At 64.8% G+C, this 55,630-nt stretch carries 58 protein-coding genes (2 of these 58 only partly in view); 30 read left to right on the top strand and 28 right to left on the bottom strand.

The window, feature by feature from the left end:
- Positions 1-1,031: the 3' portion of an FkbM family methyltransferase gene (locus N2602_RS22255; protein ID WP_260379410.1), read on the top strand. The gene continues 409 nt to the left of window position 1, outside the view; only the last 1,031 of its 1,440 coding nucleotides appear in the window; its start codon lies off the left edge, out of view; the stop codon is at positions 1,029-1,031.
- Positions 1,032-1,045: 14 nt separating this feature from the next.
- Here N2602_RS22255 and N2602_RS22260 read toward each other — a convergent pair whose 3' ends face one another.
- From N2602_RS22260 to N2602_RS22285, 6 genes are all read right to left on the bottom strand, one after another.
- Positions 1,046-1,342 carry a hypothetical protein gene (locus N2602_RS22260; RefSeq protein WP_172783413.1) on the bottom strand — a complete coding sequence of 99 codons (297 nt, stop codon included), beginning with the start codon at positions 1,340-1,342 and terminating at the stop codon, positions 1,046-1,048.
- Complete coding sequence (gene gatA / locus N2602_RS22265) at positions 1,333-2,808, bottom strand: Asp-tRNA(Asn)/Glu-tRNA(Gln) amidotransferase subunit GatA (protein WP_260379411.1); 1,476 nt, start codon at positions 2,806-2,808, stop codon at positions 1,333-1,335. The genes N2602_RS22260 and gatA overlap by 10 nt, the downstream gene beginning before the upstream one ends.
- Positions 2,805-3,017 carry a hypothetical protein gene (locus N2602_RS22270; protein ID WP_027547180.1) on the bottom strand — a complete coding sequence of 71 codons (213 nt, stop codon included), beginning with the start codon at positions 3,015-3,017 and terminating at the stop codon, positions 2,805-2,807. Before N2602_RS22270 ends, gatA begins: the two co-directional genes overlap by 4 nt.
- Positions 3,018-3,031: 14 nt before the next feature.
- Complete coding sequence (gene gatC, locus N2602_RS22275; protein ID WP_128265297.1) at positions 3,032-3,319, bottom strand: Asp-tRNA(Asn)/Glu-tRNA(Gln) amidotransferase subunit GatC; 288 nt, start codon at positions 3,317-3,319, stop codon at positions 3,032-3,034.
- A gap of 76 nt (positions 3,320-3,395) precedes the next feature.
- A complete protein-coding gene (locus N2602_RS22280; RefSeq protein WP_260379412.1) occupies positions 3,396-4,472 on the bottom strand; it encodes a nitronate monooxygenase family protein in 1,077 nt (358 codons plus the stop codon).
- A gap of 189 nt (positions 4,473-4,661) precedes the next feature.
- On the bottom strand, positions 4,662-5,639 hold the full coding sequence (locus tag N2602_RS22285) for a nitronate monooxygenase family protein (RefSeq protein ID WP_260379413.1): 978 nt from the start codon (positions 5,637-5,639) through the stop codon (positions 4,662-4,664).
- Positions 5,640-5,737: 98 nt separating this feature from the next.
- Here N2602_RS22285 and N2602_RS22290 point away from each other — a divergent pair, with 98 nt between their 5' ends.
- Entirely contained in the window at positions 5,738-6,628 is an 891-nt protein-coding gene (locus N2602_RS22290) for a LysR family transcriptional regulator (RefSeq protein ID WP_172783409.1), read from the top strand.
- Here N2602_RS22290 and N2602_RS22295 read toward each other — a convergent pair.
- Positions 6,615-6,830 (bottom strand): hypothetical protein, encoded by a 216-nt coding sequence (locus N2602_RS22295; RefSeq protein WP_172783408.1) that lies wholly within the window; start codon positions 6,828-6,830, stop codon positions 6,615-6,617. The two genes, N2602_RS22290 and N2602_RS22295, sit on opposite strands and share 14 nt — an antisense overlap.
- Positions 6,831-6,876: 46 nt before the next feature.
- Here N2602_RS22295 and ruvX point away from each other — a divergent pair, with 46 nt between their 5' ends.
- The gene (gene ruvX, locus N2602_RS22300; protein ID WP_172783407.1) at positions 6,877-7,362 is read left to right on the top strand and encodes a Holliday junction resolvase RuvX; all 486 of its coding nucleotides are present in this window, start codon (positions 6,877-6,879) and stop codon (positions 7,360-7,362) included.
- A gap of 4 nt (positions 7,363-7,366) precedes the next feature.
- Positions 7,367-8,290, top strand: coding sequence for an AEC family transporter (locus N2602_RS22305; RefSeq protein ID WP_172783406.1), 924 nt, complete (start codon positions 7,367-7,369; stop codon positions 8,288-8,290).
- 130 nt (positions 8,291-8,420) lie between these two features.
- Here N2602_RS22305 and N2602_RS22310 read toward each other — a convergent pair whose 3' ends face one another.
- The 4 genes from N2602_RS22310 to N2602_RS22325 form a co-directional block, all read right to left on the bottom strand.
- The gene (locus tag N2602_RS22310; protein WP_172783405.1) at positions 8,421-9,185 is read right to left on the bottom strand and encodes a CPBP family intramembrane glutamic endopeptidase; all 765 of its coding nucleotides are present in this window, start codon (positions 9,183-9,185) and stop codon (positions 8,421-8,423) included.
- 23 nt (positions 9,186-9,208) lie between these two features.
- The gene (locus tag N2602_RS22315; protein ID WP_172783404.1) at positions 9,209-10,852 is read right to left on the bottom strand and encodes an acyl-CoA dehydrogenase family protein; all 1,644 of its coding nucleotides are present in this window, start codon (positions 10,850-10,852) and stop codon (positions 9,209-9,211) included.
- Positions 10,853-11,026: 174 nt separating this feature from the next.
- Positions 11,027-11,800 (bottom strand): M15 family metallopeptidase, encoded by a 774-nt coding sequence (locus tag N2602_RS22320; protein ID WP_260379416.1) that lies wholly within the window; start codon positions 11,798-11,800, stop codon positions 11,027-11,029.
- Positions 11,797-13,143, bottom strand: a complete 1,347-nt coding sequence (locus N2602_RS22325; RefSeq protein ID WP_260379417.1) for an NADase-type glycan-binding domain-containing protein — start codon at positions 13,141-13,143, stop codon at positions 11,797-11,799. Before N2602_RS22325 ends, N2602_RS22320 begins: the two co-directional genes overlap by 4 nt.
- Positions 13,144-13,370: 227 nt before the next feature.
- Between N2602_RS22325 and N2602_RS22330 the strand changes: the two genes are divergently transcribed.
- From N2602_RS22330 to N2602_RS22345, 4 genes are all read left to right on the top strand, one after another.
- Positions 13,371-14,318, top strand: coding sequence for an aspartate carbamoyltransferase catalytic subunit (locus N2602_RS22330; RefSeq protein WP_197952821.1), 948 nt, complete (start codon positions 13,371-13,373; stop codon positions 14,316-14,318).
- A 5-nt stretch (positions 14,319-14,323) separates the two neighbouring features.
- Positions 14,324-15,625: a dihydroorotase gene (locus tag N2602_RS22335; RefSeq protein WP_260383697.1), complete on the top strand. Its 1,302-nt coding sequence runs from the start codon at positions 14,324-14,326 to the stop codon at positions 15,623-15,625.
- Between the two features lie 44 nt (positions 15,626-15,669).
- Positions 15,670-16,266 (top strand): glycerol-3-phosphate 1-O-acyltransferase PlsY, encoded by a 597-nt coding sequence (gene plsY, locus N2602_RS22340; protein ID WP_260379418.1) that lies wholly within the window; start codon positions 15,670-15,672, stop codon positions 16,264-16,266.
- Between the two features lie 212 nt (positions 16,267-16,478).
- Entirely contained in the window at positions 16,479-17,678 is a 1,200-nt protein-coding gene (locus N2602_RS22345) for a patatin-like phospholipase family protein (RefSeq protein WP_260379419.1), read from the top strand.
- On the opposite strand, the gene N2602_RS22350 is transcribed toward N2602_RS22345, so the two are convergent.
- The gene (locus N2602_RS22350; protein ID WP_260379420.1) at positions 17,670-18,914 is read right to left on the bottom strand and encodes an amidase; all 1,245 of its coding nucleotides are present in this window, start codon (positions 18,912-18,914) and stop codon (positions 17,670-17,672) included. The two genes, N2602_RS22345 and N2602_RS22350, sit on opposite strands and share 9 nt — an antisense overlap.
- Positions 18,915-19,005: 91 nt before the next feature.
- On the opposite strand from N2602_RS22350, the gene dprA reads away from it, so the two are divergent.
- Complete coding sequence (dprA, locus tag N2602_RS22355; protein ID WP_260379421.1) at positions 19,006-20,148, top strand: DNA-processing protein DprA; 1,143 nt, start codon at positions 19,006-19,008, stop codon at positions 20,146-20,148.
- Between the two features lie 83 nt (positions 20,149-20,231).
- Here dprA and N2602_RS22360 read toward each other — a convergent pair whose 3' ends face one another.
- Positions 20,232-20,684, bottom strand: coding sequence for a helix-turn-helix domain-containing protein (locus N2602_RS22360; protein WP_260379422.1), 453 nt, complete (start codon positions 20,682-20,684; stop codon positions 20,232-20,234).
- 83 nt (positions 20,685-20,767) lie between these two features.
- On the opposite strand from N2602_RS22360, the gene N2602_RS22365 reads away from it, so the two are divergent.
- A complete protein-coding gene (locus N2602_RS22365) occupies positions 20,768-21,376 on the top strand; it encodes an FMN-dependent NADH-azoreductase (protein WP_260379423.1) in 609 nt (202 codons plus the stop codon).
- Between the two features lie 63 nt (positions 21,377-21,439).
- On the opposite strand, the gene N2602_RS22370 is transcribed toward N2602_RS22365, so the two are convergent.
- Together N2602_RS22370 and N2602_RS22375 are read right to left on the bottom strand one after the other, a co-directional pair.
- Entirely contained in the window at positions 21,440-21,622 is a 183-nt protein-coding gene (locus N2602_RS22370; protein WP_172783394.1) for a hypothetical protein, read from the bottom strand.
- A gap of 155 nt (positions 21,623-21,777) precedes the next feature.
- Entirely contained in the window at positions 21,778-22,551 is a 774-nt protein-coding gene (locus N2602_RS22375; RefSeq protein WP_260379424.1) for an SDR family oxidoreductase, read from the bottom strand.
- Between the two features lie 121 nt (positions 22,552-22,672).
- On the opposite strand from N2602_RS22375, the gene N2602_RS22380 reads away from it, so the two are divergent.
- Positions 22,673-23,140 (top strand): helix-turn-helix domain-containing protein, encoded by a 468-nt coding sequence (locus N2602_RS22380; protein WP_260379425.1) that lies wholly within the window; start codon positions 22,673-22,675, stop codon positions 23,138-23,140.
- A 146-nt stretch (positions 23,141-23,286) separates the two neighbouring features.
- Positions 23,287-23,868 carry a flavodoxin family protein gene (locus N2602_RS22385; protein ID WP_260379426.1) on the top strand — a complete coding sequence of 194 codons (582 nt, stop codon included), beginning with the start codon at positions 23,287-23,289 and terminating at the stop codon, positions 23,866-23,868.
- 269 nt (positions 23,869-24,137) lie between these two features.
- Here N2602_RS22385 and N2602_RS22390 read toward each other — a convergent pair whose 3' ends face one another.
- The gene (locus N2602_RS22390) at positions 24,138-24,281 is read right to left on the bottom strand and encodes a hypothetical protein (RefSeq protein WP_257187439.1); all 144 of its coding nucleotides are present in this window, start codon (positions 24,279-24,281) and stop codon (positions 24,138-24,140) included.
- Positions 24,282-24,604: 323 nt separating this feature from the next.
- Here N2602_RS22390 and topA point away from each other — a divergent pair, with 323 nt between their 5' ends.
- From topA to N2602_RS22430, 8 genes are all read left to right on the top strand, one after another.
- Complete coding sequence (topA, locus tag N2602_RS22395; RefSeq protein ID WP_260379427.1) at positions 24,605-27,352, top strand: type I DNA topoisomerase; 2,748 nt, start codon at positions 24,605-24,607, stop codon at positions 27,350-27,352.
- A 7-nt stretch (positions 27,353-27,359) separates the two neighbouring features.
- A complete protein-coding gene (gene rnr / locus N2602_RS22400; RefSeq protein WP_260379428.1) occupies positions 27,360-29,708 on the top strand; it encodes a ribonuclease R in 2,349 nt (782 codons plus the stop codon).
- Positions 29,702-30,142, top strand: a complete 441-nt coding sequence (locus N2602_RS22405; RefSeq protein ID WP_260379429.1) for a DUF983 domain-containing protein — start codon at positions 29,702-29,704, stop codon at positions 30,140-30,142. The genes rnr and N2602_RS22405 overlap by 7 nt, the downstream gene beginning before the upstream one ends.
- 32 nt (positions 30,143-30,174) lie before the next feature.
- Entirely contained in the window at positions 30,175-30,927 is a 753-nt protein-coding gene (locus tag N2602_RS22410) for an NUDIX domain-containing protein (RefSeq protein WP_172783387.1), read from the top strand.
- A 255-nt stretch (positions 30,928-31,182) separates the two neighbouring features.
- Positions 31,183-32,508 (top strand): LLM class flavin-dependent oxidoreductase, encoded by a 1,326-nt coding sequence (locus N2602_RS22415; protein WP_260379430.1) that lies wholly within the window; start codon positions 31,183-31,185, stop codon positions 32,506-32,508.
- A gap of 126 nt (positions 32,509-32,634) precedes the next feature.
- Entirely contained in the window at positions 32,635-32,802 is a 168-nt protein-coding gene (rpmG, locus tag N2602_RS22420) for a 50S ribosomal protein L33 (protein ID WP_007603295.1), read from the top strand.
- Positions 32,803-33,085: 283 nt separating this feature from the next.
- Positions 33,086-33,316 carry a DUF3551 domain-containing protein gene (locus N2602_RS22425; protein WP_260379431.1) on the top strand — a complete coding sequence of 77 codons (231 nt, stop codon included), beginning with the start codon at positions 33,086-33,088 and terminating at the stop codon, positions 33,314-33,316.
- 44 nt (positions 33,317-33,360) lie between these two features.
- Positions 33,361-33,576 carry a DUF3551 domain-containing protein gene (locus tag N2602_RS22430; RefSeq protein WP_246708726.1) on the top strand — a complete coding sequence of 72 codons (216 nt, stop codon included), beginning with the start codon at positions 33,361-33,363 and terminating at the stop codon, positions 33,574-33,576.
- Between the two features lie 97 nt (positions 33,577-33,673).
- Here the strand turns inward: N2602_RS22430 and N2602_RS22435 are convergent, their stop codons facing one another.
- Entirely contained in the window at positions 33,674-34,573 is a 900-nt protein-coding gene (locus N2602_RS22435) for a GNAT family N-acetyltransferase (RefSeq protein ID WP_260379432.1), read from the bottom strand.
- A 105-nt stretch (positions 34,574-34,678) separates the two neighbouring features.
- Positions 34,679-36,052, bottom strand: a complete 1,374-nt coding sequence (locus N2602_RS22440; protein WP_260379433.1) for an FAD-binding oxidoreductase — start codon at positions 36,050-36,052, stop codon at positions 34,679-34,681.
- A 109-nt stretch (positions 36,053-36,161) separates the two neighbouring features.
- Here N2602_RS22440 and N2602_RS22445 point away from each other — a divergent pair, with 109 nt between their 5' ends.
- Positions 36,162-37,070, top strand: coding sequence for a LysR substrate-binding domain-containing protein (locus N2602_RS22445; protein ID WP_260379434.1), 909 nt, complete (start codon positions 36,162-36,164; stop codon positions 37,068-37,070).
- Between the two features lie 366 nt (positions 37,071-37,436).
- Here the strand turns inward: N2602_RS22445 and N2602_RS22450 are convergent, their stop codons facing one another.
- Positions 37,437-40,829: an adenylate/guanylate cyclase domain-containing protein gene (locus N2602_RS22450; protein WP_260379435.1), complete on the bottom strand. Its 3,393-nt coding sequence runs from the start codon at positions 40,827-40,829 to the stop codon at positions 37,437-37,439.
- 680 nt (positions 40,830-41,509) lie between these two features.
- On the opposite strand from N2602_RS22450, the gene N2602_RS22455 reads away from it, so the two are divergent.
- The gene (locus tag N2602_RS22455) at positions 41,510-41,674 is read left to right on the top strand and encodes a hypothetical protein (protein ID WP_172783380.1); all 165 of its coding nucleotides are present in this window, start codon (positions 41,510-41,512) and stop codon (positions 41,672-41,674) included.
- Between the two features lie 148 nt (positions 41,675-41,822).
- Here N2602_RS22455 and N2602_RS22460 read toward each other — a convergent pair whose 3' ends face one another.
- A complete protein-coding gene (locus tag N2602_RS22460) occupies positions 41,823-43,184 on the bottom strand; it encodes an amidohydrolase family protein (protein WP_260379436.1) in 1,362 nt (453 codons plus the stop codon).
- Positions 43,185-43,350: 166 nt separating this feature from the next.
- Entirely contained in the window at positions 43,351-43,554 is a 204-nt protein-coding gene (locus N2602_RS22465; protein ID WP_172783378.1) for a hypothetical protein, read from the bottom strand.
- Between the two features lie 455 nt (positions 43,555-44,009).
- On the opposite strand from N2602_RS22465, the gene N2602_RS22470 reads away from it, so the two are divergent.
- On the top strand, positions 44,010-45,020 hold the full coding sequence (locus N2602_RS22470) for a DUF4105 domain-containing protein (protein WP_260379437.1): 1,011 nt from the start codon (positions 44,010-44,012) through the stop codon (positions 45,018-45,020).
- Positions 45,021-45,265: 245 nt separating this feature from the next.
- Here N2602_RS22470 and N2602_RS22475 read toward each other — a convergent pair whose 3' ends face one another.
- Positions 45,266-46,504, bottom strand: a complete 1,239-nt coding sequence (locus N2602_RS22475) for an MFS transporter (RefSeq protein WP_260379438.1) — start codon at positions 46,502-46,504, stop codon at positions 45,266-45,268.
- A gap of 130 nt (positions 46,505-46,634) precedes the next feature.
- On the opposite strand from N2602_RS22475, the gene N2602_RS22480 reads away from it, so the two are divergent.
- Positions 46,635-47,231, top strand: coding sequence for a TetR/AcrR family transcriptional regulator (locus tag N2602_RS22480; RefSeq protein ID WP_311738502.1), 597 nt, complete (start codon positions 46,635-46,637; stop codon positions 47,229-47,231).
- Between the two features lie 315 nt (positions 47,232-47,546).
- Here the strand turns inward: N2602_RS22480 and N2602_RS22485 are convergent, their stop codons facing one another.
- Together N2602_RS22485 and N2602_RS22490 are read right to left on the bottom strand one after the other, a co-directional pair.
- Complete coding sequence (locus N2602_RS22485) at positions 47,547-48,920, bottom strand: PleD family two-component system response regulator (RefSeq protein ID WP_172783375.1); 1,374 nt, start codon at positions 48,918-48,920, stop codon at positions 47,547-47,549.
- Positions 48,921-48,934: 14 nt separating this feature from the next.
- Positions 48,935-49,300, bottom strand: a complete 366-nt coding sequence (locus N2602_RS22490; protein ID WP_008566616.1) for a response regulator — start codon at positions 49,298-49,300, stop codon at positions 48,935-48,937.
- A gap of 241 nt (positions 49,301-49,541) precedes the next feature.
- On the opposite strand from N2602_RS22490, the gene N2602_RS22495 reads away from it, so the two are divergent.
- Both N2602_RS22495 and N2602_RS22500 read left to right on the top strand, forming a co-directional pair.
- Positions 49,542-49,853, top strand: coding sequence for a DUF3572 domain-containing protein (locus N2602_RS22495; RefSeq protein WP_172783374.1), 312 nt, complete (start codon positions 49,542-49,544; stop codon positions 49,851-49,853).
- On the top strand, positions 49,850-51,154 hold the full coding sequence (locus N2602_RS22500) for a DNA polymerase IV (RefSeq protein WP_260379440.1): 1,305 nt from the start codon (positions 49,850-49,852) through the stop codon (positions 51,152-51,154). The genes N2602_RS22495 and N2602_RS22500 overlap by 4 nt, the downstream gene beginning before the upstream one ends.
- 16 nt (positions 51,155-51,170) lie before the next feature.
- On the opposite strand, the gene N2602_RS22505 is transcribed toward N2602_RS22500, so the two are convergent.
- Positions 51,171-51,326: a hypothetical protein gene (locus N2602_RS22505; protein WP_008548553.1), complete on the bottom strand. Its 156-nt coding sequence runs from the start codon at positions 51,324-51,326 to the stop codon at positions 51,171-51,173.
- 199 nt (positions 51,327-51,525) lie between these two features.
- Between N2602_RS22505 and N2602_RS22510 the strand changes: the two genes are divergently transcribed.
- Both N2602_RS22510 and N2602_RS22515 read left to right on the top strand, forming a co-directional pair.
- Entirely contained in the window at positions 51,526-51,933 is a 408-nt protein-coding gene (locus N2602_RS22510; protein ID WP_212255069.1) for an ACT domain-containing protein, read from the top strand.
- A gap of 68 nt (positions 51,934-52,001) precedes the next feature.
- Positions 52,002-52,412, top strand: coding sequence for a nuclear transport factor 2 family protein (locus N2602_RS22515; protein WP_172783371.1), 411 nt, complete (start codon positions 52,002-52,004; stop codon positions 52,410-52,412).
- Here the strand turns inward: N2602_RS22515 and N2602_RS22520 are convergent.
- The 3 genes from N2602_RS22520 to N2602_RS22530 all read right to left on the bottom strand — a co-directional run bounded on the left by N2602_RS22520 (position 52,389) and on the right by N2602_RS22530 (position 54,295).
- The gene (locus N2602_RS22520; protein WP_172783370.1) at positions 52,389-52,829 is read right to left on the bottom strand and encodes a MerR family transcriptional regulator; all 441 of its coding nucleotides are present in this window, start codon (positions 52,827-52,829) and stop codon (positions 52,389-52,391) included. The genes N2602_RS22515 and N2602_RS22520 overlap by 24 nt on opposite strands.
- Before the next feature lie 57 nt (positions 52,830-52,886).
- On the bottom strand, positions 52,887-53,288 hold the full coding sequence (locus N2602_RS22525; protein WP_172783369.1) for a RidA family protein: 402 nt from the start codon (positions 53,286-53,288) through the stop codon (positions 52,887-52,889).
- Between the two features lie 161 nt (positions 53,289-53,449).
- Positions 53,450-54,295 (bottom strand): cell envelope integrity EipB family protein, encoded by an 846-nt coding sequence (locus N2602_RS22530; RefSeq protein ID WP_260379441.1) that lies wholly within the window; start codon positions 54,293-54,295, stop codon positions 53,450-53,452.
- A 228-nt stretch (positions 54,296-54,523) separates the two neighbouring features.
- Here N2602_RS22530 and N2602_RS22535 point away from each other — a divergent pair, with 228 nt between their 5' ends.
- Entirely contained in the window at positions 54,524-54,991 is a 468-nt protein-coding gene (locus tag N2602_RS22535; RefSeq protein ID WP_014494672.1) for a RidA family protein, read from the top strand.
- A gap of 6 nt (positions 54,992-54,997) precedes the next feature.
- Positions 54,998-55,630: the 5' portion of a glycerophosphodiester phosphodiesterase gene (locus N2602_RS22540; protein ID WP_212255065.1), read on the top strand. The gene runs 114 nt beyond the window's last position; only the first 633 of its 747 coding nucleotides appear in the window; it begins with the start codon at positions 54,998-55,000; the stop codon falls past the right edge of the window.

A 55,630-nucleotide genomic window follows, 5' to 3' on the forward strand; every position in this document is an offset into this window, starting at 1 on the left:
TTCAGATCACCTCGCTCGATGCCGAACAGAGATCCAGGCATTGGGGCCCGATCGACTTCGTCAAGATGGACGCGGAAGGCGAGGAGGAGCGAATCCTGGCCGGCGCGAAGGGCTTTCTCTCCGAGCGCTCCCCCCTCGTCATGTTCGAGATAAAAGCCGGTGACAAACAGAACGATCGTCTGCCGGCCGCTTTCGCCAGCATGGGCTTCGACATCTATCGGCTGATCGGCGGAGCGCCGGTTCTGGTGCCGGTGAAGCTCGGCGAGCCGCTCGATCCCTATGAGCTGAACCTCTTCGCAGCCAAGCGCGATCGCGCCAGAGCGCTCGCCCAAGAGGGCTTCTTGATCGAGACCATCCCGTCATGGGAGCCTGACGACACGGTGCGGGACTGGGCACTCACCCAGTTCGAAGCCCAACCCTTCGCGCACATTTTCGCGGCCCTGTCGGGCGGCGCCGCGGCGCAGGACCCGGTTTACCGCGACGCCCTCGCCGCCTATGCGACCTGGCGCTCCGAGGAACTCGCCTTGCCCAAGCGTTATGCGGCGCTGAAATTCGCCTGCGATACACTCGGCTCGCTGTGTCAGAACCAGGCCTCGCTGTCGCGCCTTTCAACGCTTGCCCGCATCGCCTCGGATATCGGCAGCCGCGCCATCGCCGTCAACGCATTGCGGTACGTGGCGGATGTACTCAAGGGCGGCAAAGGCCGAATCCTGGAGCCATTCTGGCCCGCAAGCCCGAGATTCGACCATCTCGAGCCCGGGACCAATCCCGTCGGCTGGTTCGTGGTCGCAGCACTCGAGCGGCTCGAGCAGATGGCATCGTTCTCCTCCTGCTTTGCTCCCTCCCTCGTCGATCTCGACTGGCTTGCCAGCCAGCCGCTGGTTGGTGCCGAGATCGAACGCCGGCGCATTCTTCAGCGGGCGCGCGCGGGCCAACGGGTCGAGGTCTCACCGCGCCTGCGCGTGACGGCACCCGACCACGTTAATGACGCGATTTGGCGTGCCGGCGCAGTTCCCAACACGCGCGTGTGAGCGGGCCGGCCCCGTCAAGCCCCGAGCAGCGTGGCAGCGATCCGCTCCCACTCCGCTTCCAATGAATCTTTTGCCGCCGGCTGGCCGGCCTGGCGATACCAATAGCCGGCATTGCCGAGATCGCCTTCGACACGGTGCAAATAAGCATGCACCCAGGCGGCCTCACGGCTGCTCTCGTCCTGAACGATTGTGTGCGCGCGGTCCCAGTCGCCTTTCGCCGCCCACCAGAGGCCGGCGAGCGGCGCGCTCAAGTCCGGCGCGGGCGCCGCGCCGCCGAGGCTCGCGATGAAATCGGCGACATTCACCACCACCTCGCGGGCGTGAAGCGGCCGGCGGCCTGCTCGATCACCTCGCCGAGCGAGAACAGCGTCTCCTCATCGAACGGACGGCCGATCAATTGCAGGCCGAGCGGCAGGCCCTGTGCATCCTTGCCGGCTGGCACCGCGATTCCGGGCAGGCCCGCCATGTTCACGGTCACCGTGAAGATGTCGTTGAGATACATCTCGACCGGGTCGGCGCCGCCCTTCTCGCCGATGCCGAAGGCCGCCGACGGCGTCGCAGGCGTCAGGATCGCGTCGACGCCCCTCGCGAAGCAATCCTCGAAGTCCTTCTTGATCAGCGTGCGCACCTTCTGCGCGCGCAAATAATAAGCGTCGTAATAGCCGGCCGACAGCACGTAGGTGCCGATCATGACACGGCGGCGCACCTCTGCGCCAAACCCGGCCGCGCGGGTGTTCTCGTAGAGCTCGATGATGTTCTTGCCCTGCTCGCGCAGGCCGTAGCGCACGCCGTCATAGCGCGCGAGGTTTGAGGACGCCTCCGCCGGTGCCACGATGTAATAGGCCGGCAGCGCGTATTTGGTGTGCGGCAGCGACACCTCGACCAGCTCGGCGCCGGCGCTCCTGAGCCACGCCGCGCCCTCGCTCCAGAGCTTCTCGATCTCGGCCGGCATGCCGTCGAGGCGATACTCCTTGGGAATGCCGATCTTCATGCCCTTCACGGACTTGCCGATCGCTGCCTCGTAATCCGGCACAGGGATATCGACCGACGTCGTGTCCTTGGGATCGTGTCCGGCCATCGAGCGCAGCAGCATCGCGGCGTCGCGGACGCTGCGCGCGATCGGACCTGCCTGGTCGAGCGAGGACGCAAAGGCGACGATGCCCCAGCGCGAGCAGCGGCCATAGGTCGGCTTGATGCCGACGGTCGCGGTGAACGCGGCCGGCTGGCGGATCGAGCCGCCGGTGTCGGTCGCAGTCGCGCCCATGCACAGCAGCGCCGCCACCGCCGAGGCCGAGCCGCCGGACGAGCCGCCCGGCACCAGCGTCGTGTTGCTGCCCTCGCGCCGCCAGGGATTGCCGACGGGACCGAAGCACGAGGTCTCGTTGGCCGAGCCCATCGCGAACTCGTCATTGTTGAGCTTGCCGAGCATCACCGCGCCGTCGCGCCAGAGCTGCGAGGTGACGGTGGACTCATACGTCGGCACGAAATTGCCGAGGATCTTTGAGCACGCCGTGGTGCGCACGCCCTTGGTCGCAAAGAGATCCTTGATTCCGAGCGGAATGCCGGCAAGCGGGCCGCCTTCGCCCTTGGCGATCTTCGCGTCCACGGCCTTCGCCATGTCGCGCGCGCGATCGGGCGTCTCCATCACGAAGGCGTTGAGCACGCGCGCGGCTTCGATCGCGGAAAGATGCGCGTCGGTCAGCTCGAGCGACGTGAAAGTTTTTGCCGCGAGACCCTTGCGGGCCTCGGCGAGCGTCAGCGATGTCAAATCGGTCATTTATTGATCGGGCTGCAGAAGAACGGAGACAGGGTCTTGTCGTTGGCCGGGTCGTCTTTTTTGGCGGCGGCTTTCGCGGCCGCCTCGATCTCGTCGAGCACGGCATTGACGGCGACGTTGGGATCGGCAGCCTTGCCCTGCCGCTCCATCTTGTCGAGGTAATTCATGTAGGCCTGATAGGCCTTCTCATCGTCGCAAAGCAGGCACATCGGACCTAACCTGTTTATTCAACGACCTTCGGCACCAGGAAGAAGTGACCTTCAGTCGCGGGCGCGTTGGCAACGATATCGTCGGCGATCTCGCCGTCATCGACCACGTCCTGCCGCTTCTTCATCTGCATCGGGGTGACCGAGGTCATCGGCTCCACGCCCTCGACATTGACCTCCGAGAGCTGCTCGACGAAAGCCAGCATGGCGTTGAGCTCGCCCTGCAGATGCGGAACCTCGTCCTCGGAAACCGCAATGCGCGCCAGATGCGCGATGCGGCGGACGGTAGCGGCGTCAACAGACATTATATAGGGCCTCTCACGGCAAAACCTATGTGCCGTATAGCAGAGGCCGCTTTTGCGCCGCAACCGGCGCTTCCCCCTATCCGGCGAGGGCCTTCAGGCGCCCGAGCGCCGATTTGGCGAGATCCCGGGTCAATTCGGCGGCGGGGACCTCGCGGCCCAGCGCAACGGCCTGTCCCGCCCAGAGATTGGTGAAATCCACCCTGCCCTGCTTTTCGGCAGCCGCCTTCAGCGGCCCCAGCGCGGTCGCGGCGTGGGGAAAAGGCGGCGCATCCGGCGAGATCGGGCCAGCCTCGCGCATCAGCCGGTTCTGCACCCCGCGCGCAGGCCGGCCGGTCATGACGTTGGTGATGACGGTGGAATCGTCCCGCGCCTCGGCGAGCGCCTCGCGGCCGCCTGCGCTGACCTTGGATTCCGGGCAGCGCAGATAGGCGCTGCCGATCTGCACGCCCGAGGCGCCGAGCGCGAAGGCTGCGGCAATGCCGCGTCCGTCCGCGATGCCGCCCGCCGCGATCACCGGCACCTTCACGGCGTCGACGACCTGCGGCACCAGCGCGAAGGTCCCGGGCTGCTCGGCGGCCTTGTCGGTCAGGAACATGCCGCGATGGCCGCCGGCCTCGGCCCCTTGCGCGATCACGGCATCGACGCCGCGTTCTTCCAGCCAGACCGCCTCCTTCACCGTCGTCGCGGACGAGATGACGAGGCAACCCGCCGCCTTCACGCGCCTCAGCAGCGCTTGCTCCGGCAGGCCGAAATGGAAGCTGACGATCTCCGGCTTCAGCTCCTCGACCACCTCGCAGAACGCCGCATCGAACGGCGCGCGGTTCGCAGCCGCGATCGGCGCTGAGGGATCGAGACCGTGCTCGGCGTAGTAGCCCGCGAGCCGCTGCTTCCACCGCGCCTCCGCTTCGCGCGTCAGCTCGACCGGCGTATGGCAGAAGAAGTTCATGTTGACCGGGGCCTTGACGCGCTGGCGGATCAGACCGACCTGCTCGCGCGCCTTCTCCGGCGAGATCATCACACTTGGCAGCGAGCCGAGCCCACCGCCCTGCGCCACGGCAATCACCAGCTCCGCATCCATCACGCCCGCCATCGGCGCCAGCACGATCGGGAATTCGGTCTTGAACAGGTCGATCAGTCGACGGTCAGGCCACATGGTTGTTCTCTCTCGTTCTTTCTTACCCTCCCCTGGAGGGGGAGGGTCGGTTCGCATGTCGCGAAGCGAAATGCGAAGCGGGGTGGGGTGATCTCTCAACACGGGCACCGCCTCAATGGAGAGACTGTCACCCCACCCCGCTCGCGCTTCGCGCGATCGACCCTCCCCCTCCAGGGGAGGGTAGGAAGTCTACGCCGCTGTCAGCGAGTTTCTCCGCCCGGCGATCAACTGCTCCGCCTCCACTGCAATCCGCTCGACGATCTCCGCCGCCGGTGGAATATCATGGATTAGCCCGACCGCCTCGCCGGCGATCACCGCGGCGATGTCGAAATTGCCCGCCGCCCTTGCTGCCGCATACTCGGCCGCGACTGCGGCAACATTCTGCATCAGCTCGACCTCGCGGCCGATCCAGCGCTTCGCATGATCGTTGACCAGGCACCGTCCCGTGAACGGCGCCGGCCAGACATTGTTGCGGGAGAGATCGAAGATGATGCCGCGCACGGTCGAACCCGAGTTCGCCGCGCAGATGCGTCGCTTGGCCTCCTCCGCGCCGTCGGCCTCCTGGCTGGCATAGAAGCGCGTGCCGAGCAGCACGCCGCTCGCGCCGAGCATCAGCATGGCAGCGAGGCCGCGCCCGTCCGCGATGCCGCCGGCCGCCACCACGGGAACGCGCCCCGCGGCGAGATCGACGACAGCAGGCACGAGATCGACGGTGGTGCGCGACGCGCCATGACCGCCCGCCTCCGTTCCCTGCGCGATCAGGATGTCGGCACCGGCATCGAGCGCCTGCTGTGCCATCGCTTCATCCTGCACCTGGCAGATCAGGCGCGCGCCGGTGGATTTGATCCTGGGCGCGAACGGCGCGGGATCGCCGAACGACAACATGATCGCAGCTGGTTTTGCAGCGAGCGCGAGATCGAGAAGCTCGGGCCGCTTGGCAAGGCTCCAGGTGATGAAGCCGATCCCGAACGGTGCACTGAGGTCGGCGAGCGTCGCCGTCTCCTGCTCCAGCCACGCCCGCTCGCCATAGCCGCCGCCGAGAATGCCGAACCCGCCGGCGCGGCTCACCGCCGCGACCAGACGGCTGCCGGCGATGACATCCATCGGCGCCAGCAGGATGGGATGCTTGATCCTAAGCAGCGTGGTCAGCGGCGTCGTCATCGGCATGGCTCCTTCCCCGGTCTGGACAGCGAGACTAGGCGCGACTAGCATTCTCGAAAAATGAATTGTTGCGAACGCTGCAATCTCAAAAGCGAAACGACGCCATGGAACTCAGCGATATCAAGACCTTCGCCGCGGTCGCCCGCACCGGCGGCATCACCCGCGCCGCCGAAGAGCTCAACACCGTGCAGTCGAACGTCACCCAGCGCGTGAAGGCACTGGAGGCGGAGATCGGCACGCCGCTGTTCGAGCGGCACTCACGCGGCATGACGCTGACGGGTGCCGGCAAGCGCCTTCTCCCCTACGCGCAAAAGATGGCGGCGCTCTCGCGCGAAGCCTTGCTCGCCGCGCGCGACGATGGCGAGCCGAAGGGTCCGCTCGCGATCGGCTCGATGGAGACCACGGCCGCGGTGCGGCTGCCGCCGCTGCTCGCCGATTTCCACCGCCGCTTCCCGGCTGTGCGCCTTTCCTTGCGCACCGCGCCGACCGCCGACCTCGTCGCCAGCGTGCTCGACGGCACGCTCGACGGCGCCTTCGTCGCAGGACCCATCACCCATGACGATCTCGCCGCGACGAGCGCATTCCGCGAAGAGCTGGTGCTCGTCAGCGCGCGGCGCTGGACTTCGCTCGCCGAGCTGCGCGCCGGCACGGCGGAGTCGGGCCCGACCGCGCTGGTGTTCCGCACCGGCTGCACCTATCGCCAGCGGCTCGAACAGATCTTCGTCGAATTCGGCTGGCCGTCGGCGGCGCGCTTTGAGCTCGGCACGCTCGACGGCATGATCGGCTGCGTTGCCGCCGACATGGGTGTGACGCTGCTGCCACGCGCCGTCGTGGAACGCAGCGCGATGAATGGCGCGGTCGCCATCCACACGCTGAGCCCGTCACACGCACGTGTCGAGACACTCTTCATCCGGCGCAGCACCGGACATCAGTACAGCGCGCTGCACGGTTTCATCGCCTGCCTGACCAAGAATGACGACGTCATCGCGGCCTGATCGACCACCGTCGCAGCGCTACGACGGCCCAGATGGCTTCGACGAGACCGAACGGCCAGGCGCCCTGAAGGAAGCCGTAGGCCGAGCCGAGGGCGCAGGACACCGCAAACAGCAGCACGAACCAATGGCTGCGGGCTTCCAAGGCGTAAGTGACCAGCATCGCCGTGACGGCGAACAGGCCGAATAATGTCAGCGCATCCACGTTCCGGGTTCACTCTGCAGCGCGACGCATGATATGCGCTAAATCCATGCCGGCTCTTATCCTCACCTTGGTCGATGCTGCAACCCACTGGCCCGAACGCGGCGCGCTGGTCGGGCTCGACTTGGGCACCAAGACCATCGGCGTTGCCGTGTCCGACCCCGACCGCCGCTTGGCCACTGGCGTCGAAACGATCCAGCGCAAGCAGTTCAAGCAGGACGCCGCCAGGCTGCTTGCCATCGCCGCCGAGCGCAAGGCGGTCGGCTTCGTGCTCGGCCTGCCCATCAACATGGACGGCAGCGAGGGACCGCGCGCGCAATCGACCCGCGCCTTCGCGCGCAATCTGGCCGGACTGACCGCCCTGCCCATCGGTCTCTGGGACGAGCGCCTCTCGACCGCGGCAGTCGAACGCGAGCTGGTCGGGATGGACGTGAGCCGCGCCAAGCGCGCCGAGGTCATCGACGAGCACGCCGCGATCTTCATCCTGCAAGGCGCGCTCGATCGCCTGGCAAACCTGCGCAAGGAACCCGGCTGATCCCATGGCGGTCGTCGTCGCGGCGCTGCTGCCGGTCTTCATCCTCCTCGTGCTCGGCGTCGTGCTGAAGCGCAGCCTGATGCGGCTGGACACGCAATGGCACGGGCTGGAGCGGCTGACCTATTTCGTGCTGTTTCCGATGCTGCTGATCCAGACGCTGGTGAAGGCGGACCTCACGAAGGTTCCGGTCGCCGGCGTCGGCGGCGCGCTGCTGCTGTCGGCGCTGGCGATGTCGCTGCTCTGCCTCGCATTGCGCCCGGCCCTGTCCCGGCTCGACATCGACGGCCCCGCCTTCACCTCGATCTTTCAGGGCGCGACGCGCTGGCAGACCTTCGTCGGGCTGTCGGTCGCCGCCAACATGTTCGGCGACCTCGGGCTGGCCCTCGCTTCCGTGGCGATGGTCGCGATCATTCCCCTGGTCAACGTGTTCAGCGTCGCCGTGCTCGCGCACTATGCTTCGCCCGAAAAGAAGTCCGCCCGCACGATCGTCATAACGGTGATCCGCAATCCGCTGATCTGGGCTTGCGCTATCGGCCTCTTGATCAACGTCACTCACCTGCCGCTGCCAAAGCTCTGGCATGAGGTTGCCGACGCGCTCAGCCGATCCTCGCTCGCCATCGGCCTGCTCGTCACCGGCGCGGGACTGCATCTGGAAGGCCTGCTGCGCCCGAGCGCTGCCGCGGCGATCGGCGTCGGTTTCAAGCTAGTGCTGATGCCTGCACTCGCGCTCGCGCTTGCCGTCTGGTTCGGACTAACCGGCGACAGCCTGGCGATCGTTGCGATCTGCTCGGCGGTCCCGACCTCGTCGAGCGCCTATGTGCTGGCCCGCCAGATGGGCGGCGACGCGCCGCTGCTCGCACAGATCATCACGCTGCAGACGATTTTGGCGGCGATCACGATGCCGATCGCCATCGCGCTGGTGGCCTAGCATGCGTCATTAAGAGCGCAACTCTCTCCGCCGTCATTGCGAGCGAAGCGAAGCAATCCAGAATCCCTCCGCGGAGACACTCTGGATTGCTTCGTCGCAAGGGCTCCTCGCAATGACGGAGTATGAAGCCCTAGCTCCCCAGCCACATCGTCAGCACCACCGCGGTGAGATTGTTCAACGCATGCAGCGCGATGGTGAGCCACAGCGAGCCGGAGCGGTAGCGCATGTAGCCGAACCATAATCCGATGCAGAAGACTTCGGCCAGGAAGTACATGTCGTATTGCAGGTGGACCACCGTCCAGACCAGCGACGACAGCAGGATGGCGCCGGGCGCGCGCAAGAAGCTCGCCGACCAGCCGCGGTAGAGGAAGCCTCGCGCCAGAACCTCTTCCGACATCGGCGCCGCCACTGCGAATGCGGCGAGCAGCAGCAGCGCCGCGCCCTTGTCGCGGCCCGATTTCAACAGATCGGTCATGAAGCCCGGCGTCGCCTCGCGGCCAAGCGCGCGCGACATCGTTTCCCAGAGCAGTACGATCAGGATGAGGCCGATCGCGCCGAACAGCAGCTGCTTCCATGACGGCCAATGCAGCGCGAGATAGTCGACGAAGGAGACCTTCTTGATGCGAATGGCGAGCCAGACCGCAAGCAGCGTCGCCGGCAGCCCCATGATGACCGAGAGCGCGAGAGTCTGGGGCTCATGGCCGACAAGCTGAAGCGAAGAAAGGTCCATGGGAAGACCACGTAGCGCTGCCAGCACAATTACGGCACCGATCTGCCCGACGAACATCGCGACGAAGATGAAGAGGCCCCACAGCGCCGTGCCCCAGAACTTCCAGACGCGCGGCGTCGTCGGCGTCTCGGTCAGCGGCGGATGATCGGGATTGAGGGAGTCCATCGGAAGGCTTTCGTTTTGGAGACTCACGGCAGCGCCCGCTCCAGCAGCGCGCGCACGTCGCCGCTCTCCAGCTCGACAGCGCCGTACATGCTAGCGTGATTGGCCGCAAGACGGGTGCTCGCGAACAATTCGGCATGGTGTGGCGACACGCCATTGAGCGCCGCAGCCGCAGCCAGCAGCGAAAGCTTCTCGACGGCAAGCCGCGCGACGCGCTCGCCGTCGGCGCGCCGGAAAGTCTTGCCGATGAAGCTGACCGCCTCCCCCGCCCCGGTCAGGCCCTTGGTCTCGACCGCCAGCGCCTGAAGCACCGCCATCGCGGGCTCCGGCTCGCGCGAGAGCGCGCGGAGCACGTCGAGGCACATCACGTTGCCCGAACCTTCCCAGATCGCGTTGACCGGCGACTCGCGATAATGGCGCGCCAAAATGCCGTCCTCGACATAGCCGTTGCCGCCGAGGCACTCCATCGCCTCAAAAAGGAACGGCGGCGCGCTCTTGCAGGTCCAGTATTTGATCGCGGGCGTGAGCAGCCGCATATAGGCCGCTTCCGCCGCATCGTGCGGCGTGAGGTCGAAGGCGCGGCAGAGCCGCATCACCAGCGCCGTGCTCGCCTCCACATGCAGCGCCATGTCCGACAGCACGGCCTGCATCAAGGGCTGATCGGCCAGATGCTTCTGGAACACGCTGCGGTGGCGGGCGTGGTGCAGCGCATGCGCAAGCCCCGAGCGCATCAGGCCGACGGAGGCGATCGCGCAATCCTGTCGCGTCAGCTGCACCATCTGGATGATGGTGCGGATGCCCTTGCCCTCCTCGCCGACCCTTTCGGCGTAGGCGCCGACGAACTCGACCTCGGACGAGGCATTGGAGCGGTTGCCAAGCTTGTCCTTCAGCCGCTGGAACTGGATGGCGTTGACCGAACCATCCGGCGCGAAGCGCGGCATGAAGAAACAGGTCAGCCCGCCCTCGGCCTGCGCCAGCACGAGGAACGCATCGCACATCGGCGCCGACATGAACCATTTGTGTCCGGTGATGCGATAGCCGTCCCCGTCGCGCACCGCGCGCGTCATGTTGGCGCGCACGTCCGTGCCGCCCTGCTTCTCGGTCATCCCCATGCCGAGCGTCATGCCGCGCTTGCCCCACCACGGTGCAAAGCCCGGGTCGTAGCTCTTCGTCGACAGCACGGGCATTACCCCCGCGAGCAAGTCGGGCTGCATCGCCAGGGCACCGACGGAAGCGCGCGTCATCGTGATCGGGCAGAGGTGGCCGGTTTCAACCTGGGCTGCCATGTAGAACTTTGCGGCGCGAATGACCTCGGCGCCAGCGCCCGCCGGCTTACCATCCGCGGTCCAGGTGGAATTGTGCACGCCGGCATGCGCACTGTGCGCCATCAGCTCGTGATAGGCGGGATGAAACTCGACCTGGTCGCGGCGGTTGCCCTTGGCATCGAAGCTGCGCAGCTTCGGCGTATTCTCGTTCGCCACGCGCCCGCGATCGGCCATCGCAGCCGAGCCCCAATGCCGGCCGAACTCGGAGAGCTCACGCTCCGCCGCCGCGCCGCCATTGGCCCTGACCGCCTCGACCAGCGGCCGGTCCACGGCGAAAAGATCAACGTCCTCGAATGGTGGCGACTGGTTGAAGACCTCGTGGGTGGCAAATGCGGGCTGGGTCATTGTGCTTCCATCGAATCTATCTCGGCTCGGGCAGTGCCACCTCTCCCGGCGGGAGAGGTCGCGCCGCAGGCGCGGGTGAGGGGTTACGGTCTACCGAGGGAGTTGATCCCCTCACCCGGCGCTTCGCGCCGACCTCTCCCCTTGGCTCGCGGCTGCATCCGCTTCAATCAAACTCTACCTTCTTCGCGGCTGGATCGGGAAATCATAGGCCGCCCCGCCCGCCCCCGGCAGCGAAAAATGCCACCACTCCTTCGAATAGTTCACAAAGCCTTGCCTGGCCATCGCAGCCACCAGCCGCTTGCGCCAGGCACGCTGCTCGGGATTGATCGAGGTCGCGGCGGTATGGCCCTTCGCGTCGGTACAGTCGTAGCCTGTGCCCATGTCGACGCTGCCCTCCGGCGCCCGCGCATCGACCGGCGCCGTGCAATCCGCATAGGTCTTCGCTGGATCAAATTTGCCGGAATTATCCGCCTTCAAATCGACCAGCGTGAGATCGAGCGCCGCACCGGTCGAATGCTGCGAACGGCTCGCAATGTAGCCGAGACGGAACAGCTCGGTCTTCGGGATCTTCGGGTTGTAGCGCCGCTCCGCAGCGGTCTCGTGGCCGTTCTGCGACCACTTGACCATGTCGAGCGAGGCCCGCGCCGGCCGATAGCAGTCGAACATCTTGAGCGAGAGATTTTGCGCCGCCAGCTCCTGCTGCACCGCCTTCAGCCGCAGCCCCACCTCGCGCTTCACCACGCATTCGCCGGCATTGTAGCCGGCGAGCGGACGCCCGACGAAATTGTTCGACGTGGCGTAGCGGATGTCCTGGATGATGCTGGGATCGATGTCGCGCAGATAGACGAAGTCGCCGGGCAAGGTTTGCGCCTGCACAGGGGCGAGAAACGATAGTGCAAGCAGCGCGACAAGCGCTGCGCGCGCCTCGGTTTCGGTCCTCGCGATCATTGCACCGGATCCGAGCTGACCAGAAGCTTCGTGATGGCGGTGTCCGTATATTTGTTGCCGGCCCAGACGTCGTCGATGATGAATTGCATCCAATAGGCTGTAATCGGCGTCCGCAATGTCAGCAATTGCGCCGACAGCTCATCGTTGAGGATGAATATCCGCGACTCGCCGCCCGAGAACAGCACGCGGAGCTGGCGGACCCTGTTGTTCTTGGCGAAGATGTCGGGGCTTTTCTGGTAGCCGTTCTGCACGTGGATCGATTTGACCCGCCGCACGGTTTCGAACTCGATGGTGATCCATTCGCCGATGCCGTTGCCCGAGGCGCCCTCGACCCAGGCCGTCCCTGTCGAGGCGTCGAACAAATTCGCTGCGCCGTATGAATTGCCGAATTGCGGCTTCAGCATCGAGCTGACGCAATAAGTCTCGAAGCCGCTGCGGGCGCAGCTTTCGCCTGCCGCGGAGGGACGCGGCGGACGCATGGTGGCGCGCTCCGCGACCGCAGGCTTTGCCGGCGGCTTCACCAGCATGCCCGCCACTTTCGGCGCCCCGTTCGACGCTCCCGCATTCCAGAGAAAGATGCGCCCGCCGAGCGTCTGGTCGTAATAGGCGGGCGTCTGATCGTGCGGTGCCGGCTGTCCGCCGGCATCCGTCGCCGTCAGGGCCAGCGCCGCCACGCGCTCGCGCACCTCGACCGCGAGATCGCCAAGATGCAGCTCGGGCCGCTTGAGCTGCTCGACGAAGATCCGCGTGAACACCGAGTTGTGCGCCGTATCGTTGCTGCTGAGCTGGTCGAGCGCGGTCTGGCCGATGCCTGCGGAATAGAGCGTGAAGATCCCGCGTGCGGGCCGGGCGTCGGCGAGCCCGCGCGTGTTCCCGATCGAACGCCCTGCGGCGCGCGGAAACGGATTGTCACGGCAGGCATCGATGACGACGAAGGCGACCCGCACCGCCTTGGCTTGAAGCTCCGCAATCACGTCGGGCTCGGCGATCGAGGCGCCGCGCACCCGCGCTTCGGCGCCCTCATTGACGGTGGGAACGTCGCTCGGCACGAGGTAGTTCACCCCCGCGATCGCAACGCCATGTCCGGCATAGAACAATGCGGCGGTATCGCCCGGCTCGAGCCGCGCCGTGAAGTCCGCGAGCCGGTCGATCATGCCCTGGCGACCAAGATTGGTCCCGAGCACGATGTCGAACCCCAGCGACCTCAGCGCGTCGGCCACGGTCGTCGCGTCATTGCCGGCCTTCTTCAATTGCCGGTCGGCCGGCAGGTTCGGATAGAGATCGTTGCCGATCACGAGTGCGACGCGTTTTTCGGCCCAAGCCGGTGTCGCTAGGCCCGCCATGCACGCGGTCGCGAGCGCAGCAACATTGCGCGCCAGTCGATTAAAATACCGCATGCTCGTCATGATCCAGCCCGTGACGCAACGAACGGCACGAGTCTAGCGCAAAGCGGCTGCCCCGAACACAGGCGGGACGGCGCCCGTCCCGGCGGCAAAGCGCCGTGGATAAGTCCTGCGGCGGGATTTGAAGCTTGCTCCCCCAGCCGTCCGCCCCTATAGCTCTGCTTTTAATGACATCGAAATCGACCTTCGTCCTCGGCCACCGGCATTTGCTGGGCATCGAGGGCCTTTCCGCGGCCGACATCAGCGGCCTCCTCGACCTGTCCGAAGAATACGTCGAGCTCAACCGCCAGGTTGACAAGAAGCGCACCGTCCTGCGCGGACGGACGCAGGTGAACCTCTTCTTCGAGGCCTCCACCCGGACCCAATCCTCGTTCGAGCTCGCCGGCAAGCGGCTGGGTGCCGACGTCATGAACATGTCGGTCGCCTCCTCGTCCATCAAGAAGGGCGAGACGCTGATCGACACCGCGATGACGCTCAATGCGATGCACCCGGACATCCTGGTGATGCGCCATCACGCCTCCGGCGCGGTGGAGCTGCTGGCGCGCAAGGTCGACGGTTCCGTGATCAATGCCGGCGACGGCGCGCATGAGCATCCGACCCAGGCGCTTCTCGACGCACTCACCATCCGGCGCAACAAGGGCCGGATCGAGGGCCTCGTGGTCGCGATCTGCGGCGACGTGCTGCATTCGCGCGTCGCCCGCTCCAACATCATCCTGCTCAACACGATGGGCGCGCGCGTTCGCGTCGTCGGTCCGTCCACGCTCTTGCCGCCCGGCATCGAACGGATGGGCGTCGAGGTCGCGCGCGACATGCGCGAGGGTCTCAACGGCGCCGACATCGTCATGATGCTGCGGCTGCAGCGCGAGCGCATGAACGGCTCCTTCGTGCCGTCGTCGAGCGAATACTTCCACTATTTCGGGCTCGACCAGAAGAAGCTCGCCTACGCCAAGCCGGACGCGCTCGTGATGCATCCCGGCCCCATGAACCGCGGCGTCGAAATCGACACCGCGGTCGCCGACGGTGCGCAATCCCTGATCCGCGAGCAGGTGGAGATGGGCGTCGCCGTGCGCATGGCGGTGCTGGAAGCGCTCGCCCGTAACCTGCCGAACGCGTGATGCCGATGTTGACCGATCGCCGCCCCATCCTGCTCGCCAATGCCCGCGTCGTCGATCCCTCCAGGGATTTCGACGGGGTCGGCGACGTCCTGATCGCCGACGGCACCATCCGCGAGACCCGCCGCGGCATTGGCGCTGCCGGCGTCCCCGAGGGCACCGACATCGTCAACTGCGCCGGGAAGATCGTCGCCCCCGGCCTGATCGACATGCGCGCCTTTGTCGGCGAGCCCGGCTTCAGCCACCGCGAGACCTTCGCCTCGGCGAGCCAGGCGGCCGCAACCGGCGGCATCACCACCATCATCTGCCAGCCCGACACCTCGCCGGTGATCGACAATTCGGCGACGGTCGATTTCGTGATGCGCCGCGCCCGCGACACCGCGATCGTCAACATCCAGCCGATGGCCGCCCTCACCAAGGGCATGCACGGCCAGGAGATGACCGAGTTCGGCCTGCTCAAGGCCGCGGGCGCCGTCGCCTTCGGCGATGGCGCCAGAAGCGTGATCAATGCGCAGGTGATGCGCCGCGCGCTGACCTATGCGCGCGATTTCGACGCGCTGATCGTGCATTACACCGAGGACCCCGATCTGGTCGGCGAGGGCGTCATGAACGAGGGCGAGTTTGCCTCGCGGCTCGGCCTGATGGGCATCCCCAATGCCGCCGAAGCCGTGATGCTGGAGCGCGATCTGCGCCTCGTCGCCCTCACCGGCGGCCGCTACCACGCGGCGTCGCTGACCTGCATCGATTCCCTCGACATCCTCCAGCGCGCCCGCGATGCCGGGCTCGCCGTCAGCGCTTCGGTCTCGATCAACCATCTGGCACTGAACGAGAACGACATCGGTCCTTACCGTTCGTTCCTGAAGCTGTCGCCGCCGCTGCGCACCGAGGACGACCGCCGCGCCCTGGTGGCGGCGATCGGCTCCGGCCTGCTCGACGTCATCATGTCCGACCACAATCCGCAGGACGTCGAGGGCAAGCGCCTGCCGTTCGCGGAAGCCGCCCCCGGCGCCATCGGGCTCGAGACCATGCTGCCGGCCGGCCTGCGGCTGGTGCATAATGGCGAGATCGAGCTGAAGACGCTGATCCGCGCGATGTCGACCCGCCCCGCCGAGCTGCTCGGCCTGTCGGGCGGAACCCTGCGTGCCGGCAGCCCGGCCGACGTCATCGTGATCGACCCCGACGTGCCCTGGGTGGTCGATCCCGCCGACCTCAAGTCGCCCTGCAAGAACACCCCGTTCGACGAAGCCCGCTTTACAGGCCGGGTGGTGCGCACCATTGTCGGCGGACGAACGGTGTATGAGCATGTCTGAGCTGCGGATTCGTTCGACCTGGATGGGCCTTTGGAGACGCCGCCATGGGGCTTGAACCGTTTCTGCCGGTGGCTTTCGTCATCGGCTATCTGCTCGGCTCGATTCCATTCGGGCTGATCCTGACCAGGCTCGCGGGCACCCAGGACATCCGCTCGATCGGCTCCGGCAGCATCGGCGCCACCAATGTGCTGCGCACCGGACGCAAGAGCCTTGCCGCGGGCACCCTGCTGTTCGACGCGCTCAAGGGCACCGCGGCGGTGATGATCGCCGGCTACATCGCAGGCCCCAATGCCGCGATGGTGGCGGGGCTCGGCGCGTTCCTCGGCCATCTCTTCCCGGTCTGGCTCAAGTTCAAAGGCGGCAAGGGCGTGGCGGTCTATATCGGCATCCTGCTCGGGCTGTTCTGGCCGGGCGCCGTCGTGTTCTGCCTGCTCTGGCTGGCGACCGCCTTCACCACCCGCTATTCCTCGCTGTCGGCGCTGGTGGCGGCATTCATCACGCCGATATTCCTGTGGTGGTTCGGTCACCTCGCATTGTCGGCGCTGGCAGCGGTGCTGACGCTGCTGTTGTTCTACGCGCATCGCGAGAACATCAAGCGGTTGCAAGCAGGCAAGGAAAGCCGGATCGGCGAGAAGGCCTAGAGCGTTTTCGAGCGAAGTGGATGCCGGTTCGCGTCAAGAGAACGCGTCAAACGAGAATCTGAAGCCGGAAAAAGTACGGATACCGCCGCACCTCTTCCGCATTATATGCGAATTCCTGTTCGCAATTGTCCTGCGAGTCACGGCAGGCTGTAGCGAACGGGTTCCATGCCTGTCATCCTGACACGGGAAACGGCATTAGGCGGTTGCTCAGAATGAGCGAGAAGATTGTCGGCGCGAATGACGGGATCGGTTCGCTCGGTGCTTCCGGCACCGCGGCAAGCCGGCTGCTCTCGGCGACCAATATCTGGTCCGACGCGCCCACTCCTGTCCCTACTTCACGGCCAGCGCCGCAGCCGGAGCTCGCCGTTAAACCCCACGCTCCGCTCGATGTCGTCGTCACCAAGGCTGCACCGGTCGCGCCCGCGCAGGCGCGTTCCGACCAATGGCCGCCGCGAAGACTTTCGCTGGCGCTGCAGGGCGGCGGCACCTTTGCCGCCTTCACCTGGGGCGTGCTGGAGCGGCTGCTGGAAGAGACTGATATCGAGATCGACACCATCAGCGGCGCCAGCGCCGGCGCGATCAACGCGCTGCTGCTTGCTTGCGGCCTGGCCGAAGGCGGCCGCGAAGGCGCCCGGTCGCGACTGAGCCGGTTCTGGGTCCGGCTGATGCACGAGGCCTCGTTCCGCTCGCTGATGCTGATCGGCGGCTTTTCCCCGGCGGGAAGCTCGGTCGCATTCGGCCCGACCCTGCGCTCCGGCCAGTTCGATCCGTTCGATCTCGATCCGCTGCGGCAGGCGGTCTGCCGCGACATCAACTTTTCCGTCCTGCGCGCTACGCGGTGCCCGAAGCTGCTGATCGCGGCGACGCGGATCCGCGACGGGCAGCAGCAGGTTTTTGGCAACGAGGCCATCACCGCCGACGTCGCGCTGGCCTCGACCTGCCCGCCCCTGGTCCATTGTGCGGTCGAGATCGACGGCGAAGCCTATTGGGACGGCGGCTTTGGCGGCAATCCGCCGCTGCTGCGGCTGGTGCAGCACACGGCGGCAACGGATCTGCTGCTGGTCCAGGTCACGCCGACGCGCGACAGCTACGTGCCGATCACGCTCGCCGCGATCGACCGCCGGCTCGACCAGATCGCGGCCAACGCCGCGCTCAATGCCGAGATCGCCGCGATCGAATGGGCGCAGGCCCATGCCGCGCCGTCGCTGCGGCTCTCCAGGATCGCGGCGGAAGACTCCGTTGACGGCCTGGCGCAACGCTCATCCACCGATCTCGGCCGCGGCTTCATTCGCCTCCTGCACCGGAGCGGCCGCGAAGCCGCCGAGCGCTGGCTCGGGCAAGGTGCAAGAGCCGGCGCAGCGCCCTCCGCGCCCGTTCAGGCCCCTGCTCGTTCCGAACCCGCGCTAGCCTGATTTCGCCAGCGCGTCCTCCAGGAACCAGGCCGATGTCAACGCCACAGGATCATTACCGAACCGCGCGATCACCTGCACACCGACAGGCAGGCCGCCAACCTTCAGCACCGGCACGTTGACGCAAGGATTGCCCATCAGCGTCCACAGCCGGTTGTAGCGGGGCGAGCCGGTCGAGGCGAGCTCCTTGGCCGGCGCTGTGCCCGGCGCCGAATAGGTCAGCAGCACATCGAACCCTTCGAACAGCTCGCCGAGCTCGCGACGGCCACGGCGGGCGATGCGGCGCGCATCGTCGTATTCCTTCGGTGTCAGTCCGACCGTCTCATCGAGGCTGGCGCGCAGCAGCGGCGCGATCTCGTCGTGACGCTCGGAAAACTCCCAGGCCAGCGCGCGATGCGCCTCGAAGTTCTGGATGACGGGGTGGATGCGCCAGGCTTCCTTGACCGCCTCGGGCAGATCGATGGTCTGCACCCGGGCGCCGGCCTTCTCGGCCGCCTTGATCGCAGCCTGCAAGCCCTCCTCTGCCGCCGGCTCCACGGCTTCGGCAAACTCCTGCCTGACCACGCCGATGCGCGGTGCCTTGGCTGGACCGATGCCGTCGAATTCAGTGCGGCCGGTGATCGCCAGCAATCCGCGCGCGAGATCTTCCGCGCGGCTGCCGAACAGGCCGACCGTGTCGAGTGCCCACGAATAACACTTCACGCCGATCGTCGGCAGCATCCGGAACGACGGTTTGATCGCGGCAGCGCCGCAATAGGCCGCCGGCCGGATCACCGAGCCGCCGGTCTGGGTGCCCAGCGCCAGCGGGATCATGCCGGCGCCGACGGCCGCCGCCGAACCCGAGGACGAGCCGCCGGGCGTGTGGCCGGGATTGTGCGGATTGAGCGTCGGGGTCGGATCGCTCGAGGCGAACGCAGTCGTGGTGGTCTTGCCGATGATGGTGGCCCCGGCCCGCTTCAGCATCATCACGACCGGTGCATCAGCGCGCGGCTGCCAGCCGCGATAGATCTCCGAGCCCATCTCGGTCGGCATATCGGCGGTGTCGATGATGTCCTTGATCCCGACCGCGATGCCACGCAGCGGGCCCGAGGCTTGCGCCCTCGCGGATTTGTCATGCCGGACGAAGGCGCGGACGTCCTTCTCCCTGGCTTCGATCGCCGCATGCGACTGGGCGATGGCGTCATCGGGCGAAAGCTCCCCCGCTTCGATGCGGCGCTGGAGGTCGGCAAGTGAGAGCATGGCAACATCCTTCTTATTGCGACCGCTTTTAGCATCGCAGCGAGGTCGTGCAAGCGCACGTCACTGTTGCGCAACGCCCTCAGGTTGTTCCATGCTGTCCCTACAAGGAGACGCCGTGGACGCCATCAATCCGAGCATAGAGCTGACCGAGACTGAGCGGATCGACCGCCTGCGGCTGATCCGTTCCGACAATGTCGGGCCGCGCACCTTCCGCTCGCTGGTCGATCATTTCGGCAGCCCGCGCGCCGCGCTGGAACGGCTGCCTGATCTCGCCCGCCGCGGCGGCGCGGCGCGATCGGCGCGCATCTGCAGTACGGATGAAGCGAAGGCCGAGCTCGCCGCGAGCCGCAAGTTCGGCATCGCCTGGCGTGCGCCCGGCGAGGACGGCTATCCGGCGCGGCTGGCGATGATCGACGATGCGCCGGCGCTGCTCGCCGTGCGCGGCGACACCAAATCCCTGATGCGGCCTATGATCGCGATCGTCGGCTCGCGCAACGCTTCCGGCGCCGGCCTGAAATTCGCCGGCCAGCTCGCGCGCGAGCTCGGCGAGGCCGGCTTCGTCGTCATCTCCGGGCTTGCCCGCGGCGTCGACCAGGCCGCGCATCGCACCAGCATCGAGAGCGGCACGATCGCCGTGCTCGCCGGCGGCCATGACTGCATCTATCCGCCCGAGCATGGCGACCTGCTCGCCGCGATCCTCGACCACCAGGGCGCAGCGATCTCCGAGATGCCGCTCGGCCACGAGCCGCGCGCCCGCGACTTTCCCCGTCGCAACCGGCTGATCTCGGGCGCTTCGCTCGGCGTCGTCGTGATCGAGGCGGCGCACCGCTCGGGCTCGCTGATCACAGCACGCATGGCGGCCGAACAGGGACGCGAGGTGTTCGCCGTTCCGGGCTCGCCGCTCGATCCGCGCGCCGCCGGCACCAACGACCTGATCAAGCAGGGCGCAACGCTCGTCACCGAGGCCGCCGACATCGTCAACGCGGTTCAGCCGATCATGGAGCGGCCGCTGATGCATCCCGCAGGCGAGCCGGACAGCGAGCCATTCGAAAGCGATCCGCAAGGCCATGATCGCGACCAGATCACCGGCCTGCTCGGCCCGGCCCCGATCTCGATCGACGACCTCGTCCGGATGTCCGGTGCCTCGCCCGCGATCGTGCGCACCGTGCTGCTGGAGCTCGAGCTCGCAGGCAAGCTCGAGCGTCACGGCGGCGGATTGGTGTCGCTGCTTTAGAGCATGATCCGAAAAAGTGTGCAGCGGTTTTTCGAAAAGATCATGCTCAAAAAAAGAGGCCAAAGCGCGATGAATATCGCGCTTTAGCCCTCGTTGCGCTGGTCGAATTTCGTGCGCGCGGCCTCGATCCGATCCAGATGGTCCTTCGCCCATTTGCCGAGCGCCTCGACGGGGCGCGACAGGCCGTGGCCAAGCTCGGTCAGCTCATAATCCACCCGCGGCGGGATGGTCGGGAAGATCGTGCGCGTGACGAGGCCGTCGCGCTCGAGGCCGCGCAGCGTCAGGGTCAACATCCGCTGCGAGATGCCGTTGATCATGCGCTTGAGCTCGTTGAAGCGCTTTGGCCCGTCGCTCAGCATCATGATGACGAACACGCTCCATTTGTCGCCGACGCGCGACAGCACGGAGGCGACCCCACGGCAGTCCGCATGGTTGGGATCCGGCATGGGCCTTGGATCCGGCCTTGGATCCGGCCTCGGATTTGGCCGCGGCGGAGCAGGCATTTCGATGTTCGCAGGTTTCAATGATGTGCCCATGGCTCAAAAAAGTGCGTTCTTGCGGAGATCTCGACAGTCACTCATGTAGCGCTGGTTACAAACTTATACCAGGGTGACCCCACATGAAACTCCTTCACATCGACTCCAGCGTGCTCGGCCCCCACTCCGTCAGCCGGCAGGTTTCCGCCGCCATCGTCGATCGTCTCCGGCAGGCGACGCCCTCGCTCGAGGTCGTCTACCGCGACCTGACCGAGACCCCGCTCGCCCACCTCTCCGGCTCGCATCTCGCCGCCGCGCAAGGCGCGCCTGCGCCGGCGGAACTCGGACCGGACCTTGCCGCAAGCGCGGCCGCGCTGGACGAGTTCCTGGCTGCCGACATCGTCGTGATCGGCGCGCCCATGTACAATTTCACCATCCCGAGCCAGCTCAAGGCCTGGATCGACCGCATCCTTGTAGCGGGGAAGACCTTTAAGTATGGCGCGGCCGGGCCGGAGGGGCTCGCCGGCGGCAAGCGCGTGATCGTCGCGATCTCGCGCGGCGGCTATTACGGCGCGGGCTCACCCGCCGCAGCGCTGGAGCACCTCGAAAGCTATCTGCGCGGTGTGTTCGGCTTCATGGGCATCCACAATGCCGAGTTCATCATCGCCGACGGCATCCAGGTCGGACCGGATCACCGCGAGAAAGCACTTGCGGGCGCGCTTCAGGCAGCCACCAGCCTGCACGCGGCCTGACGCCGTGCCGAAATCGGCCGCCGCCGGATTGCGCGGCGGCTGACGGCGGCACGATCCGCAACGCTAAGACCAGACGCCCTGCATGCCCAGGATCACGGCAACGAGCGAAACGAACAGGCCGATCCCGGAGAACAACGCGATGGCCACGAACTCGGCCGTGTCGGAACGCTTGGCCGGAACGGCGGGTCGTTCGGTGAAGACGCGCGGTGATGAAATCGACGCGAAAATGCGGGCCGCTTTTGTCATGATCGACCCTCCTTAGATAGTGAGTCTGTCCCCTGCCCGTAAAAAGTCTTTGCAGCTTGCGCGAAGGTTCAACGCCTCGTCAATGCATCTCAAGACGTAGGAACCGGCAGGCGCAGCCGCACTGCGCCGGCCGATTCAATTTGCGCTTGGTTTGATCAGCCGCGATAGATCGGCGCGCCGCTCGGCGAGGCCACCGCGCCGCCGTCGACGAAGATTTCCTGGCCCTGCACATGCGCGGCATCATCGGAGGCGAGGAACAGCACCGTCTTCGCAACGTGATCGGTTTCACCGATGCGGCCGAGCGGCGTCGACAGCGCAATCCGCTTCTCGAACGCCTTCTCGGCTTCGGGCGTCGCGGTCGCGGGCCCCCAGATCGGCGTGCGGATCGCGCCGGGCGCAACGACATTGACGCGGATGCCGCGCGGCGACAGTTCTGAAGCCATGATCCGCGCCATCGCGCGCACGCCGGCCTTCGCCGCGCCATAGGCCGAGTAGCCGGGAATGCCGAGCACTGAGATCACCGAGCCGTTGAGGATGATCGAGGCGTTGTCGTTGAGATGGGGTAACGCGGATTGAACGGTGAAGAACACGCCGGTCAGATTGGTGCTGATCACCTTCTCGAACACCTCTGGTGTCGCCGATCCCAGCGGCGTGCCGCCGGCGATGCCGGCATTGGCGAACACGATGTCGAACTTGCTGAATTTCTCCGCGCCCTGCTTGATCGCAGCTTCCGTCGCCGCGATGTCCGTCGCGTCGGCGGGCAGCGCGAGCGCGTTCGGCCCAAGCTCCTTCGCGGCCGCCGCCAGCGTCTCCTTGTTGCGCCCGGTGATCACCACCTTGGCGCCCTCGGCCACGAACAGTTTTGCCGTTGCCAGCCCGATGCCGCTATTGCCGCCGGTGATCAGGGCCGTCTTGTCCTTCAGTCTCACGCTCGCCTCCAGTAGTTGCATTATGAAACTACATTGCCATCTAGGGCATTCGGTTTTATAATGCAACCACACAAGCGCGTGATCCGCGCTGGCGCCGTGCGAACGCGACAGGACGGACGAAATGGTGAAACGGACGAGCTTTGCCGGCGATGCCTGCCCGATCGCGCGGTCGCTGGATGCGCTCGGCGACTGGTGGTCGCTCTTGATCATCCGCGAGGCGCTGTTCGGCGTCCGCCGCTTCGGCGAGTTTCAGAACAAGCTCGGCATGGCCAAGAACATTCTGGCGACGCGGCTGCGGTCGCTGGTCGATCACGGCATTCTGGAAACCGCCCCCGCCTCCGACGGCAGCGCCTATCAGGAATATGTGCTGACGCCGAAGGGCCGCGGCACCTTCCCGATCCTGGTCGCGCTGCGGCAATGGAGCGAGGAGTTCGATGACCGCCCTGAGGAGATCGCGACCATCCTGGTCGATCGCGAGAAGGGCCGTCCAGTGAAGAAGCTCGAAATGCACGCCGAGGACGGCCGCCTGCTCAACCCTGCCGACACCACGCTGAAGCCGCGGCCGGCGCCGCGACGAAAGTCGGCGTGATAGTCCCAAGTGGTCCTGCACCGTCATTGCGAGGAGCCCTTGCGACGAAGCAATCCAGAATCCCTCTGCGGAAAGACTCTGGATTGCTTCGCTGCGCTCGCATGACGACGTCGTGCGACTTGTACAAAGCATAAAGGGCGTCGAAGATGGCTAAATTCCCGAAAGTGGCCGCCATGCCCCTGCTCGCCATCATTTATTTCTCCATCACCGGTACCACTGAGAAGCTGGCGCATGCGGTGGCGCGCGGAGCGGATGGCATAGCGGACGTCGCGCGTTGCCGCATTACGGGCAACGACATCATGTCAGGCCGCTTCCAGAACGAGAGCTTCCTGGAAACGATCGACCACGCCAGCGCGGTCGCGTTTGGCAGTCCGACCTACATGGGCGGACCAGCGGCGCAATTCAAAGCCTTCGCAGACGCTTCAAGTGACCGATGGAGTCAGCAGCGATGGGCCAACAAGATCGCGGCCGGATTCACCACGGGCGCCTGTGTGAGCGGCGATCAGCTCCACACGCTGACCTACTTTACCATCCTGGCTGCTCTGCACGGCATGCTCTGGTGCGGTCTGGACGTCCCGGGAGGAGAGGACCCGACCGGCCGCAATCGTCTGGGCAGCCAGCTTGGACTGGCAACAAACATCATCGACGGTGCATTGCCCCACAGCGACTTGACCACCGCCGAATATCTCGGCCAGCGATTGGCCAAATTGGCAAAGAGCAACGGCTAACCACACCCGTCATTGCGAGCGCAGCGAAGCAATCCAGAGTCTTGCCGAGGTGAGATTCTGGATTGCTTCGCTGCGCTCGCAATGACGGGGTTAGAGCAGCGCGCTCGATACTATCACCGTCACCCTGAGGTGGCCGCTTCTTCAGCGGCCCCTCGAAGGGCGACGGCCCGGCTGCATCAGCGGGGCCGCTCATCCTTCGAGGCTCGGCTTGCGATGCATTCGTATCTCAAGCCTCACACCTCAGGATGACGGGAACGAAGGCCCCACCCTCACGACAGCTTGCGCCTGGTCCGTAGCCGCAGATGCTCGTCGGCCTCGAGCTGAGTCATGCCTAAGAGATAATGCAGCACATCCAGCTTGTGGCGCTCGGCCAGCTTGCGCAGGGCGCCGGTCTGCTCGGCGATGAAGGCCACGGCCTCGTCCGCGCCGCCCTCCCCCGGTTCCTCGTTGCGCGAGCCCCCCGGCGCGCCCGATCCAGCGCGCGCCCGTTTCTTTCCTGGCCTAGTCACCAGACCCCACCCGAATCCATGCCCCGACAGGACATTACGACCACATCAACCGCAACTCCAAGGTGGTATTTTGCAACTTTCTCGATATGAAACTTTTCCCATCGCGGCGGCTTTCAACACCCCACGATTTGACAGCGACCGCCTCACCACCCATGTTCGGGTCGAAACGGCCGACCCGAATCCTTTCGTTTTCGGCCCAAGATTTTCCCGTAAGTTACTGGAACTACATGAATATCGTTATCGTGGAGTCGCCGGCGAAAGCCAAGACGATCAACAAGTATTTGGGCTCGTCCTACGAGGTTCTGGCCTCGTTCGGCCATGTCCGCGATCTCCCGGCGAAGAACGGTTCCGTCGATCCCGACGCCAATTTCAAGATGATCTGGGAGGTCGACCCCAAGGCGGCCGGCCGGCTCAATGATATCGCCAAGTCGCTGAAGGGCGCCGACCGCCTGATTCTCGCGACCGACCCCGATCGCGAGGGCGAAGCCATCTCCTGGCACGTGCTGGAGGTGATGAAGGAGAAGCGCGCGCTGAAGGATCAGAAGATCGAGCGCGTCGTGTTCAACGCCATCACCAAGCAGGCGGTCTCGGAGGCAATGAAGCATCCGCGCGAGATCGACGGCGCGCTGGTCGACGCCTATATGGCTCGCCGCGCCCTCGATTACCTCGTCGGCTTCACCCTCTCCCCCGTGTTGTGGCGCAAGCTGCCCGGCGCCCGCTCGGCCGGCCGCGTGCAGTCGGTGGCGCTGCGTCTCGTCTGCGACCGCGAGCTCGAGATCGAGAAGTTCGTGCCGCGCGAATATTGGTCGCTGATCGCGACCCTGCTCACCCCGCGGGGCGATGCCTTCGAGGCACGCCTCGTTGGCGCCGACGGCAAGAAGATCCAGCGCCTCGACATCGGCACCGGCGCGGAAGCCGAAGACTTCAAGAAGGCGCTGGAAGCAGCGACCTACGCCGTCACCGCGGTCGACGCCAAGCCGGCCCGGCGCAATCCGCAGGCGCCCTTCACCACCTCGACGCTGCAGCAGGAAGCCAGCCGGAAATACGGCTTTGCGCCGGCGCACACCATGCGCATCGCCCAGCGTCTTTATGAGGGCATCGACATCGGCGGCGAGACCACCGGACTCATTACTTATATGCGTACCGACGGCGTGCAGATCGCCCCCGAAGCGATCACCCAGGCGCGCAAGGTGATCGGCGAGGATTACGGCAACGCCTATGTGCCGGATACCCCGCGTCAGTACCAGGCCAAGGCCAAGAACGCCCAGGAAGCGCACGAAGCGATCCGCCCGACCGACCTCTCCCGCCGCCCCGACAGCATGAGCCGCAAGCTCGATGCCGATCAGGCGAAGCTCTATGAGTTGATCTGGAAGCGCACCATCGCGAGCCAGATGGAATCCGCCGAGCTCGAGCGCACCACCGTCGACATCACGGCGAAGGCAGGTGGCCGCACGCTGGAGCTGCGTGCCACCGGCCAGGTCGTGAAGTTCGACGGCTTCCTCGCGCTCTACCAGGAAGGCCGCGACGACGAAGAGGACGAGGATTCCCGCCGCCTGCCCGCGATGAGCCAGGGCGAGGCCGTGAAGCGGCAGAGCCTGTCGGTCACCCAGCACTTCACCGAGCCGCCGCCGCGCTTCTCCGAGGCTTCGCTGGTCAAGCGCATGGAAGAGCTCGGCATCGGCCGTCCCTCGACCTACGCCTCGATCCTGCAGGTCCTGAAGGACCGCGGCTACGTCAAGCTGGAGAAGAAGCGCCTGCACGGCGAGGACAAGGGCCGCGTCGTGGTCGCGTTCCTGGAAAGCTTCTTTGCCCGCTACGTCGAATACGATTTCACGGCCAGCCTCGAAGAGCAGCTCGACCGCATCTCAAACAACGAGATCTCCTGGCAGCAGGTGCTGAAGGATTTCTGGACCGGCTTCATCGGCGCCGTCGACGACATCAAGGATCTGCGCGTCGCGCAGGTGCTCGACGTACTCGACGACATGCTGGGCCAGCACATCTATCCGCCCCGCGCCGATGGCGGCGATATCAGGCAATGCCCGAACTGCGGCACCGGCCGGCTGAACCTGAAGGCCGGCAAGTTCGGCGCCTTCGTCGGCTGCTCGAACTATCCGGAATGCCGCTACACCCGTCAGCTCGCCGCCGACGGCGAAACGACCGCGGACCGCTCGCTCGGCCAGGACCCCGAGACGGGTCGCGACGTCTGGGTCAAGGCCGGCCGCTTCGGCCCCTATATCCAGCTCGGCGAGCAGAAGGATTACGAGGAAGGCGAGAAGCCCAAGCGCGCGGGCATCCCCAAGGGCACATCGCCCAGCGACGTCGACCTCGAGCTTGCGCTGAAACTCTTGTCGCTGCCGCGCGAGATCGGCAAGCATCCGGAAACCGGCCAGCCGATCATCGCCGGCCTCGGCCGCTTCGGACCGTTCGTGAAGCACGAGAAGACCTATGCGAGCTTAGAGGCCGGCGACGAGGTGTTCGACATCGGCCTCAACCGCGCGGTGACGCTGATCGCCGAGAAGGTCGCCAAGGGCCCGAGCCGCCGCTTCGGCGCCGATCCCGGCAAGGCGCTCGGCGATCATCCGACGCTCGGCACCGTCACCGTGAAGAGCGGCCGCTACGGCGCCTATGTCACGGCCAGCGGCGTCAACGCGACCATTCCGGCCGAGTTCGAGAAGGACACGATCACGCTGCCGCAGGCGATCGCGCTGATCGACGAGCGCGCGGCCAAAGGTGGCGGCAAGGCCAAGAAGGCTGCAAAGCCCGCCAAGACCAAGAAGGCTGCGGACGGCGAGGACGCCGCACCGAAGCCGAAGAAGCCGGCTGCGAAAAAAGCCGCGGCCAAATCCAAATCCGAATCCACCAGCAAGGCGCGCGCTCCCGTGCCGTCGACCGCCAAGACTTCTGCTACAAAGACGTCGCCGACCAAGGCAGCCGCGACCAAGGCTCCGGCCAAGAAGAGTGCCGGCAAGAATTAGAGGTTAAGTGAAACCAAAGAAAGACCGTGGCTTTCCCGACAGGCAAGCCATCGTCGCCTTCATCAAGGCAAATCCAGGAAAGGTCGGGACTCGCGAAATTGCGCGCGAGTTCGGCCTGAAGAACGCCGATCGCGCCGAGCTCAGGCGCATGCTGCGCGAGCTCGCCGACGACGGCATCATCAAGAAGAAGCGCCACAAGGTCTCCGAGCCGGACGCGCTGCCGCCGACGCTGCTGGCCGACATCACCGGCCGAGACTCCGATGGCGAGCTGATCGCCTCCCCCGCCGAATGGGACGAGGTCGAGAACGGCGAGCCGCCAAAGATCCTCATCGAGATGCCGCGTCGGCCCAAGCCCGGCACCGCCGCCGGCGTCGGCGACCGCGCGCTGCTGCGCGTCGAGCGCAGCGATGATGACGAAGGTCCCGCCTATCGCGGCCGCATCATCAAGGTGATCGACAAGGCCAAGAGCCGCATCCTCGGCGTGTTCCGCAGCCTGCCCGAGGGCGGCGGGCGGCTGGTCCCGGTCGACAAGAAGTTCGCCGACCGCGAGCTGAACATCGCCAGGACCGACACCGGCGGCGCCGAGGATGGCGACCTCGTCAGCGTCGACATCGTCCGCACCCGCGGCTTCGGCCTCGCCTCCGGCCGGGTCAAAGAGAAGCTCGGCTCGGTCAAGTCCGAGAAGGCGATCAGCCTGATCGCGATCTACGCCCACGATATTCCCTTGCGGTTCTCCTCCGCTGCGGAGCGCGAGGCGGAAGCTGCAGAGCCCGCCAACCTGAAGGGCCGCGAAGATTGGCGCGACGTCCCGCTCGTCACCATCGATCCGCCCGACGCCAAGGATCATGACGACGCGGTGCATGCCGAGCCGGATCCTGATCCCAACAACAAGGGCGGCTTCATCGTCAACGTCGCCATCGCCGACGTCAGCTTCTACGTGCGCCCTGGCACGGCACTCGACCGCGACGCGCTCGACCGCGGCAATTCGGTCTATTTCCCCGACTGCGTCGTGCCGATGCTGCCCGAGCGCATCTCCAACAATCTCTGCTCGCTGGTGCCGGGCGAGCCGCGCGGCGCGCTGGCGGTGCGCATGGTGCTCGGCCCCGACGGTCGCAAGCGCTCGCACAGTTTTCATCGCATCCTGATGCGCTCGGCGGCAAAGCTCGCTTACGCGCAGGCGCAGGCCGCGATCGACGGCCGGCCTGATGACACCACCGGCCCCCTGCTCGATCCGATCCTGAGGCCGCTCTATGCGGCTTACGCCTGCGCCAAGCGCGCGCGCGACGAGCGCGATCCGCTCAACCTCGACCTGCCCGAGCGCAAGATCCTCTTGAAGAGCGACGGCACGGTCGATCGCGTCGTGGTCCCCGAGCGTCTCGATGCGCACAAGCTGATCGAGGAGTTCATGATCCTCGCCAATGTCGCCGCGGCGGAGACATTGGAGAAGAAATCGCTCCCGCTGATCTACCGCGTGCACGACGAGCCGACATTGGAAAAGGTCCACGCGCTCGCGGAATTCCTGGAGACGCTGGACGTTCCCTTCGCCAAATCGGGCGCGCTCCGCCCCACCACGTTCAACCGCGTGCTGGCTCAGCTCGAAGGCCATGACTACTATCCGCTGGTGAGCGAAGTCGTGCTGCGCGCCCAGGCGCAGGCCGAGTACTCATCCGAGAACTACGGCCATTTCGGCCTGAACCTGCGCCGCTATGCGCATTTCACCTCGCCGATCCGCCGCTATGCCGACCTCGTCGTGCACCGCGCGCTGGTCCGTGCACTCGGGCTCGGCGAAGGCGCCCTGCCCGACAGCGAGACGCCGGAAAGCTTGAGCGAAGTCGCCGCGCATATCTCGCTGACCGAGCGGCGCGCGATGAAGGCGGAGCGCGAGACCGTCGACCGCCTGATCGCCCATCACCTCGCCGACCGCATCGGGGCCAGCTTCCAGGGCCGCGTCTCCGGCGTCACCCGCGCCGGCCTGTTCGTCAAGCTCTCCGAGACCGGCGCCGACGGCTTGATCCCGATCCGATCCCTCGGCACGGAATATTTCAACTATGACGAGGGCCGCCATGCACTGGTCGGCACACGCAGCGGCACCATGTACCAGCTGGGCGACGTCGTCGACGTCCGCCTGATCGAGGCCGCTCCGATCGCGGGCGCGCTGCGCTTCGAGCTGCTGTCGTCGGAGAGCGACAGCGGCACGCGCCAGCGCAGGCCGTTGCGTCCGCAGCGCAAGTCGTCCAAAGCGCATCCCGGACGCAGCCCGGAGAGAAAACGCAAGCCGGAGAAGCAAAAGTCCGGCAAGGGAAAGAAGGTCAAAGCAAAGAACAAGGGTAAGGGCAAGAAGGGCAAGGCGTGGTGACGATGAGGACGGCCCCAAAGATCTGGACGCGCGAGAGCGGGCTCGTCGAGAAGCGCGATGTCATGACGGCAATGAAGCGCGGCTTTCGCGGCCGCTGCCCGCGCTGCGGGCAAGGCAAGCTGTTCCGCGCCTTCCTGAAGACCGCCGATCATTGCGGCAAATGCGGCCTCGACTTCACCCCGCATCGCGCCGACGATCTGCCGGCCTATCTCGTCATCGTCATTGTCGGCCACGTCGTCGTGCCGGCCGTTTTGTGGATCGAGACCAATTACACCACGCCGGTCTGGATCAGCTTCGCGGCCTATCTGCCCTTCACATTCTTTGCCTCGCTCGCGCTTTTGCAGCCCGTGAAGGGAGCTGTGGTCGGCTTGCAATGGGCTCTGCGCATGCACGGGTTTGACGACAACCCTCCGGATGGTATTCCGCCGGTATAGGCAAAATAAGCAAGAAGAGTTCGGGTGAGGACATGACGGATATTGCGCAGGTTGCGGAAAAGGCAAAGGTCCACGAGGAAAAGGAAGCCGACCACCATCCCTATTTCCGTCCCCGGGATGCGGCGACGCTGATCCTCGTCGACCGCAGCGGCGCCATTCCGAAAGTGCTGGTCGGCAAGCGCCACGACAAGGTGGTGTTCATGCCCGGGAAATTCGTCTTCCCCGGCGGGCGCGTCGACAAGGCCGATTATCGCGTGCCCTGCGCTGCGCCCATCACTGCGGAGCTGGAAGCCAATCTCGCCAAGGGCAGCCCGAAGACGCCGGCCTCGCGCGCGAAATCGCTCGCCATTGCCGCGATCCGCGAAGCCTGCGAGGAGACCGGCCTCTGCCTCGGCCGCAAGGCCGAAGGCAAGGTGCCGAAGCTCGACGGCCCCTGGAAGCCGTTCGCGGATGCCGGCCTGCTGCCCGATCCCTCCGGCCTGTTCCTGATCGCCCGCGCGATCACCCCGCCCGGCCGCGTCAAGCGCTTCGACACGCGCTTCTTCACCGCCGATGCCTCCGCGATCACCCACCGCGTCGAGGGCGTGATCCATGCCGATGCCGAGCTGGTCGAGCTGGTCTGGGTCGAGCTCGGCTCGAAGCCGCTCGCCGATCTGCATCCGATGACGCGTAACGTGCTCAACGAGCTCGACACCCGTCTTGCCACCGGCCCGCTCCGCCACGACGCGCCGGTGCCGTTTTTCCATTTCTACGGCGGCAAGATGCAGAAGGATGTCTTGAGCTAGTTGGCGCGCTGCGTCGTAGTTCGAAGTCCGAGTTCTATCCTCCGTCATTCCGGGGCGCGCGAAGCGCGAACCCGGAATCCATCGCTCGGCAGTCTTTGCGGCCCAATGGATTCCGGGTTCGCCGCTTTGCGGCGCCCCAGAATGACGTGCTGAAAGATCTGCAAAAAACAAAAAATTCTTCCCGCCTCCCCCAATGGCGGAGTTCCCGCCCGCACCTATGTCTTTCCGAACGACAATGAAGAAGGACAGCGGGCGATGGCACAACGGCAACTCAAGCTTGGCGCGTTCATGCGCCCGATCAGCATCCACACCGGCGCCTGGCGCTATCCCGGGGCCTGGCCCGACGCCAATTTCAACTTCTCGCACATCAAGACGCTGATCCAAAAGCTCGAGGCCGGCAAGTTCGACGCCTTCTTCATGGCCGATCACTTGGCCGTGCTGAACATGCCGATCAACGCGCTCAAGCGCAGCCACACCGTGACCTCGTTCGAGCCGTTCACGCTGCTGTCGGCGCTCTCGGCGGTGACCGAGCGCATCGGCCTGATCGCGACCGGCTCGACCACGTTCGACGAGCCCTATCACGTCGCGCGCCGCTTCGCCTCGCTCGACCATCTCAGCGGCGGCCGTGCGGGGTGGAATATCGTCACCACCTCGAACCCGGATGCGGCGCTGAATTTCGGCCTCGACGACCACATGGAGCACGCCGAGCGCTACAAGCGTGCCCGCGAATTCTACGATGTCGTCACCGGCCTCTGGGATTCCTTCGCCGACGATGCCTTCGTGCGCGACGTCGGGAGCGGCCTGTTCTTCGATCCCGCCCGGATGCACACGCTCGACCACAAGGGCAAATACTTCAAAGTGCGTGGCCCCCTCAACATCGCCCGCCCCGTGCAGGGCTGGCCGTTGATCGTGCAGGCCGGCGCCTCCGAAGACGGCAAGCAGCTCGCCGCCGAGACTGCGGAAGCCGTGTTCACCGGCGGCGGCAGCCTCGCCGACGGCCAAAAACTCTATGCCGACATCAAGGGCCGCATGGAGAAGATCGGCCGCGACCCCGAGCACCTGAAGATTCTCCCTGGCGCATTCGTCGTCGTGGGCGACAGCGTCGATGAAGCCAAGGAGAAGCGCGCTCTGCTCGACAGCCGCGTGCACTACGACAGCGCCATCGCCTCGCTCTCCGTCATCCTCGGCACCGACGCTTCCGGCTTCGATCCCGATGGCCCCCTGCCCGAGATCCCCGAGACCAATGCCAGCAAGAGCGGCCGGCAGCGCCTGGTCGACCTCGCCACCCGCGAGAAGCTCACCGTGCGCCAGCTCGCCCAGCGCGTCGGCGGCTATGGCGGGCTGTCCTTCGTCGGCACGGCCAAGACCATCGCCGACCAGATGGAGGAATGGCTGGTCGGGCGCGGCTCCGACGGCTTCAACATCATGTTCCCGTTCCTGCCCGCCGGCCTCGACGATTTCGTCGACAAGGTGGTCCCGGAGCTGCAGCGGCGCGGGATTTTCCGCAAAGACTATGAAGGGCCCACCTTGAGGGAGAATCTGGGCCTGCCGCGGCCGAAAAACCGGTTCTTTGAGGCCTGATGGGCCCGATTTGAGCGGTTTCTGCCCCCTGAAACCTTGACTTCCCGCCGTTTCTGGCTAGGTTGCCGGCCAACGCGGGCCGTTTGGCCGGCTCCAGATTCCCCCTGATATTCTGAGGTTCAGAACATGGCCAAAGCGGTCACCATCAAGGTCAAGCTCGTGTCCTCGGCCGACACCGGCTTCTACTACGTCGCCAAGAAGAATTCGCGCACCATGACCGACAAGCTGGTCAAGAAGAAGTACGACCCGGTCGCGCGCAAGCATGTCGAATTCCGCGAAGCCAAGATCAAGTAAGATCGGCGCAGCGCCAAGGATTTTTACGGGGCCCTTGCGGGCCCCGTTGCTGTTTTGGCGCGCGTGTTCGCGTGTCCCTGGGCCAGCTACCAAGCCCTGCGGACGTTCCTAAGCACCGGCGACAAGCCGTCGAACGTTGGCAGGAACGATGCAGTGCGACACGGAATTGTTGCCTGCGCCTCTAACCAGCTTAGGCCATTATTCTTGAGCCACGATCATCAAGCGGCTATTTTTCGAAGGCGAACCTCTGGCGTTGCCGCTCAGCTGACATGATGGAGATCGCATGCGCATCGCTCTACTGATTGTCCTCATGGTCATCGGATTTTCTCCCGCAGCAAACGCTGAGCGCGACTATCCCTGGTGCGTGGTCGGCGGACACCTCGGTTTTCCGGGCGAATGCATGTATTCGACGCGAGAGCAATGCCTGGCGTCGGCGTCCGGGCGATGGAACACCTATTGCGATGTGAACCCGCGCGTGAGGTTCAAGCAGCCGCCTTCGCCCCGGCCGCGCTGATCATGATGCGCGCGCTTGCCTGTCTCCTCTTGGTCTTGATCACCATGTCCGCGCCCAGTCCAGCCGCAGCACAGCGGTTCGGCGGCAACTATCCGGTATGCATGCAGAGATGGGAATGGGGCGGCGTCACCTGGATTTCCTGCCAGTATCGTTCATGGGACGAGTGTAGAGCGAGCGCTGCAGGCCTTTCGGCCATGTGCATGGATAACCCTTATGCGCAACGGCCGCTCCATCCAGAGCGCAGCCCGCGGTCCCGATAAGGCTAGAGCATGACCCGGCCCGGAACGAGCGCCGATCCAGTCATCATTCCGTGGCTTCCTGCCTGCCCCGCGACGCCAGCCTTCTCGGTTGAATCCTCTACATGAAACCCGGATTGCGCGGGAGGTAGCTGCCCCAATCTCCGAACGGTCTGTTCGACATCAGCAGCATCGGAAACGTCAGACGCATCCCGTGGTCGGTCGCGGCCTTGAGCGCTGGCTCGCTCGCGCCCGGCACAAAGGCCGAAATGGTCGGACAATCGCTCTGTGCCGCGAACGACAACGCAGTGGCAAGAGCGGCGTCAACGAGATCTGGCCTGCGGACTGCAAGCGGACCAATGTGTCCACCCGAAATATAGACATACCCGACGCACTCATTGCCGGCGTGGATGGTGAATCCGCGAATCGTGCTGTCGCCCAGGAGAAATCGATGATGCTTCTCCCTGGAAACGCCGACAGCACTGATATCGATCGCCGCCAGCTCGTGGTATGCGATTGCGTCGGCAGTGAGAGATTCAAGACGGAGCCGCGGCGCAGCCAATCGTGGCGCCAGGCGGTCGCGAGGGACGCTGACCATGTAGATCGGAAAGCGCGGGAACAGTCCATGGCGGATGTAGAGGCCTTGAGATACGTTGTTGAACGTGAAGGTGATCAGTGCCTTGACGGGTGCTCCGCGCATGTCCGCATGCGCGAATGCCTTGTTGATGAGTTGATTGCCAATGCCATCGCTCTGACGATCAGGCGCGACGAACAATTGAGCCAAGAACCAAAGCTCGCCACAGACCCAACTCCACGCGAAGCCGACAATCTCTCCGTCGTCATCGGCCACCCATAAGCCTTCGGGATCATCCGCCAGCGAGAAGGCCTGAAAATTCGGCGGGCGAGAGGATGCCATCTTCCCGAACCCCCGCCGTTCAGTGAGCTCGTTGATGCTGGCGACGACGAGGTCATCGGCCTGCTTCAAGTCGTCGATGCGAGCGGGCCTGCACACGACCGCCATTCTCAAGTCCCTCCCGGGCATCAGCTCGCCCCACCCACTTTGGATCAGGTCGCGGCTTGGTTTCTACTCACATCCTGACGAGAGCGAGGAATCGTCAGCCGGCAATCAAGCGAGCGGCCGGATGTTCTGGTTCATCCGGAAGAAGTTCGTAGGGTCGTATTTCGCTTTGATCTGCTGCAGGCGGCGGTAATTCCGCCCATAGGCAGCGGCAACGGGATCGCCTGTCTCGTCATCATCGAGATAATTGACATAGCGTCCGGACGCAAAGAAGGGTCGCATCTTTTCATAGGTTGCGCGTGCCCACGAGATGCAGCGGCTGCTATCGCTGGCCTGCGTCCATTGCGCGAGGATCAGGAAATTGTAGCCCTCCTGCCGATGCACGAATGCCGTATCCCCGGCATCCACGCGGGCCGCGGCACCGTGGATATGCTCGAGCAGCAGCTGCCCCATGGGAGTCGGGCAGCGGGCGAAACATTCGATCATCGTCGCAATCGCACCATCGCTCAGCTCCACGAGGAAGTTCGACTTCCAATAGTTGAAGGCGCCTTTCGGATAGTTGGCGTCGAGCATCCGGTTGAGCTCGCAATAGGTCATCGGTCCGACTGCATCCAGAATCGGAGTTCCGAACTGTTTCAGCGGCTGTATCGCTCGTTCGGCCTCGGCAACTTCACCGCAGTGGCTGGTGACCAGGGCCGCGACCTCCCTGCCGGACCCGTCCGGCGCATGGGTCAGGGATGCGAACAGCATGTGCTCGTCCGTGAGCGATCGCGTGCTGGTCCGGAAAAATTCCAGCACGTCGCGGGAGCGCTCGATTGGGTGGACGATCGGGCCGCCGGTGATGACCGGCCCTACCTTATGGAGGTCGTATTCGAGGCTGGTGGCGATCCCGAAGTTTCCGCCGCCGCCGCGCACGGCCCAAAACAGATCGGGCTGCTCTTGCTTGCTGGCCCGCAGAACCTTGCCATCGGCCGTGACGAGTTCGACAGCCCGCAGATTATCCAATGCGAGGCCGTACTTGCCCATCAGCCAGCCCAGCCCTCCGCCGAGCGTCAGGCCCGCGATGCCGGTGGTCGAGACCACGCCGCCGGTCACCGCAAGTCCGTGAAGCTGCGTTTCTCGATTGAGCTCGCCCCAGGTGACCCCGCCCTGCGCCCATACGGTCTTGCCGATGGCGTCGACTCGAATCCCCTTCATGGGTGAGAGGTCGATCATGATCCCGCCGTCGATGGTTGCGCGCCCCGCCACATTGTGGCCGCCGCCGCGAACCGCGACCTCGAGGCCGAGCTTGGTCGCAAGTGTCACCGCGTCCACGACATCGGCCGCACTGCGGCACCTGGCAATCAATGCTGGCCGTTTGTCGACCAGCCCGTTGTGGACCTTGCGCGCCTCGTCGTAGCCCTCGTCTGCTGGCTTGAGCAGTTCTCCTCCGAAGGAGGCGCTAAGTTCGGCGGCAGCGCTGGCAACAGATGCGATGGACATGACATGGGCTCCTCAGCTTGACCCGCCATATCCTCGATCCTGGGCTGTCTCAGAGCAAATCCGAAGAATTCAGGTGACGATGAACTGATTTCACCTAGACTGACCGCGCATGCACAAGCTGCCTCCCCTGATCGAGCTCCGCGCTTTCGAAGCTGCCGCCCGTCATCTGAGCTTCAAGAAAGCCGCGGCAGAACTCGGCGTCACGCCAACCGCGATCAGCCACCAGATCGGCTTGCTCGAGCAGTATTGCGGCCGCGCCTTGTTCCGGCGCAGACCACGTCCGCTTTCGTTGACCGAGGCCGGCGCGCGGCTGTTTCCGGCCATTCGCGGCGGGCTCGAGGCGTTTGCCGCTGCCATTGCGTCCGTCAAGGAGGAAGGTGACCAGCAGCCGCTCCGGGTGACGACGACCAATGCCTTCGCCAGCCGCTGGCTCGTGCCCCGCCTGCCCCTGTGGCGGAAGTTGCATCCCGACGTGCCGCTGGAAGTGATCGGCACTGACACGGTGCTCGATCTGCAGGCCGGAGATAGTGACGTTGCCATTCGCTATGCGACCAGCCGCGTACCGCCGACAGACGGGATCGTCGATGAGCTCTTCAGCGATACGTTCTGGCCGGTCTGCAGTCCGGATTTGCTTTCAACGGGACGCCTGAAGAGACCAGTCGACCTCGCAAAGCATGTTCTGATCCACTCCTATTGGTCGCCGGCCGATCGCGAGCCACCGACGTGGCAGAGATGGCTCGGTGCGGCCCAGCGCAGGTGGGGCGAGGTGCCTCCATACAAGGACCTGCAGCATTTGAGTTTCCGGGAAGAACTGCACGCCATCGAGGCGGTGATCAGCGGACAGGGCGTCGGGATCTTCAGTGATGTGCTCGTGGCGCACGACCTCGCCACCGGCACGCTCGTGAAGGCATTCTCGTTGAGCCTGCCCGGCTATGGCTTCTATGTGGTCAGCAGGCCAAGCCATCCGCGCGCGCGGACCATTCGGGTCTTTTCGCAGTGGTTGCGGTCGAGTACCTGATCCGGGTTCGGAAGGGATGCGGATGGCAGGGCAAGCTCTCGCGATGGCCGACCCTCAGGGCTTGAATGCCGTCGCCCTCATTGGCAAGACCTCGCCCGGCACGGCCGGCCAATGGCGCTACGGCTGCCGAGGCGTGCTACCGAGTGACGATGCACCGGTCGTGATCTTTAGCCGGTCATCCCTGGTGGTATTGCCGAAGGCGTGGGTGAACGGCACGAAACCTCACGGCTCCTGCCGTGGACAGCCGTATTGCCGTTGAACATTCCGGCGTTTGCCTTCCTCGTCGGCAGCACAGGGAGTCGCCAAACCCGAGAGCGCTTCGGAGCTCCAATGGAGCGCGCTGACGATAAGTTCCACGTGTCACACTCAGAGTTCTTCCAGCAGCGCCTTGCTTTCCTTCAAGTCGCGGGTATCGAAGCCCTCGTCGAACCAACCGTAGACCGGCGCGAGAAGACCGCGTGCTTCATCACCCCTGTCCTGATCACGCCAGAGCCGGGCGAGACTGACGGCGGAGCGAAGTTCCCAGAGTTTCGCCTCCTGCTGGTGAGCAATCGCAATGGCGTGGCGAAACTCGGTCTCCGCATCGGCCTCGGCGCCTGGCCGAGCCCTCAGCATCAACTCGCCTCGGCGCCGATGCAGCTCGGCCTCGAACCACCGCACCCCCGATTTCTGGGTGAGTGCCAAGGCGTCGGAGAGTTGGCCGAGCCCGGTTTCAAATCGTGCTGCCTTTGCCTCGGCTGCTGCGAGCTGCGCAAGGTAGAACGGAAGAGTCCACGCTGCGCCGGACGCCTGGAATCCCTCGATGCCGCGCCGCAGCAAGTCCACCCCGGCCTCGGGGTCGCCGGCTTCGGCCAGCGTCCAGCCGCGATATGCCGTCCCCATCGCGAGGAAGAAGGCAAAGCGCTGCTCGGTGGTGAGCGCAACCAGCTCGTCCGCCCGTTGCCCAACCATGCCCGCGTCTTCGAGCACGAAATGCAATCGGCAGGCAACGCTCAGCGCGAATGCGAGGCTGATCGGGTGCGACGAATCGCGGGCCTCTGCCAGGGCGTCACTGCTCTGCACGCGCGCCTGATCGGCGAAGCCAAGAAGGCCACATGTCAGCGAGAGGAACGAAAGCATCGCCACGCGGGCGTTTTCTGCGAACAGGGCCGTAAGAGAGCGCTGCTGCGCCGGATCGTAAAGTGCGAGCCCCCGCTCGAGATGGCTGCGCGCCAAGGCCAATTGTCCGCGATGAAGCCAGCTATCGCCCACTGCCCGATGACCGGCGACAAGAATGGCCGCATCGTTCTGTCGTCCGGCCAAATCGAGCAGATTCTCGGCGATGCGATGCGATCGGTCCGTTTCACCACGGACGTGATAATGCACGAACTCGCCCCAGAGTGCCTTGAGCAGGTTCGGCGTGTCGTTGAGTGCCTCGCAGAGGCAACGCGCCCGGGCGTAGGCCCTGCCGGTCTCTTCGGCCGCGTGGCCCTTCGCGGCGATCAGTGCACCGCCGAGCGCGAGTTGAAGGTCAGTTTCGGTGCGCTGGCGCGCGGGAGTATCCGGCAGTTGGGATAGCAGATCGAGCGCCTTTCGCATCTGCGCGATTGCTTCTGTCATTGCCGATCGAGCCTTTGAACGCTCACCAGCCTCCTGCCAATAGGAAACCGCCTTTTCGGCCAGGCCCGCATGTCCGCAGTGGTGGGCGAGGATTTCCGGCTGCTCTTGGATGCCCCTGGCAAGCTTCTCCTCCAGTGCGCCAGCGATCCGCGCGTGCAGCTCGCGGCGTTGGCCGCGCAACATTGTGCCGTATGCCGCATCCTGGACCAGTGCATGTTTGAACAAGAAATTGGCGTCGGGCGGCTCGACACTCCCAAACACGAGGCCGGTGTTGATCAGCCGGTCGAGCGCCGCCCGCAACTCGTTGTCGCACCGCTGTGCGACCGAGGCCAGCAGATCGTAGGAGAACTCGCGGCCGATAGCCGCGCCGATTTGTGCCACCTCCTTGGCGATCGGACCAATCCGGTCGAGCCGCGCCATCAACGAAGCATGTAGCGTGGCCGGTACGGCAAGTCCGGGCAGCGGCGCGAAGGAGATCGCTCGCGCGATACCCTCGGGGCTCGTTTCGAGCACCGCTTTGGTCAACTCCTCAACGAACAGCGGCACGCCATCCGTTCGTTCGGCAATTTCATTGACGATTTCGGTCGGCAGCGTCTGGCCACCTGCCACGCTCCGGATCAGCGCAGCGCCCGCTTTCTGGTCAAGCCGGTTCAGCACGAGCAAGCTGACATGCGGCTTTCCGGTCCATACCAACTGGAACTCGGGGCGGTAGGTGATCAAGACCAAAATCGGTAGGCTTGCTACGCGATCGACGGTTCGGTCCAGCAGCTCGCGCGAGCTTGGATCGATCCATTGCATGTCCTCGAACACGATCATGATTGGACATTTTTGCGCGAGAGCTTCAAGCTGGCGAACCAGAGCGGCGAAGCTTCTCTCCTTCTTTTGTTGCGGCGTACTCGTAACCGGCAAGTATAGATTATCGTTCGGGATCGACAGCAACTCGGCCAGGATCGCCACGTCCTCGTCGGGCGGCAATGCAGGCGATAGGAGCGCTCGAAGTTTGTCGAGCTTGGTCATCGGTGTGTCCTCACGATCGAAGCCTGCCGCCCGCTGGAGTTGTGCGGTGAAGGGGTAAAGCGCGCTTTCCTGATGATGAGGCGAGCAGAAGTAGCGCAAGCAGGTGTGCGGCTCCCGCTGGATACGCTCCTGAAGAGCCGCAACGAGGCGCGACTTGCCGATCCCCGCCTCGCCGACGAGCAGCATGACTTGACCGGTGCCCGCCCGCGCATGGCTCCAGCTCCGCTCCAACCGCGCGAGTTCTTCCTCACGCCCAACCAGCGGGGCGAGGACCGAAGGGTGCAACGCCTCGAAGCGGCTTTCCGCTGTTCCCTCATGAAGCACCCGCCAGGCTTGCACCGGTGCGGCGAAACCCTTCAGCGTCACGGCGCCGAGATTCTCGTAGTCAAAGAGCCCGCCGATGAGCCGCCGCGTGTCCTCAGCGATGACGACCCCATCCGGTTCGGCGAGCGCTTGCAGTCGAGCGGCAAGGTTCGGCGTCTCGCCAAGGACTGCCTGCGCCTCCGCCGCTTCGCTGCCGATAAGGTCACCTACGACGACGAGGCCAGTCGCGAGCCCAAGGCGAACCCGCAGCTCGAGCTCGGGTGGGGCTCCCGGCGCGTGCCTGGTCGCGGCGATCTCAAGCGCAGCGCGCACTGCGCGTTCGGCATCGTCCTCATGCGCTGAAGGATGACCGAATAGGATGAGCATGCCATCGCCGATGTAACGGCTGACGGTGCCACCGTACTTGCGGACGACCGCCGCTACGCTATCGCGGTACTCAGCAATGATGTCCCGTAGATCTTCCGGGTCGAGCTTTGTCGCCAGTGCCGTCGAGCCGACGAGATCGCAGAACATCACTGTGAGCTGACGACGCTCGGCGGAAGAACTTGGTGCGGCTAACAAGCCTGCGCGCTCCGCGACCGGTGCCACGATGGACGTCGATGCGCCGGCCCCTGTCGTCACTTGCGGCGATACGGTCGGCGTGAGCGCGGCACCGCAGTCGCCACAGAAGTTCTTGCCCGTCGGATTGTCGCCCCCGCACGCAGGGCAGCGAACGAACAGCGGCGCGCCGCAATCGCCGCAGACCTTCGTTCCCTCCGGGTTGACTCTGCCGCAATTCGCGCAATCCATGGCCGCACCCGATCGAATTCCGACCGACATGAGTTCGCGTCGGTCTGTGGGCGAATCTTCAGAGCGCGCTCTTTCAAGATTCTCTTCGTCAGCCGCCTACCAAGCGCCAAGCATGATCAAACTCACAATGGCCAGGAAGCAGACACAGGCGATAGTCGCAGGGAAAATGAGCCAGCCGGGTGTCATCGTTGCCTCCCGAGCGGTTGTCTCGAAAAGCTTAAGCTGGCCGGCGCGATTAGGATTATGAACTGGCTAACACTCTGCAACTCAAGCCCATTTTCAATCTGAGAAGGCTGACCACAGCCTGGCACGACCCAAACGCGAAATTAGGCAGCCCACTAACGACCGCCTGCCGAGTCGACGCCGAGATCGTGAGTCGTTCGGCACAAGACTTCACACCGTCATTGGACGCCGGGTTGGGCGATCAGGGCCTGGCTCGATCGGAACCAGCGCAGCGCCCGGTCGGCATGGTCGTCTACCGGGAGCGATACCATTGAGCTAGATCAAGACTCCCCGGTCTGAGCGGTCCAGCCTTTCAGAAAATCTCAGGGATGGACGTGTTCGGGCAAGACGCGTTTGAAGCAGCCGCAGCGCTTCAGCCATGTCTTCGCGCATCGCGCGTCAGTACGACACATGCGGCAATTGGATCTGCCCGCAGCAGATTCCCTCCTATCCTCATCGACTGGCATGGACGCAAAGCGAGGTCGGTTATGGCCGGAACGGACAAGCTCTCGGTCGAGAAAGCTCTCGAAAAGCTGCGCCAGGACGATCAGCCCAAATCGAGCAGCGAACGGCGCGACGAGAAGAGTGAAGATCTCAGTCGAGAGATCAAGCGAATGAAGGCGCAGCGATTGCGGCTCGACCGCAAGCCCTAGCGTCCGCTCTGCCTGCTACAGCAGCCCTATGCGGCTTCCCGAACCTCTCCTCGCCTTCGGGGCCACAAGCGGAATTGCCCGGCACGGGTTGGTACTCGCCTTGGGATCGATCGCGACCTGGTCGATCGAAAGGGCGATGACGTTGCTGCTAACGGGCAAGCGTATCTTTGTAGATAATTCCATCTTTCATGATGATCTTGAAATTGTTGGCGGGGTCGGCAAGAAGGCCGATATTGTCCAGGGGATTTCCGTCGACGAGCAGCAAATCCGCGAGTGCGCCTTGTTCCACGACGCCAAGTTTGCCGGGATAAGGATTCCGCTTGCCCGATAGCGCCAGCAGTTCGGCATTCGTCGATGTCGCCATGGTCAGCGCTTCGGCGGGCGTGTACCAGCGAGCGAGTGAGGCCAGGATGGCCCCCTGTTGGCGCGCGAGCGCTGCAGAGAACAGGACGTCGGTGCCCCACGCCGTCTTGATCTTGTACTTCCTCGCCAACTCGTAGGATCTGGCTATGCCAGGCCAGACCTCATCCGCCTTGGCTCGCTGGATGGAGCCTACAGGAAAGCCCAGCCTCAAATCCTCGGGGAGAGGCTGCATACTCAGCCAAACACCCTTCTCTGCCATCAGCTTCGCTGTTGCGTCGTCCATCAGGAAGCCGTGTTCGATACACTTCACCCCAGCCGCAATGGCTCCCCGAATTGCAGCAGCCGTAAAGGCATGCGCAGCGACGTACGTGCCCCAGTTCTCAGCCGCTTCGACGGCCGCGCGTATTTCGGGTTCGGTGAACGTGGTCACGTCGATTGGACTGAAAGGCGACGACACTCCGCCGCCAGCCGTCAACTTGACTTGGGAGGCGCCTTGCATGAGCTGTTCGCGGACACGGACGCGGACCTCGTCGGGACTGTCCGCAACCATTGCCCCGCCGGTCTGCTCCATGCGGGTGAGCATGCCGCCGATCGTCCGCGGCAGGTCGGTAAGCTGGCGGAAGTCCCCATGCCCACTCGTGACAGTAATGACCGCTCCGGACGGATAAATGCGCGGACCCTTGATGATACCTTCGTCGATGGCGCTTTTGAGCCCGAACACCGGCCCGCCCACATCTCGAACGCTAGTAAAACCGCGCATCAGAGTGTGCGTGGCCTCGTCGCCAGCGACAAGATTGACGTAGCCGACGTCGCCGAGCGACTGTGCCGGCGTGACTCGGATCAGCATCGCATGCCAATGGTTGTCGATGAGGCCGGGCATCAATGTGCGTCCGCCGCCTTCGATAATGCGAATCTCCGCCGGGCCATCCACCGCTATCGGCTGTAGCGAGATTGATTCTATCTTGTTGCCGCGCACCAAGACGTTGGAGGAGGCAGACAGCGTGGCGCTCTTGCCATCGAAGATGCGGACGTTCTGAAAGAGCGTGGCCGCGCCACCTGTCTGAAGCGCTTGCTGCGCCAGGCTCGCTCCACCGGGCCCGGCCGAGAGCACTACCGCGATCGACAGCGAACGAAATGTTACGCTCATCGACGGTCGGATCCGCCGCGCGCTGTACAACGCATTCAACAGAGTTCCTGTCATCACTGCGCACGGCCCTTCTCGTTGCGTGTCAGCTGCGTTCGGTCGAAGCGGCCGGACCTTTGCGATTACGATGCTGTGCATGGCTCTCGCAGCGACGATCTTGCGACCTCGGTCAGAGCGGACCGCCCTGGTTGCGCCTGATGATCTTGAGCGCCAGAAAGATCGCGCCAGCAACAAGGAAGGCAACACCGATCGCGGTGAATCCGCTGGACTCGTTACTCAAGCCGAGCGCCGTGAATAGCAAACCGAAAAGCAGGAGAAGCATACCCGCGAACTTCTTGATCAGGAGGATTGGTCTTTCAACTGCGATCGCCATCAGCGCACTCCCCATTCACTATTTATCGATTCATTCCGTTATGCCGTTCTCGCCGCCGGCCGCCACGCATAGTCAGCCAGGCTATGCCGCGGGAGATCAGATCGACGCCGAGCACAAATCCGAGCAAAGGACCTGTCATCGGAAATCCCGCGAGCATGGCGAGGCCAGGGAGAATTCCGAATGCGCCGGACAGCAGCATCACCCGGCCCGCATCCTTCCAGTGGCGGAGGCCCGGAAAGAGTCGAACCGACGGACATCGGCAGCAACACGCGCGCCACGAAGGTGATGTCGCGCAGCCCCTTGAACGCGCTGTAAAAACGAGGCAATCGCTTCTCGTTCGCGAAAAGCTACTGTAGCGTGTAGCCGCTCACAATGAAACGACAGGTGATCTGACACAACGCAGCTGTCGAAGGGCATGGCCGCAGCTTCGCGGCAGGAGCAGCCAGGTGACTTCAGTGCGCAAATTCGTATCAATGTTGGTCATGTGGCCGAGAAAGCCGATTGGCCTTCTCATTCGGGTCCTGCTCGTCACATGGGCCGTACTGGCCATCTACTACTCGAACTTGCCTTGGTCCTGGCTGCGTACGATTGCGGCCGGAGCGTTTGCGGGCTTTGCGATTTGGGCGCTCTGGCGTTCGCGCCAACCGCGCATGTCCGCTCTCTTCCTCGTCATGTTTTTCGGTGTCGTCGCATGGTGGATCTCAATCCCTCCATCACACGATCGGGATTGGCGACCGGAAGTCGCGGTGATGCCGCGGGCGGCCATCGACGGCGACCGCGTGCGCCTGACCGGCGTCCGTAACTTCGACTACCGAAGTCGAAGCGACTTCACGGTGCGCTACGAGGAGCGCGAGCTGTCGCTGTCGCACTTGATAGCCCTCGATTTCTACGTTTCCTATTTCACCGAGGGGCTAGTCGGGCACACGTTTGTGAGTTTTGTCTTCGACAATGCGCCACCACTGGCCATCTCCATCGAGACGCGTCCTGAGGTCGGCGAGGGCTTTGCGCCCGTCGCCTCCCTGTTCAAGCAATTCGAGCTCATCTACGTGGTCGGTGAAGAGCGTGATGTTGTGGGCGTGCGCACCAACCATCGCCACGAGCCGGTGTACCTGTATCGCCTCAATACATCGGTTGACGACGCGCGCCGGCTGCTGATGATCTATTTGACGCGCATCAACGAGCTAGCCGATCGGCCGGAGTTCTACCATCTGTTGACCAACAGCTGTACGATCAACATCGTGCGCTATGCAAATGCGGCGGGCCGACGGGGGCGCTTCGACATTCGACATCTGTTCAACGGACTGATCGATAGCTATCTCTACCACTCCGGCCGGATAGATGCGACGCTGCCGTTTGATGAATTGAGGCGGGGGTCCTTGATCAACGAAGCCGCACAAGCGGCCGATGGCGCAGCCGATTTCTCACAGCGGATCCGCTTGTCCTTGCCGACAATGGTGCGACCCTGACCCCTATTGGGCTCACAAGGCCCGTGAGGAGCCGCCGCCGATGCGCCGGGCTCTCCTCTCCTGCCGATGTCCATCTCAGGTCCTGCTTGTCTACGGCAGTTGGCCATGATCGGAGGCGGCAAGCCGTCTCTGCCCGGCTTGAACGGAGTTGTAGTCTGCGCTGGTCTACAATCGACCCATGACGGCTAAACAGCGCGGCGTCCGCGGTAAGCTCCCAAGCTGACGAAAGCGACCAGTTGCCCCTGCTAGGCCGTCCGCAACACCGGCGCTGGCGGCTGCGATGGGCGGATCAGCGCGAATGCGACCTGCACGATGCCGCCGGCAAGGCCGAGCGCGACGCCGATGCGCCAGGCCATGGTGTAGGAGCCGAGTGCGTCGTAGAGCAGCCCTCCTCCGTAGGCGCCGAGGAAGCTGCCGATCTGGTGGCTCATGAAGGCGAGGCCCTGGATCATCGCCTGCCAGCGTAGGCCGAACATCTCGGCGACCGCGCCTGCGACCAGCGGGCCGACGCCCATCCACAGGAAGCCCATGATCGCGCCGAACAGCAGCGTGGAGAACGATGTTGCCGGCAGCATGAAGTACCAGGCGAGCGCCAGCGAGCGCAGGATGTAGATCCCGCCCAAGAGCGCCAGCTTGTTCCAGCGCTGGCCGGCCCAGCCGAAGAACAGCGAGCCCAGCACGTTGAAGCCGCCGATCATGCCGAGCGTCTGCGCGCTCAGCATCGGATCGAGGCCGCAGATTGCAAGGTACGACGGCAGGTGCGTGGTGAGGAACACGAGCTGCATGCCGCAGACGAGATAGGCGCAGGTCATTACCACGAAGGACGCATTGCCGAACGCGGTCCTCGCAGCCGTCGCGGCCGTGGCATCGTCGATGTCGTCGGCGGCCGGCTTGGGCAGCGGGATCTTGTCGACGCGCCCGGCATACCAGGCCGCCGGGATCATCAGCACCGACATGATGACGAAGCCGGCAAGCCCGATGCGCCAGCCAAAGCCCTCGTTGAGCATCTGGCCGATCGGCGCCGACAACAGCGCACCGAGCGAGCCCGCGCCGGAGACGATGCCGAGCACCGTCGAGCGCACCGTTTCGGGCACCGCGCGCGCCGCCACCGACATCGCGATCGCCGCCGCGGTGCAGGCGAGCGAGGTGCCGATCAGCACGCCGGCGCCGATCATGATGCTGAGAAGCCCGTTCGCCGTCGCCATCAGCGCGAGGCCGACGATGTACATCAGCGCGCCCACGATCATGATCGGGCGGAAGCCGTAGCGCACGGTGAGAGCGCCGGCGGGCGGCTGCAGGAAGCCCCAGGCGAGGTTTTGCACGGCCAGCGCCAGCGTGAAATCCGAGATCGAAATATGGATGTCGTGCGTCAGCGGCTGCATGAAGATGCCGAGCGACTGCCGTAGCCCCATGCTCAACGTCAGCATGATCGAGGCGCCGATCAGGATCGGCAAGGTCGGGCGCAGGACCTGCAGCAGGGGCATTCTTCTTCTCCCTTTTGGGCGCGGCACGGGTGCCGTCGTCTGCTTTTGCCGATGTTTTTTGGTACACAGACCTGTGTACTTAGGCTATAGATATCTGCTGCTGTCAAGCGAACAGGATGCTTAGCTCCGCATGGCTCCCCCGCCTGCCCCACAGACGATGAAAGAGCGGATCCTTCAGACCGCCGACAAGCTGTTCTATCTGCAAGGCATTCGCGCCATCGGCGTCGACACCATCGCGGCCGAGGTCGGCATCAGTAAGCGCACGCTCTACAACCACTTCCCGTCCAAGGACGCGCTGATCGCGGCCTATCTCGAGCGCCGCTTCGTCCACGCACGCCCTTCCGACAAGCCGCCCGCCGAGCAGATCCTCGCCACCTTCGATTCGCTGGAGCGGCGCTTTGCGGCCAAGGACTTTCGCGGCTGCCCGTTCGTCAACGCGGTCGCCGAGATCGGCCCCGCCGACCGCGCCGTGAAGAAGATCGCGATCGCCTTCAAGGAAAGCCGCCGCCTCTGGTTTCGCGACCGCCTGACCGAGCTCGGCGTTGCCGACGCTGAGGCGCTCGCAACGCAGTTCGTGCTGCTGGTCGACGGCTCGATCGCGCAGGACTTGGTGCGTGACGATCCGGCGATGGCAAGGGCCGCGAAGGAAGCGGCGACGGTGCTGCTACGGAATGCGGGCGTGGATGTGGGGGGTGATGAGGAGAAGAGACGCAAGCGCGCGAAATAGCCGCTGTCGTCGTATCGTCAGGTGTCATCACCCGCGAAGGCGGGTGATCCAGTATTCCAGAGCCGGTTGTGATTGAACCGAGAGGCCCGCGGCGTACTGGATTCCCCGCTCCAGTGCGCGATTGCGCACAAGGCGGGGAATGACAGCGGAGTTTCGAGGACCGCCGCCACCCTACCAATATGCTACTGTTTTGCCCGACGGGTCAAACGACGCCGCTGCCGGCGCGAGCCATCTCGCCACCCCGCATACCCATTGATCCGACTACCGCCGGCTACTGTGCATGGGGTTGTTTTCGCAACTTTGTGCGGGCGGCCCTCACGCCGCCTGCGACACCACGCGATTGCGGCCGTCGTGCTTGGCGCGGTAGAGCGCGGTGTCGGCGCGCTTGAGGACGTCGGCAACCGCCTCGCCCTTGTGCTCCAGCGTGGTGAGGCCGATCGAGATCGTGACCTCGATGCGCTTCGCCCCCTTGTGAATCGCGAACGGCTCGCCCGCGATCGAGCGGCGCAGGCGCTCGGCGACCATGCCGGCGACGTGGAGATCGGTCTCGGGCATCACGATGACGAATTCCTCGCCGCCGTAGCGGCAGGCGAGATCAATGCCGCGGATCGATTTGCGCACGCGCACCGCGAACTCGCGCAGCACGTCGTCGCCGGCATCGTGGCCGTAATTGTCGTTGATCGACTTGAAGTAGTCGATGTCCAGGATCATCAGCGCCAGCGGCTTGCCGCGGGTCGCGGCCTGCTCGGCGAGCGTCGCCAGATGGCTCTCCATGTAGCGGCGATTGTGCAGGCCGGTGAGCGCGTCGGTGATCGCCATCTCGATCGAGTTCTGCACGTTGTCGCGCAAATGGTCGGTGTAGCGGCGGCGGCGGATCTGGGTGCGGGCGCGCGCCAAGAGCTCGGTCTTGTCGATGGGACGCAGCAGGTAGTCGTTGACGCCGATCTCGAGGCCGCGCAGCAGCCGCGTCGAGTTCTCGGGGTCGGCGATCGCCAGGATCGGCACATGGCGCGTGCGCTCCAGCGAGCGCGCCTGGCTGCACAGGCGCAGGCCGTCGAAATTGTTGAGGTCGAGCGAGACGATCAGCAGGTCGTAATTGCCTTCGGCGGCGTGGAACAGCGCCTCGGTCGGGTTCGGCTCGACGTCGATGGTGTGCTCGGCGGCGAGGATCGTCGCCAGCCGCTCGTAGGAGGACTGGCGGTCGTCGACCAGGAGGATGCGGCCACCCTTGCCGGTGTCGGCGATCGCACTGCGCTCGGGCGCCTGCATGCCGATCTCGAGCGAGGTGATGGCGCGCATGCGCAGCTCGTCGGTCATCATCTTCAGCCGCGTCAGCGAGCGCACCCGCGCGATCAGCACGACATCGGAGACGGGTTTTGTCAGGAAGTCATCGGCGCCGGCCTCGAGCCCACGATTGCGGTCGGCGGGGCTGTCGAGCGCGGTGACCATCACGACAGGAATGTGGTGCGTGGCCGGATCGGTCTTGAGGCGGCGGCAGACCTCGAAGCCGTCCATGTCGGGCATCATCACGTCGAGCAGGATGATGTCGCATTCGGCACGCCTTGAGATCGCGAGCGCCTCGGCGCCGTTCGCGGCGGTCATCACGTCGAAATATTCGGCGGACAGGCGGGCTTCGAGCAGCTTGACGTTGGCAGGGACGTCATCGACGACCAGGATACGCGCGGACACTGTGAACTCACTTCCTATCCGATAAAACGCCGGACCGTCTCAATGAATTTGCCGACCGAGATCGGCTTGGACAAATAGGCTTCGCAGCCGCCCTCGCGGATGCGCTCTTCGTCGCCCTTCATCGCGAACGCCGTGACCGCGACGACGGGAATGGCACGCAGTTCCGGATCGTCCTTGATCCAGCGCGTCACCTCGAGGCCGGAGACCTGCGGCAGCTGGATGTCCATCAGCACGAGGTCGGGCCGCATCTTGCGCACGAGGTCGAGCGCCTCGTAGCCGTTGCTGGTGCCGGAGGTCTGGTATCCGTGCGCCTCCAACAGGTCGCGGAAGAGCTTCATGTTGAGCTCGTTGTCTTCCACGATCAGGACGGTCTTAGCCATCCCGCCCTCCTGATTGGTCCGAAGGACCGGTCCATGTGACGCCTCAGACGCCGCTTCCCGGCGTTTCGAAAACTGGATTCAAACTAGCCGCAGATTCGCTTGAGTTTCGTTAAACCCGACGGCCCACTTTCTGCGATGTGGTTTCCAGTTGCTTGTCGGGGCCGGAAGACTTGAGGACGAGACTCGGGCATGATGATTCCAAATTAGAGACCGAAAGTTAACGGAAAGGCAAACCGTCCCCGTGAAAAAGCCTGTTCACAACCCCCGCGAAGTCGCTGAAATCGTTGCGATTCAGGCCCTGTCCTTCGTCGCGGGCGAGCCTGAGCGGCTGGGCCTGTTCCTGGCCGAGACGGGGGTCGGTCCGGAGACCCTGCGCAATGCCGCCGCGGACCCGAATTTCCTCCTCAGCGTGCTCGATTTCGTGATGCGGGACGATGCCACGGTGAAGGCCTTTGCCGAGGCCGCGGAACTGCATCCAACCAACGTTGCCGCAGCGCGGCAGGTCCTCGGCGATGCGCTCGGCGACCCCTCCTGGGAGCGCGACGTGCCGTGACCACCCCTGAGGCGGCCGGGCCCCGCTGCTTCTGCCGGGATTGTCTGGCCGGCCTCGACATGGGCGTACAGAACTTGGGCGTGCGGCGCTGCTCGGCCTGCGGTTCCCCTCGCCTCGTTCGCCACCGCGCGCTCGCCAGCCTGACCATCGCCCATATCGACTGCGACGCCTTCTACGCAACGGTCGAGAAGCGGGACAACCCTGAGATCGCCGACAAGCCCGTCATCATCGGCGGCGGCAAGCGCGGCGTGGTGTCGGCCGCCTGTTACATCGCGCGCACCTATGGTGTTCGCTCGGCGATGCCGATGTTCAAGGCTTTGGAGGCCTGCCCGCATGCGACCGTGATTCGCCCCGACATGGCGAAATATGTCCGGGTCGGCCGCGAGGTCCGCCAGGCCATGCAGGCGCTGACGCCGCTGATCGAGCCGCTCTCGATTGACGAGGCCTTCCTCGATCTCTCCGGCACCGAGCGTGTGCACGGCATGATCCCGGCCAAGGTGCTGGCGCGCTTTGCCCGTGACGTCGAGCGCGACATCGGCATCACTGTCTCGGTCGGCCTGTCCTGCAACAAGTTCCTGGCCAAGATCGCCTCCGACCTCGACAAGCCCAGAGGCTTTGCCGCGCTCGACCAGGAGGAAGCGTGCGCGATGCTGGCGGAAAAGCCGGTCGGCTTCATCTTCGGCGTCGGCCCCGCCACGCAGGAGCGCCTGGTGCAGCGCGGCTTTCGCATCATCGCCGACCTGCAGAAAGCCGACGAGATCGAGATGATGCGGCAGTTTCCGAGCGACGGCCGCCGGCTGTGGCGGCTCGCGCGCGGCATCGACGACCGCCGCGTCGAGCCCGACCGCGGCGCCAAGACGATTTCCAGCGAGACCACGTTCGAGACCGACATCCGCGATTTCGCGACGCTGGAAAGAATCCTGTGGCGGCTCTGCGAAAAGACGTCGACGCGCCTGAAGAGCAGCGAGCTCGCTGGCTCGACCGTGACGCTGAAGCTGAAGACCGCCGATTTCCGCCAGCGCACGCGCTCGCAGTCGATCGCCGCCCCGACGCAGCTCGCGGCGAAGATCTTCTCGATCTGCCGGGAGATGCTGGCCAAGGAAATCGACGGCACCGCCTTTCGCCTGATGGGCGCCGGCGTCAGCGCGCTGCGCGAGGGCTCGGCGATCGACGACACCGACATGCTCGACCGCCGCGCCGCCCACGCCGAACGCGCGGTGGACAGCCTGCGCAAGAAGTTCGGCAGCGCCGCGGTGATCCGCGGCATCGCCTATGAGGGCCCGGAGAAGGCGCAGGAGTGATCTATTCCTGCTCAACTCAGTCGCGTTCGAAGATTCGTGCACCCGGATAGGCACGCCTGGCATACTGAACGACCAACTGCCGGTCCTGAGTTTCCAGGAACGGCGTTCGGATCTGACAAGACCCGACGATGAGGTGCCACAAGCCGTTGAGCTTTCGAATGACGACGTTCATTTGAGCCTCTTCGCAGTGACCCGAGTGGACTCAAATTGTAAGAATCTCCCGCCGTCGCTCAATTGTACCAGTGTAAGGTCAGCGCATGAGAAGGATTGGAGGAGATATACAAAGGTATGTTGACGATGGCTCCAACAGCCGCTGGCGCCGATAGCTTCGCAGGGGCTCAACCGATCTTACCGGTTCGGGGACTGGCACGGTGACAGGCGAACGCGATCTCGACGCGCTGCTGAGTAACATGAAGCCGGAGATCATGGACGGCATTTTCGCGTTTTGCACGCTTGCGCCGAGCGCGAGCATTCCGGCTACCATCAGCCCCATCCTGACGTTCCGCGAACGCGAAGGGACCACGCTGGTGGTGCTGCAGGAGGAGGCCGAACGTGCCGGGCTACGCCATGAATGTCCCTCGCGCCTCATCACCTTGACGGTTCATTCCGCCCTCGATGCGGTGGGCTTTCTGGCAGCCATCACGGCACGTCTGGCCCAAGCCGGCATTAGCGTGAATGCCGTGTCGGCTTTTCACCACGATCATCTCTTTGTGCCTGTCGACCAGGCCGATGAGGCGATGGCTCTCCTGCTTGACAGGTTCAAGCCGCAACAGGGCTGATTGCGCTTGATCTAGAGCATGCTCTAGCCTGTAGAGAGATGGCTGGCCTCGATTCAAGGAGACAGCCTATGACAGTGATCGACAACAAGGCGCTCATTCAGGACATCATGGATGCGCGCGCACGTCGCGACCCCGGCCCGTTCATCGCCGCGATGGCCGATGATTTCGTCTGGCGCATCACCGGCTCGACGGCCTGGTCCGGCGACTATGTCGGCAAGGCCGACGTGCTGGAACGGCTGATGAAGCCTCTCAGCGGACAATTCACTGCTCCCAACAGCCTCACGCTATCCCGCATCATCGCCGAAGGCGATTACGTCGTCGCCGAGTGCCGGGGCAATGCAACGACGCTTGCCGGTGAGCTCTACGCCAACACCTACTGCTTCGTCATTCGCATGGCGGACGGGAAACTGCGCGAGTTGACCGAATACATGGACACCGCATTGGTCGAGCGGGTGCTAAGGCCGCCCGGCAACCAATGAGGCCGGCGCGGCCTTGAGGCGTCCATGCGGCGACACGGCGGGTCTCTCCCCGCTGGCGATCCACTCCTCATAGAATTCGACCTTGGCTTCGATGAGTGCCAAAGCCTGCGACCAGCGGTGGATATTGTCCTGCACCCGCTGCTGGTGCGCTGCGAGCAGCGCGTGACGCTCGGTCAGCGCTGCTTCGCCTCGTTTCGCAAGCGCCGCATATTCGCGCATCTGCTTGACCGACATGCCGGTGCCGCGCAGGCGTTCCATCAGATCTAGCCAACCGACGTGAAAATCGCTGTAGACGCGCCGGCCGCCGCGGTCCCTGACGACGCCGGGGATCAGGCCCTGAGCCTCATACCAACGGATGGTGTGAATGCTGCGGCCCGTTCGGCCGGCTACCTCTCCGATGCGAAGCCCTCGCGACATGGCCTTTCCTTTCTTCGAAACCGCCTCGCAAGGCTCAATCTACCCTGCGAGGTCTCCTCAGTCCGCGACCGCCACCGCCTCGATCTCGATCAGCCATTCCGGCGCGGCGAGTGCGGTGACACCGACCAGCGTCGAGGCCGGCGGCTCCATGCCTTCGAAGAAAGCCGAGCGGGCCTTGCCGATGATGGGGCGCAGCTCCGGCTTGTAGTTCACGACGAAGGTCGTGATTTTCACGATGTTGGAATAGCTCGCACCGGCCGCCTTCAGCGCGTGCCCAAGATTCTGCATCACCTGCGTGGTCTGCGCGGCGATATCGCCCTCGCCGACGATCCGCCCCTCCTCGTCGGTGGAGACCTGCCCGGAGATGTAGATGGTCCGAGCGCCCGAGGCGGTGACGACGTGAGAATAAGCCGGATTGTGATGCAGGCCGCTGGGGCGGAGATGGTCGAGCTTGGGCATGGGCTGGCTCCCCGAGTTTGTGGTTGGGAAGGAGCGTAGCTGGGGAGTATGACGAGAGCTAGCCCCGTCATTGCGAGGAGCTCTTGCGACGAAGCAATCCAGACTGCTTCCGCGGAGGGATTCTGGATTGCTTCGCTACGCTCGCAATGACGGAGAAGCCCTCAATTGCAGGGCTTGCTGTCCTTGACGTCGAACTTGCCCATGGCGCCGGAGATGACGAAATCGTTGTAGTCGAGCACGAGCTGGCGCGAGACGCCGTTTTCGTAGAGCTCGAACGCCATCGCGTAGACCGGGGTCTGCTCGCCTTCCTTCTGCTGGGCGTCGCGGTCGAAATAGCTGACGGTGACCGGCCAGCGCTTCAGCGACTTCATGTGCTCGTCCGACGTCGACGGATCGGTCGAGGTGGCACGGTCGGGGGCGACCGGCTGGCCGATCACGGTCAGCGTGTTGTAGACCTTCTGACCGTCATCGGAGCCGTCATAGACCGAGAGCTCCAGCAGCGACTTGCCGTCCTTGGCGGCGGCGATGATGCGCTGGATCTGCTCGGTCGGGAACACGATCTTGCCGTCGAGCGTGAACGTCTTCGGCGCCGGCAGCTTCAGCTTGACGTTGATGTGGTCGCCGTCGCGCTCGGCTGAGCCGTCGACCCGGCCGGCATCCGTCTGGTTCATGCGCGTCTCGATCTTGAAACGGTAGCTCTTGCCGGAGGCGTCCTCCCACGAATTGGAGCGGAGGTCGCTGAGCGTGACCTTGCCCTCGCCGCTGTCGAGCTCGGAGACCTGGCGGAATTCCGAGGTATAGCCCTCGCAGGCGTTCCCCGTGAAATTGTAGAGGATCCGGCCGCGGGCGCTGTTCACCGAATTGCTGCGCGATTTGACCAGGCTGAGGTCATAGAGCGCCTGATGCGCGAGAAACGGACCGTTGGCGGCTTGAGCCCCGCCGCCAAGGCCGACACTGGCCGCGGCGAGCGCCATCACACCGAGCGAAGTCCGGAAAAGGTGCACCATGTCTGTTCCCTGAGGAAAGCGCAGATTCGACATTTTAATGACCGTTCCATTGCGCCGCAACTGAGGCCGTTTCACTAAAAGTTTGCCCCTCACGTTGAACCTGCTGGCCTGCCTCAACAAAATGCAGCCCCTCCGGTTGCTTGCATGTGGCGGCACGATGGGCGAAACAGGGCGCGCCCGGCCGGCAGTCGCGCCGGAGCGAAGGATTTTTGGACAACGAGGTCGGACATGGCGGGCACGGTCGAGCAGAAACTGGCGGAGCAGGGTATCAAGCTGCACGAGGCCCCCACCCCCGTCGCCAATTACGTGCCCTTCGTGCGCACTGGCAACCTCCTGTTCGTCTCCGGCCAGGTCTGCTTCGACCCCGCCGGCAAGCTGATTGCCAAGGGCAAGCTGGGCGCCGGCGTCTCGATCGAGGACGGCGCCGCAGCCGCGCGCGGCTGCGCGGTCAACCTGCTGGCCCAGGTCAAGGCGGCGCTCGGCGATCTCGACAAGGTCGTACGCGTGGTGCGGCTCGGCGGCTTCATCAACTCGGCCCCGGATTTCCTAGACGGGCCCAAGGTGCTGAACGGCGCCTCCGACCTGATGGTCGCCGCCTTCGGCGACAAGGGCCGCCACGCCCGTACCACCGTCGGTGTCGCCTCGCTGCCCGCGGATGCGGCGGTCGAGGTCGAAGGCGTGTTCGAGGTCGCCTGACGCCAAATGCGCGCTCCGGATTGGCTGACAGCCCGGCCGGTCGCCCATCGCGGCCTGCACGACATTTCGCGCGGCATCGTCGAGAACATGCCGGGCGCGGTGCAGGCTGCAATTGCCGGCAATTTCGCGATCGAGGTCGATATCCAGCTCTCGGCCGACGGCGAGGCCATGGTCCATCACGACCATGCCCTGGGCCGACTCACCGAGGCCACCGGCGATGTGGTCGCAAAGACCGCGGCCGAGCTCAAGGCCGTCAGGTTCAAGGACACCGATGAGCGGATGATGTCGCTCGCAGACCTCTGCGCCATGGTCGCCGGACGTGTGCCCCTGGTGATCGAGGTGAAGAGCCATTTCGGCGGCGACCGCAAGCTGGTGAAGCGGATGGCCGAGGTGCTGGCGTCCTATGATGGCCCCGCCGTCGGCATGTCCTTCGATCCCGACCAGGTTCTGGCGCTACGTGAATTGCTCCCCTCTCGCCCCCGCGGCATCGTCGCGCAGCGGAGCTATGAGGACGAGTACTGGGCCAAGCTCACCCAAGAGCAGCGCGACAGCATGCTGTACCTGCGCCATGGCTTCCAGACCCAGCCGCATTTCGTTGCCTTCAAGGTCGACCACCTCCCGGCCCCCGCCCCCTGGATC

It is taken from the genome of Bradyrhizobium sp. NC92 (assembly GCF_025200865.1).
Taxonomy (GTDB): domain Bacteria; phylum Pseudomonadota; class Alphaproteobacteria; order Rhizobiales; family Xanthobacteraceae; genus Bradyrhizobium.

Bases quoted from the DNA above. Each gene is read 5' to 3' on its own strand.
- gatA (WP_260379411.1), bottom strand. From the start codon at position 2,808: ATGACCGATTTGACATCGCTGACGCTCGCCGAGGCCCGCAAGGGTCTC.
- N2602_RS22270 (WP_027547180.1), bottom strand. From the start codon at position 3,017: ATGTGCCTGCTTTGCGACGATGAGAAGGCCTATCAGGCCTACATGAAT.
- gatC (WP_128265297.1), bottom strand. From the start codon at position 3,319: ATGTCTGTTGACGCCGCTACCGTCCGCCGCATCGCGCATCTGGCGCGC.
- N2602_RS22280 (WP_260379412.1), bottom strand. From the start codon at position 4,472: ATGTGGCCTGACCGTCGACTGATCGACCTGTTCAAGACCGAATTCCCG.
- N2602_RS22285 (WP_260379413.1), bottom strand. From the start codon at position 5,639: ATGCCGATGACGACGCCGCTGACCACGCTGCTTAGGATCAAGCATCCC.
- N2602_RS22290 (WP_172783409.1), top strand. From the start codon at position 5,738: ATGGAACTCAGCGATATCAAGACCTTCGCCGCGGTCGCCCGCACCGGC.
- ruvX (WP_172783407.1), top strand. From the start codon at position 6,877: ATGCCGGCTCTTATCCTCACCTTGGTCGATGCTGCAACCCACTGGCCC.
- N2602_RS22305 (WP_172783406.1), top strand. From the start codon at position 7,367: ATGGCGGTCGTCGTCGCGGCGCTGCTGCCGGTCTTCATCCTCCTCGTG.
- N2602_RS22310 (WP_172783405.1), bottom strand. From the start codon at position 9,185: ATGGACTCCCTCAATCCCGATCATCCGCCGCTGACCGAGACGCCGACG.
- N2602_RS22315 (WP_172783404.1), bottom strand. From the start codon at position 10,852: ATGACCCAGCCCGCATTTGCCACCCACGAGGTCTTCAACCAGTCGCCA.
- N2602_RS22320 (WP_260379416.1), bottom strand. From the start codon at position 11,800: ATGATCGCGAGGACCGAAACCGAGGCGCGCGCAGCGCTTGTCGCGCTG.
- N2602_RS22325 (WP_260379417.1), bottom strand. From the start codon at position 13,143: ATGGCGGGCCTAGCGACACCGGCTTGGGCCGAAAAACGCGTCGCACTC.
- N2602_RS22330 (WP_197952821.1), top strand. From the start codon at position 13,371: ATGACATCGAAATCGACCTTCGTCCTCGGCCACCGGCATTTGCTGGGC.
- N2602_RS22335 (WP_260383697.1), top strand. From the start codon at position 14,324: ATGTTGACCGATCGCCGCCCCATCCTGCTCGCCAATGCCCGCGTCGTC.
- plsY (WP_260379418.1), top strand. From the start codon at position 15,670: ATGGGGCTTGAACCGTTTCTGCCGGTGGCTTTCGTCATCGGCTATCTG.
- N2602_RS22345 (WP_260379419.1), top strand. From the start codon at position 16,479: ATGAGCGAGAAGATTGTCGGCGCGAATGACGGGATCGGTTCGCTCGGT.
- N2602_RS22350 (WP_260379420.1), bottom strand. From the start codon at position 18,914: ATGCTCTCACTTGCCGACCTCCAGCGCCGCATCGAAGCGGGGGAGCTT.
- dprA (WP_260379421.1), top strand. From the start codon at position 19,006: ATGCTGTCCCTACAAGGAGACGCCGTGGACGCCATCAATCCGAGCATA.
- N2602_RS22360 (WP_260379422.1), bottom strand. From the start codon at position 20,684: ATGGGCACATCATTGAAACCTGCGAACATCGAAATGCCTGCTCCGCCG.
- N2602_RS22365 (WP_260379423.1), top strand. From the start codon at position 20,768: ATGAAACTCCTTCACATCGACTCCAGCGTGCTCGGCCCCCACTCCGTC.
- N2602_RS22370 (WP_172783394.1), bottom strand. From the start codon at position 21,622: ATGACAAAAGCGGCCCGCATTTTCGCGTCGATTTCATCACCGCGCGTC.
- N2602_RS22380 (WP_260379425.1), top strand. From the start codon at position 22,673: ATGGTGAAACGGACGAGCTTTGCCGGCGATGCCTGCCCGATCGCGCGG.
- N2602_RS22385 (WP_260379426.1), top strand. From the start codon at position 23,287: ATGGCTAAATTCCCGAAAGTGGCCGCCATGCCCCTGCTCGCCATCATT.
- topA (WP_260379427.1), top strand. From the start codon at position 24,605: ATGAATATCGTTATCGTGGAGTCGCCGGCGAAAGCCAAGACGATCAAC.
- N2602_RS22410 (WP_172783387.1), top strand. From the start codon at position 30,175: ATGACGGATATTGCGCAGGTTGCGGAAAAGGCAAAGGTCCACGAGGAA.
- N2602_RS22415 (WP_260379430.1), top strand. From the start codon at position 31,183: ATGGCACAACGGCAACTCAAGCTTGGCGCGTTCATGCGCCCGATCAGC.
- rpmG (WP_007603295.1), top strand. From the start codon at position 32,635: ATGGCCAAAGCGGTCACCATCAAGGTCAAGCTCGTGTCCTCGGCCGAC.
- N2602_RS22425 (WP_260379431.1), top strand. From the start codon at position 33,086: ATGCGCATCGCTCTACTGATTGTCCTCATGGTCATCGGATTTTCTCCC.
- N2602_RS22430 (WP_246708726.1), top strand. From the start codon at position 33,361: ATGTCCGCGCCCAGTCCAGCCGCAGCACAGCGGTTCGGCGGCAACTAT.
- N2602_RS22435 (WP_260379432.1), bottom strand. From the start codon at position 34,573: ATGGCGGTCGTGTGCAGGCCCGCTCGCATCGACGACTTGAAGCAGGCC.
- N2602_RS22440 (WP_260379433.1), bottom strand. From the start codon at position 36,052: ATGTCCATCGCATCTGTTGCCAGCGCTGCCGCCGAACTTAGCGCCTCC.
- N2602_RS22445 (WP_260379434.1), top strand. From the start codon at position 36,162: ATGCACAAGCTGCCTCCCCTGATCGAGCTCCGCGCTTTCGAAGCTGCC.
- N2602_RS22450 (WP_260379435.1), bottom strand. From the start codon at position 40,829: ATGTCGGTCGGAATTCGATCGGGTGCGGCCATGGATTGCGCGAATTGC.
- N2602_RS22455 (WP_172783380.1), top strand. From the start codon at position 41,510: ATGGCCGGAACGGACAAGCTCTCGGTCGAGAAAGCTCTCGAAAAGCTG.
- N2602_RS22460 (WP_260379436.1), bottom strand. From the start codon at position 43,184: ATGAGCGTAACATTTCGTTCGCTGTCGATCGCGGTAGTGCTCTCGGCC.
- N2602_RS22465 (WP_172783378.1), bottom strand. From the start codon at position 43,554: ATGGCGATCGCAGTTGAAAGACCAATCCTCCTGATCAAGAAGTTCGCG.
- N2602_RS22475 (WP_260379438.1), bottom strand. From the start codon at position 46,504: ATGCCCCTGCTGCAGGTCCTGCGCCCGACCTTGCCGATCCTGATCGGC.
- N2602_RS22480 (WP_311738502.1), top strand. From the start codon at position 46,635: ATGGCTCCCCCGCCTGCCCCACAGACGATGAAAGAGCGGATCCTTCAG.
- N2602_RS22490 (WP_008566616.1), bottom strand. From the start codon at position 49,300: ATGGCTAAGACCGTCCTGATCGTGGAAGACAACGAGCTCAACATGAAG.
- N2602_RS22505 (WP_008548553.1), bottom strand. From the start codon at position 51,326: ATGAACGTCGTCATTCGAAAGCTCAACGGCTTGTGGCACCTCATCGTC.
- N2602_RS22515 (WP_172783371.1), top strand. From the start codon at position 52,002: ATGACAGTGATCGACAACAAGGCGCTCATTCAGGACATCATGGATGCG.
- N2602_RS22520 (WP_172783370.1), bottom strand. From the start codon at position 52,829: ATGTCGCGAGGGCTTCGCATCGGAGAGGTAGCCGGCCGAACGGGCCGC.
- N2602_RS22525 (WP_172783369.1), bottom strand. From the start codon at position 53,288: ATGCCCAAGCTCGACCATCTCCGCCCCAGCGGCCTGCATCACAATCCG.
- N2602_RS22530 (WP_260379441.1), bottom strand. From the start codon at position 54,295: ATGGTGCACCTTTTCCGGACTTCGCTCGGTGTGATGGCGCTCGCCGCG.
- N2602_RS22535 (WP_014494672.1), top strand. From the start codon at position 54,524: ATGGCGGGCACGGTCGAGCAGAAACTGGCGGAGCAGGGTATCAAGCTG.